Here is a 55714-nt window from a genome sequence, read left to right as displayed (position 1 = left end):
GATCAGGTTGCTGTTCATCTGTTGCAGCGCGCGCAGCAATTGCCCCATTTCATCCGTGCTGTCTGTTTCAAAACTGCCCGACAGGTCGCCGGCGGCAATCGCCCGCGCGCCGTTCAGGGCCTTGCCCAGCGGCTTGAGCACGGACATGCGCAAGGTGTACCAGAGGAAAACGTTGATCAGGAAACCGAACAGGGTGGCGCCGAAGATGGCGTAATTGGTGATCTTGCCGCCGCTGGCAAACAGGCTGATGACGCACACCAGCAGTTGCAAACAGTTGACGATGGAGGTGGCGGCCCAGATGCGCAGGTTGAGCGACATGTGCGTCAGATTGTGCAGCAGGTGCGCCAGGCCCGGGCGCACGATCTGGCCGTGCTTGATGACGATGTTGCCGCCTTCCTTGTTGCGGATGGCCGCGTAGGCTTCCTCGGCCACTTTCACCTGATCTTTGTCCGCTTTTACGCGCACGGACATGTAGCCGATGGTCTTGCCTGCTTCGCGGATGGGCGTGACGTTGGCGCGCACCCAGTAAAAATCGCCGTTCTTGCAGCGGTTCTTGACCAGACCCGTCCACGGCGTGCCGGCCTGGACTGAGGCCCACAGGTCGGCAAACGCTTCGGCCGGCATGTCCGGGTGGCGCACGATGTTCTGGGGCGAGCCGAGCAGCTCGGCCTCGCTGAAGCCGCTGACCTGGCTGAAGTACGGGTTCACATACACGATATTGCCGTTCATATCCGTTTTCGACACGATGGCCTGATCGTCCAGGACGAGGACTTCACGGTTAGTCACTGGCAAATTTTGTCGCATGGTCGCGGCTTCCTGATCAGTTGAATAGCTAATTGGTGAGTAAGACTTGCACGATTGCAAGAATGGAGATCAGTGTAAGGAGTCGCCTGCGCAAATTTATTGATGTAGATCAAAATCCTCCAGATTGGTCGTGCTTGCACGCATTTAGCGATAGCAATGCGGCATTGTTTTAAAGCTACTGGTTGCCGTTGGTGGCTAATCCACGCCCGCCGTCAGCGGGCGCAGGCTGCCCACGGCGTAGCCTTGCGCGTAGTCGATGCCCAGCTCGCGGATGACGGCCAGGGTGGCTTCGTCTTCCACGTATTCGGCCACCGTTTTCAAGCCCATCACGTGGCCCACTTCATTGATGGCCTTGACCATGGCGCGGTTGATGGCGTTGCTGGCGATGTCGCGCACGAAGACGCCGTCGATCTTCAGATAGTCGACGGGCAGGGCCTTCAGGTAGCCGAACGAGGAAAAGCCGCTGCCGAAGTCGTCGAGCGAGAAGCGGCAGCCCATGGCCTTGAGCTGGCGCATGAACACTTGTGCCTTGGGCAGGTTGGCGATAACGGCCGTTTCCGTGATTTCAAAGCAGAGCTGCTCGGGCGCGATGGCGAATTGCACGAACTGCTCGGTGATGTAGTCGTGCAAGCCGGCATCGGCCAGCGACATGCCCGACAGGTTGACGGAATACAGGGCCGGTGCGCGGCGCCGGCTTTCCGCCATCGCTTCGATCGGCGGCAGGCTGTCGCGCACGCTCTCGATATGCGCGCAGACGGCACGGATGACCCAGCGGTCGATGGACAGCATCATGTCGTAGCGCTCGGCGGCGGGGATGAAGGCGCCCGGCAAGATCAGGTCGCCCTGGCTGTTGCGGATGCGGATCAGCACTTCGTCGTGGTGTTCCTGGCTGTCGTTCAGGTGCACGATGGGCATGGCGTACAGGCGGAAGTAATCGTGGGCGAACGCTTCGTTCAGGCGCGAAATCCACAGCATTTCGCCGTGCCGCTGGGCCAGCATGACGTCGGACTCCTGGTAGACATGGATGCGGTTGCGGCCCTGCTCCTTGGCCAGGTAGCAGGCCTGGTCGGCGGCGCTCAGCAGCTCGCTCATGGACTTGCTGTCCTGGCTGATTTCGACCATGCCGATGCTCACGCCCAGCTCAAAACTGCGGCTATCCCAGGCGAAACGGAAATCGCGGATGGACTGGCGCAGCTGTTCGCCGATCTGGCGTGCATGGTCGAGCGGACAGTGCGGCAACAGCACGCCCAGTTCGTCGCCGCCCAGGCGCGCGAGGATGTCGCTGTCGCGCATTTGTGCCTGCAGCATTTTCGCCAGCAGCTGCAGCAGCACGTCGCCGGCGCCATGGCCGCAGGTATCGTTGATGACCTTGAACTGGTCCAGGTCCAGGTACAGCAGCGCATGCACGTGGCCATCCTGCTTGGCCGTGTGCAGGGCGCCGGCAACCAGGTGTTCGAATTCGCGCCGGTTGATCAGGCCCGTCAGGGTATCGTGCGTGGCGTGCCACGACAGTTGCTGGCTCAGCTTGCGCTCATGGCTGACGTCGCGGAACACGACGACGGCGCCGAGGATGTCGCCGTCGCGCGACCAGATGGGCGCGGCCGAGTCTTCCACGGCGATGTGCCGTCCATCGCGCGTGACCAGCTGCGAATGCGCTGAAATGCCGATGGCCTGGCGCTGCTGCAGGCATTTGTATGCCACGTGTTCGAGCGCTTCGCCCGTGCGTTCGTCGACCAGCGGCAAGGTCTGGCTGATATCCATGCCGCGTGCCAGTTCGTTGCTCCAGCCCGTCAATTGCTCGGCCACCCGGTTCAGGTAGCGTGTCTTGCCGTACGGATCGGTGGTGATGACGCCGTCGCCGATGGAGCTGAGTGTCACTTCGGCCAGTTCCTTGCGCTCGGCGATCAGCAGTTCGCGCAGCATGTGCTCGGTGATATCCCAGATGATGCCCAGGGTGCGGTCGGGCTGGCCATCCGCATCCGTGAACACTTGCGCCTTGGCCGCCAGCCAGCGTTCGCTGCCATCGGGCCAGACGACGCGGTATTGCAGGGCGTAGCCGTCGCGCTGGCGCACGGCTTCCTGCATCACCTCGAGCAGCGGGCCCTGGTCATCCACATGGACGAAGCCGAGAAAGGTGCGAAATGGCTGTGTCAGGGCCCGCTCTTCCAGGCCCAGCAAGGCAGCCCCCTTGGCCGACCAGCTGACCGTGCCGTCGATGACCTGGCCGTCGATGAGGCGCGAATCCCAGATCGCCATGTGCGCCGCCTCCAGCGCCATCTGCAAACGTTTTTGCTGGTCGCTCATCGTCCTCTCCTGAGATGGATACAAGGATAGATACGCGGCTGGTGTTTAAGTTCCCGGTATCTCGGCGGGCGTCGCGGCCGAGGCGCGCGCCACGTCGCGCACATTCTTTTGCACGGCCACGGCGGCAAACAGGCTGAGCAGGAATGCCATCGCATAGAAACCCTTCTCGCTGTTCTGCAGGGTGGCGTTCCACAGGCCGACCGTCAGCAGCAGCAAGGCCAGCAGGACGGAAATCCAGCACAGGCCGAAATAGATGCCCGTCACGGCGATGCCTTCGGCGCGGTCGCGCACGGATTTTTGCAGCGAGATGGCGGCGAACAGGCCGTACATGAGGATCGTGAAGTAATAGCCCTTCTCGTTGAGCGCCATGCTGGTGTTCCACAGGCCGGACAGATAGGTGATGACGCCGATCAGCAATGCCGCCCAGGAGGCGCCGATAAAGGCGCTACTGGGGCGTTGGATGGGGGAAGTCTGCATAGGGTCTCCATGGACGGACGGCGCCGCCGGCATGGCCGGGGCGGCAGGCACGGATGCGCCTGCCGCCCCATCAGACCAGAAAGCCTATTTGCTTGGCTTGACCATGCGCAACAAAGCCGACACGGCCGTGACGCCGGCCAGCACCAGGCCACCGGCGATGAGGCCGGCTACCGCGTTGATCAGGCTGGGCGTGACGGCTGCCAGCACGGGGCCGATGCCGGCCACGCCGCCGACGGCTGCTTCCGCGTGATGCAGCATGCCGCTGGCCCACGGCCAGCCGTGCGTCAGAATGCCGCCGCCGACCATGAACATGGCCAGGGTGCCCACGACGGAGAGAAATTTCATCAGTTTCGGCGCCGCCGACACGAGCATGCGGCCAAAGCCGCGCACGCCATCCATCAGCGCGCCCGCGCCCTTGCGCGCCGCCAGGTAAAAGCCCGCGTCGTCGAGCTTGACGATACCGGCCACCAGGCCGTACACGCCGACCGTCATGATGAGGGCGATGCCGACGACGACAGCCACCTGCTCGGCGAAGGTGGCCGCGGCCACCGTGCCCAGCGCGATGACGATGATTTCCGCCGATAAGATGAAATCGGTGCGGATGGCGCCCTTGATCTTGTCTTTTTCCAGCGCGACGAGGTCGACCTGCGGGTCGCGCAGCGCCTGGGCCAGCTCGGCCTTGTGGCTGTCGTCCGGATGCAGGTATTTATGCGCGATCTTCTCAAAACCCTCGAAGCACAGGTAGGCGCCGCCCACCATCAAGAGCGGCGTGATGGCCCATGGCGCAAACGCGCTGATGGCCAGCGCGGCGGGCACGAGGATGGCCTTGTTCTTCAGCGAACCGACGGCGACGGCCCAGACGACGGGCAATTCGCGTTCGGCGCGCACGCCGGCCACTTGCTGTGCGTTCAGGGCCAGGTCGTCACCGAGCACGCCGGCCGTCTTCTTGGCGGCCACTTTGGTCATCAGGGAAACGTCATCGAGGATGCTGGCGATGTCGTCGAGCAGGGCCAACAGGCTGGAGCCGGCCATCTCAGCGCGCTCCCGCTTTGGTGACAGGGAATCGGGGAGCGAGGAAAGTGTTGTTTTTCATGATGTTATTCTTGGTTGTACGGCAAGGGATGGCCTAGGTAAGGCATGACTGCGATCTTACCTCAGGGCGGGCCGGCAAGGCCGCACTGAGCGGGTTAAAATTGCCTCTCATTCCCATTTTTTTGGAAACCGCATGCCATTTGCCACCTGGATCACCTTTGTCGTCGCCGCCTCCATCATCGCCGTCTCGCCCGGCTCGGGCGCCGTGCTGTCGATGTCGCACGGCCTGTCGTACGGGGTGAAAAAGGCCAGCGCCACGATTCTCGGCCTGCAACTGGGGCTGCTGGTGGTGCTCGGTATCGCCGGCGCCGGCGTGGGCTCCTTGCTGCTGGCTTCCGAAGTGGCGTTCAATATCGTCAAGACGGTGGGCGCCCTGTACCTGATCTACCTGGGCCTGTCGCAGTGGCGCGCCAAGGTGGCGGTGGCCGGCGACCTGCACGCCGACGCCGTGGTGCCGTCCTGGCGCCGGCGCGTGCTGACGGGTTTTTTGACGAACGTGACGAACCCGAAGGGCATCATCTTCATGGTGGCGGTGTTGCCGCAATTCATCAGCCCTACCGCGCCCTTGCTGCCGCAACTGCTGATCCTGGCCGTCACCATGTGCACGATCGACCAGATCGTCATGCACAGCTATGCCTTCCTCGCCTCGTCAATGCAGCGCTTTTTCCGCGACGCCAAGGCCGTGAAAAAGCAGAACCGCTTCTTTGGCGGCTTGCTGATGGCCGTCGGCGCGGCCCTGTTCTTCGTCAAGCGCGGCGGCCAGACGACATCCTGAACGAAGTCAATATGCAAACATTTGTAAGCCCGCTTGCGATGTCCGCCTGATGCGGATGTAATCGGAGCATGTTGTCCTTGTAAGTCCTGCCTGGAGCGCTGCCATGCGTCCTATCCTGTCTTTCCCTCTGCTCAACACCGTGTGCGCCGTGCTGCTGTCGTCGGCGTGTTCCCTGGCCTTGGCCGAGGATCCGCCCGCCCGCGTGGGGCGTATTTCCACCGTCGAAGGGCAGGTGCTGGTGCGCGCCGGCGATGGCGACGCGCAAAACGCCCTGCTGAACTGGCCCGTCACGACGGATAACCGTTTGAGCACCATGCGCGGCGCGCTGGCCGAGTTTCGCGTGGGCGCGGCCGCCGTGCGCCTCGATGGCGATTCCGAACTGGAAGTGAGCGAGCTCGATGACGACAGTTTCAAATTGCACCTCAGCTATGGCACGGTCAGCGTGCGCGTGCGCAATCCCGATGCGCTGCGCGGCTTCGAGCTGACCACCGCCCAGGCCCGCGTGATCCTGACCCAGCCGGGCTGGGTGCGCATCGAGGCGGGCCGCCAGCCCGGCGCCAGCGTCGTCAGCGTGCTCGACGGCGCGGCCGACGTGGATGGCGCGACAGGCAGCGTGACCTTGCGCGCAGGCAAGCGCGCCGAGCTGACGGACGAGGAATTGCGCACGGGCGCCTTGCACCGGATCGCCTTCGACAACTGGCCCGAAGCCTTGCCCGCCGCCGCGCCGGCCTTGCGCTATGTCACCGACGATACGACCGGCTATGAAGAGCTGGACCGCTACGGCGCCTGGCAGGAAGATGCGGAATACGGCCCCTTGTGGCTGCCCAGCGCGGTGCCGGCCGGCTGGGCGCCGTACAGCGACGGGCGCTGGACGTGGATCGCGCCGTGGGGCTGGACCTGGGTCGACAATGCGCCGTGGGGCTATGCGCCCTCGCACTACGGCCGCTGGGTGCTGCTGGGCCACCGCTGGGGCTGGGCGCCGGGCCGCGAGCGCGGCCGCGTGCCCTGGGCGCCGGCCCTGGTGGGCTGGGTCGGCGGTAATCATGGACCACATAACGGACCACAGCATGGCCAGCGCCCCGGCGTCGGCTGGTTTCCTTTGTCGCCGCATGAGCGCTACGTGCCCGGCTACCGCGCCAGCGCCGAGTATGAGCGCCGCATCAACCGGATGGCCGAGGGGCGCCGCCCCGTGGCGGGCGAGCGCGAACGGCGCGAAGGCATGACGATGCTGCCCGGCGAGCGTTTTGGCGGCTCGCGGACGGTCGACGTGCCGCGCCGCAACCGCACCACCATGCCGCCGCCCGTCATGCAAAGCTTGCCGTTGAGCACGGCGCCTGCGCCGGCTGGCAACTGGCAGCGTCCCGTTGATGCGCCGCGCGGCGACAGGGAGCCCCGGCGCGACTGGGTGAACCGTCCCGGCCGCTTGCAGACGGACGATGGAGTGACGCACATGGCGCCGCGTCCCATGCAGCCGAACCGGCCGCCCGTGCCGGCCCAGCCGCCGGTGCCGCCGCAGCCCCTGATGCCGGCGATGCCGGCCTTGCCGCCCGTGCAAGATCATGTGGCCCGCCCCGGGTGGCGTGGCGGGGAGCGGCCCCGCGCCGACTGGCACCGCGCCGAGCGTGACTCCCGCCGCGAAGCGTTGCAGACGGCGCCGCCGCCGTCCTTGCCTGCCCCGCCGCCCGTGGCCCAGCCGCGCCCCGCGCCGCCGCCGATGCCGGCCCCAGCCGCCCGTCCACCCCAGGAAGCGCGCGGTGCCGAGCGCGCCAATCCGCCGCGTGAGCGCAACCATGAGCGTCACAACGAGCGCGGCGGTCCCGGCCGCAATGGCCGGATGCAGGAGGTGGAGCGCTGACGGCCGCGCCGTCTGTCGCCCCGTATCGACATTCACGCCGCGAAATGCGCAGTTCGTCACATACCGGAGGTAAAGCCGCCGTCGTTTGTCTACAGTACGACCACTGCTTATCCTCCAAGTGACAGCATCGCTTTTCCGGCTATTTTGTCCAAACGAAATAGTTTTCCGCCAGCTTACCCAGCTGGCTTTTTTTTTGCCTTGCCGTCTGCGCCATGGCGGCTGGCGCAGCCGCCCTCAAAGTTGGCTACAATACGCTTTTATGCAGCCGCCGCGCGATAAGCGCTGCCTGTTCTGACCGGCACTGATTGGAATTCCCATGCAAACGACCCCACCGACCGAAGTGACGATTCCCCCTAGCGAATCGCTGATCGAATACCCGAGCGATTTTCCCATCAAGATCATGGGCCCGACGCATGTCGACTTCGCGCCGACCATGCTCGAGCTGGTCATCAGCCACGACCCGACCTTCCACGCGGGCCGCATGGAAGAGCGCCCATCGGGCAAGGGCAATTACACGGGCCTGACCGTCACCGTGCGCGCCATCAGCCGCGAGCAGCTCGACGCCCTGTACACGGCGCTGTCGGGCCACCCGATGGTCAAGATCGTCATGTAAGCAAGGTGGGCGCTTCGCGTGCCTGGAAGGCGGCGATTTCTTCGCCCAGCCAGGCACGGAAGGCGCGCACGGGCTCGCGCTGCGCCGCAGCGGGCGGGCTGACCAGGTAATACGCATCGGCGCAGGGCACGGCCATATCGAACAGGCGCACCAGCCGACCCGCCGCCACCTCCTGCAGCGCCACCACATGGCGCACCAGCGCCACGCCGTCGCCATCGATGGCCGAGCGTATCAGCATCGACAAATCCTCGTACAGTACGCCGCCCACCGGTTCGGCCAGCGACAAGCCGGCCGCCGCCAGCCATGGCCGCCACGGTTCGAGCGAGCGCAGCAAGGTCGCCTGCGCCAGTTCGGCCGGCGTGGCCGGCAAGTTGCCGCCTCGGTAATGGGGACTGCAGACGGGGTAATACACGTCGCCCATCAGCGGCTGCACCAGCAAGCCCGGATAATGGCCGCGGCCGAAGCGGATCCCCACGTCGATCCCCTCGCCTTCCAGGTCCTGCAAGGCGCCGCTCGTTTGCAGCACCACTTCGATGCCGGGATGGCGTTCGATGAAATGCCCGAGGCGCGGCGCCAGCCAGCGCGCCGCGAATGAGGGAATCGCCGTGATCGTCAGCCGCGTATTGGCGGGCGCGGGCCGCAGCGCTTGCGCCGCCGTGGCGATCTCCGTAAAAGCCTTGCCCAGCACCAGCGCAAATTGCCGCCCCTGCGGCGTGACCGTCACGTGGCGGCCGTTGCGCAGGAACAGCGGCAAGCCCAGCTCTTCTTCCAGCTTGCGCACCTGGTGGCTGATGGCGCCATGCGTCAGGTGCAGCTCCTCGGCCGCGCGCGAAAAATTGCCATGGCGGGCGGCCGCCTCGAAGGCGCGCAATGCTGAAAAATTGGGCAGTCTGGACATGGCGTTTGATGTGAATAAAAGTAACAACAACAACGAATATAACTCGTTTTGTTAGCTTCACACGGCGCTTTATGATGAATCCTGTTCACTTACCCACAGGAATCCGCCATGTCCCTCATTTTGTATGTCGACCGCAACCGCATCAGCCCGTACTCCCTGTCCGCCTTTGTCGCCCTGAGCGAAAAGCGGGTTTCCTTCACCGTGCAGGACGTCGACCTGGACGCGGGCGCGGCGCGCCAGCCGCCGTTCAGCACTCTGAGCCTGACGCAGCGCGTGCCCGCCATCGAGCATGCCGGCTTTGTCCTGACGGAATCGAACGCGATCGCCGACTACCTCGACGACGTCTTTGCCGCGCCCGACTATCCATCGGTGCTGCCGCGCGACGTACGCCAGCGGGCGCGGGCGCGGCAAGTGCAGGCGTGGCTGCGCAGCGATCTGCTGGCGCTGCGCAACGAGCGCGATTCCACCGTCGTGTTCCACCCGCCCCGCGCGGACCATGCGCCGCTGTCGCCGGCGGCGCAGGCCGCTGCCGCCAAGCTGCTGCAGATCGCAGGCGAACTCGTGCACGGTGACTACCTGGCTGGCGCCTGGAGCATCGCCGACACGGACCTGGCCCTGATGCTGCTGCGTTTGATCAAGAGCGGCGAGCCGGTGCCCCCTGCCCTGCGCGACTATGCGCTGGCCCAGTGGCAGCGCCCTGCCGTACAGCAGTGGCTGGCGCAGGTGCCGCCGCCGATTTAGTCAGCCGCCACACGAGGGCAAAGGCCGCGCTGGCCGCCGCCGTCACCCACAGCAGCGGCTTTTCGCTGCCGTCCGTGATGGCGGCGATGACGGCGCCGCAAACGGCCGTGATGAGCATCTGCACGAAGAAGAACAGGCCCGAGGCGCTGCCCGCCTGGTCGCCATACGGCTGCAGCACGGCCAGCTGGCAGGCGGGAATCGCCATGCCCACCGACACCATCACCAGCAGCATGGGCGCCACCAGCGACGCCACGTGCCGCGGTGCCAACGTACCCGCCAGCAACAGGCTGGCCGCGCCCGCCACATTGATCAGCACCGCCACGCCCAGCATGTAATCGGCGCCCAGGCGCGGTCCCAGCGCACGGAACAGGCTCGAGCCCGCGATATAGCCGCTGACCGTCAGCGCGAACACCAGCGCATATGCGTGCGGCGACAGATGCATGCCCCTTTGCAACAGCACGGACGATTCCGCGATGAACGGGAAATATGTGCAATACACGCAGCCGATGGCCAGCGCATAGCGCAGGAAATACGCATCGCCCAGCAGGCGGCGGTACAGCGCAAGGGTATTTCCTTGTGGTACGACGCTGGCTGGCCTGGTTTCCGGCACATACGCGGCGATCAGCCCCAGCGACAGCGCCCCCAGCAGGCACAACACGCCAAACACGGCGCGCCAGCCGAATGCCGCGTCGAGCACGCTGCCGGCCAGCGGCGCGAGGATAGGCGACAAGCCCATCACCATCGAAATTTTCCCCAGCATGCGCGCTTGCGTGGCGGGATCGAAGCGGTCGCGCACCATGACCCGGCCGATGATGGTGCCGCTGCAGCCGCCGAACGCTTGCAGCACGCGTGCGGCGATCAGCACGTGCACGTCGCTGGTCACGGTGCAGACGATGCTGGCGAGCACATAAATACCCGTGCCGGCCAGCAGCACGGGACGGCGTCCGTAGCGGTCGGCCAGCGGCCCGCAAGCGAGCATCGAGGCGGCCGAACCGGCCATGAACAGGCTCAAGGTCAGTTGTAACTGGGCATCGCTGGCATGCAGGGCATCGGCCATGGCCGGCAGCGAAGGTAAATAGATGTCGATGCTGATGCGCGACAGGCAGACCAGCAGCAGCACGATGCCGCCCCAGGCCCATACAGCGATTTGTTTCTGCATTGTTTATACGATCCATACAAGCGTGCGCCCCGCTGGCGCACCGGAACGGTGAGAGTAGGATGGTTGTGGTGTAATGCGAAGTGCCACTCATCAGAAAACTCATTGGACCACTTGGACGATTATCATGCCGCGAGGAAAATCACCGCACGCCCTGGACTTGCCTCGCCCGACCAGCTGGCTCGACAAGGAAGGCGTCAACAAGCAGGATGGCGCGTATGAAGCGCTGCGCTCGGCCATCCTGACGAAGATGCTGCCGGCGGGCAGCCGTTTGCCGTCCAGCCGCACCCTGGCCGAACGGTGGGAGTTGTCGCGCGGCACCATCGAAACCGTGTTCGACCGCCTGCACGCGGAAGCGTACGTGACGCGCGTGCCCGGCTCCGGCACGCGCGTGTGCGCCGTCGTACCGGAACGTTTCTTGATGGCAGGCTTTGGCGATGCCGCTCCGGCCACGCTGGCTGTGGCGCCCGCGCCCGCTTCGGAGACGGGCGTGCGCGACGGCTTGCCGTTTGTTGCGCGGCGCGCCGACGCCAGCCTGTTTCCCATGGCCGCCTGGTCCAAGTGCGCCACGCGGGCGCTGGCCGCCGTCACGCCGGAGCAGCTGTGCAGCGCCGAGCCGGCCGGCCTGCTCCAGCTGCGCCAGCAGATCGCCGATTTCCTCGCCAAGTACCGCGGCATCCGCTGCGACCCGCAGGACATCGTCGTCACGACCGGCATCCGCCACGCGATCGACTTGCTGGCGCGCGGCATCGTGCGCGACGGCGATAAAGTCTGCCTGGAAGATCCGGGCTACCCGGCCGCGCGCGCCCTGTTCGCGCTCGCGGGCGCCGTGCCGGTGGACATTGCCGTCGACGCCGAGGGCATCGATTGCGCCGCTCTGGCCGCGCACGCGGACGCCTGCCTCGCGTATGTGACGCCGGCGCACCAGTCGCCGCTGGGCGTGACCATGTCCGTCACGCGCCGCCTGGCGCTGCTGGAATGGGCGAACGACAATGGCGCCTGGGTGGTGGAAGACGATTACGACAGCGAATTCAATTACCACAGCGCGCCGCTGGCGGCCCTGAAGGCGCTGGACCAGTACCAGCGCGTGATTTATTGTGGCAGTTTCAACAAGACCCTGTTTGCCGGCCTGCGCGTGGGCTTCATGGTGCTGCCGCCCGCTTTGCGCCCGCAGTTGCTGCGCATCGTGCAGTTGACGGGCCGCTCCGTGGGCGTGACGGAACAGCTGGCGCTGGCCGCCTGGATGGAGGAAGGCGCCTTCGTGCGCCACTTGCGCCAGGCGCGCCTGGCCTACAAGGAGCGGCGCGACCTGTTGCTGGCCTGCCTCGAGCAGACCGCGCCCGGGCGCTACACGGTCACTGGACAGCAGGCGGGTTTCCATTGCGTGCTGTGGCTGCCGCAAGACAGCGATGAACGGGTGTTTTGCGCGCGCGCCGCGCAGGAAGGGCTGGCGCTGCAGCCGCTCGGCGACTTTTGCCATGGCGCAAAATTGGCGCCGGCCGTGCTGCTCGGTTATACGGCCTTGAGCCTGGCCCAGGTACGCCACGCTGCACAAAAATTGGGCAGATTGCTGCTGTTGCCAGAGTCCGCCCCGGAATGAAATGGCCGCCTGGCTTATAATCACGGCTTCGCCGCAGCGTCCGCAGGGCGCCGGCAGCTGATTACAGAATCTGTCATGACCACCACCCGCACCGAAACGGCGCTGATCCGCGAGCTGGGCCGCGTCGATTACGAGCCCACCTTTGCCGCCATGCGCACCTTTACCGACGCGCGCACGACGGACACGCGCGACGAACTGTGGATCGTCGAGCATCCGCCCGTGTTTACCTTGGGCCTGGCTGCCGACCGCGGCCATCTGCTGGCCGGCGCAGATGCGATTCCCGTGGTGCAGACGGACCGGGGCGGCGAAGTGACGTTCCACGGTCCCGGCCAGGTGGTGATTTACCTGCTGATGGACTTGCGCCGCAACAAGCCGGGCGGCAAGCTGTATGCGCGCCAGTTCGTGCATAAAATCGAGCAAGCCATCATCAACGTGCTGGCGGCGTATAATCTCGCTGGCGAGCGCATCGATGGCGCGCCTGGCATTTATATTGCCGACGGACCAGACAAGGGTGCGAAGATCGCCGCGCTGGGCTTGAAAGTGCGCGGCAACGGCTGCACCTACCATGGCGTATCGCTCAACGTGGCGATGGACCTGGCGCCGTTTTCCTGGATTAACCCTTGCGGCTATTCCGGTCTGAAGACGGTGGACATGCGCAGCATGGGCGTGGTGGCGCCGCTGGCCGAAGTGCAGCGGGCCCTGGCCCATGAATTGACCGTATTACTCGATGTAAGCGAAGCAAACAGCGCCGCAGGCGCGCCTCAGGCAGCGGATGCCTGAGCAAACAAACCAACATGCCCGTTAAGGGCTTGCAGCCATGACTTCTGAGACCATTTCCAGCACCGCCCCCGCCGCTCCCGCCTACAACCCGAGCGAAAAGCAAAAAGGCGCCAGCAAGACGTCGCGCATCCCGATCAAGATCATTCCGATCGAGCAAGTCGAGCGCCTGAAAAAGCCGGACTGGATCCGCGTCAAGGCCGCGTCGGCATCGACCCGTTTCTATGAAATCAAGGACATCCTGCGCGAAAACAAACTCGTCACGGTGTGCGAGGAAGCCAGCTGCCCGAACATCGGCGAGTGCTTCGGCAAGGGCACGGCCACCTTCATGATCATGGGCGACAAGTGCACGCGCCGCTGCCCGTTCTGCGACGTCGGCCACGGCCGTCCTGATCCGCTGGACAAGGAAGAGCCGGCCAACCTGTCGAAAACCATCGCCAAGCTGCGTTTGAACTACGTCGTCATCACCTCCGTCGACCGCGATGACTTGCGCGACGGCGGCGCCGGCCATTTCGTCGAGTGCATCCAGCAAACGCGCGCCCTGTCGCCGAACACCCGCATCGAAGTGCTGGTGCCGGACTTCCGCGGCCGCCTGGAAAAAGCGTTGCTGTTGTTCAAGGATGGCTTGCCTGACGTCATGAACCACAACCTGGAAACGGCGCCGCGCCTGTACAAGGAAGCGCGTCCCGGTTCCGATTACATGCACTCGCTGAAGCTGCTGAAAGATTTCAAGGCCATGTATCCGGACGTGAAAACCAAGTCCGGCATCATGGTGGGCCTGGGCGAGACGGACGAGGAAATCCTGCAAGTCATGCGCGACATGCGCGAGCACGACATCGACATGTTGACCATCGGCCAGTACCTGGCGCCGTCGAACAGCCACTTGCCCGTGCGCCGCTATGTGCACCCGGACGTCTTCAAGATGTTCGAGGAAGAAGCGTACAAGATGGGCTTCACCCACGCCGCCGTCGGCGCCATGGTGCGCAGCTCGTACCACGCGGATGAACAGGCGCACAGCGCCGGCGTGGAATCGGCGCTGAATTTCTAAGCACCTTGTGTTGTATCAAAAACCGTCCGCTTTAGCCAGGCGGTTTTTTTTTGCCTGTTCGTATCGTGCCCACCTCATGCGGCTGAGCGTCCTATACTGGCATGCTGAAAAAGCATGGTTGACAGATAAGCTATGAGGTGACGCATGGACGTACGCATCGACGCATCGTGGAAGGCGCGGCTGGAGGGCGAGTTTGCCCAGCCTTACTGGGAACGCCTGGCCGCCTTCGTGAAGCAAGAGTATGCGGCGGGGCCGTGTTTTCCGCCGGGTAAAACGATCTTCCGCGCGTTCGACCTGACGCCGTTCGAGCAAGTCAAGGTCGTGATCCTGGGGCAAGATCCGTATCACACGCCCGGTGCGGCCATGGGGCTGTGCTTCTCGATTCCCGATGGCACGCCGCCGCAGCCTAGCCTGCAAAATATCTTCAAGGAATTGCACAGCGACGTGGGCGTGGCGCGCACGCGCACGGATTTGTCCGACTGGGCCGAGCAAGGCGTGTTCCTGCTCAACAGCGTGCTGACGGTGCGCGCCGGGGTGGCCGGTTCGCACGCGGGCAAGGGGTGGGAGAAATTGACGGACAGCGCCATCCGCCACCTGTCCGCCGAGCGCAATAATCTCGTGTTCATCCTGTGGGGCGGCTATGCGCAAGCCAAGCGCACCTTGATCGACCCCGGCAAGCACCTGGTGCTGGCGGCGCCGCATCCCTCGCCATTGTCGGCCAGCAAAGGTTTCTTTGGCAGCAAGCCGTTCAGCCAGGCCAACGCCTATTTGCAAGCGCATGGCCAGGCGCCCATCATCTGGGGATAAGTCATGAAATAGTACGGCAACCGACAGCGGCAGGCGTTGCTCCCTGCCGCTGTCTTCGCGCGTAACGGTTAAAAGCTGGTTGAGAGGCCGGCATAGATGCTGCGGCGGGCGCCGTACTGCGGCGCTCCCACGCCCACGCCGGAACCGTCGCGCAGCAGATACGATTTGTCGAACAGGTTGATCAGGGCCAAACGTCCTTCCACCTTGCCGACCGGCGTGTTTTTCCACGTATGCGTGAGCGCCGTGTTGACGGTGAAGTAACTTGGCAAATGGCCGGAATTCGGCGCGCCACCGTCCGGGGTCATGCGCAGGCCGCTGCCGTAGAGGAAGTCAGCGCTTACTTGCGAATCGCCAAAGTGATAGTGTCCACCACCCGACACGGTGTATTTCTGGTCATGATCGAGGTAGACATAGTGTTGGCTGATGTAGTTCAACTCATCGGCGCCAAACAGGGCCTGGCCCGAATTGATGTTGCGCCCCTGCGCCTTTTGCGTGCTGGCGTTGAGGAACAGGCCCCAGTTTTTCTCGCTGTAGATGGCCGATAACTCCAGGCCCTTGGCGTAGCCATCCGCATAGTTGAATGGCGTCAAAATCAATGCCTGGCCGAACTGGCCTTCGTCGAGCAGGTTGTTGATCTTTTTATAGTACACATCGGCCGTCACGGTCAGTTTCGAATTGACCTGGTGGCTGATGCCCACATCGTAGTAATGCGTGCGTTCGGCCTTGACGTTGTCCGACTGGCCGATTTCCGGCGCATTTGTCGTGTTCGCATACAGGTCGATGCTGCCCTGGGCCGCCAGTTCCTGCGGCGGCGGCGTGAAGTAGCGCGAATAGCCGGCGTGCAGGGCCGTGCCCGGCGCCAGCTGATACGCCAGGTTGACGCGCGGGCTCCATTGCTGTTCGCTCGTGTAGGCCGAGACCTTGTCGAAGCGGGCGCCATAGTTCAGGGTCAGCGGCTTGCTGATATGCCATTCATCTTGCAAGTAAAAGCTGGCCAGGGTGCCCGTTTTGCCGCTGTTGTCCAGCACCGTGATCGGTGTGGTGGACGTTTGCGCGCCGTCGATTGCCGGAAAGACGGCCACCGTGTTGTCGCTCGTCGTCTTCTGGCGCGTGTAGGCCAGGCCCGCGCGCACGGTATGGTCCTGGTGCAATTTGTAGCTGATGTCGAACTGGGCACCGGAAGCGCTGTTCGCGCGGCGCGAGTCCGAAGCCACGCCGTTGTAGATCAGGTCGCCGATGGCATCGGGCGTGAAGTGCAGTTCCGAATACTGGTGGAAGGCCGAGACCTGGTAATTGACGTCGCCCAGGCTTTTTTGCAGCGACAGCACGAGGAAGCGGTTCACTTCGCGCTGGTTTTCATTGAGCTGCGACGACGGTAACGTGGACGTGCCCGCCTGTGCATCGTTGTGGCCATCGAGCGAGAAGGCCGGCGCCTGGTTCGGGTTGTTCGGGATCTGGAAGCGGCCGTTATACGTGCCGAACATGGCGCCCAGGCGCGTATTGTCATCGAGGAAATACGACAGGCTGCCGAACGATTTGTTCTGGCGCGTCTTGTCGTGCAGGGCGCTGCGCGTGTCTTGCGGGTTTTCCACGCCCAGGGAGTTACCGAGGTAGCTGCCGGACAGGTAGTAATTGAACTTGCCCACGCTGCCGAAAAATTCGGCACTCGGCTCCACGTGGTCGTGGCTGCCGACCATGATGCCGATGCGCCCACCCGGTGTCATGCCACCCTCCTTCGTTTCAATATCGACAATGCCCGCCGTGCGCAGGCCGAACTGGGCCGGCAAGGCGCCCGTCATGAAATCCGTCTTGTCGATCAAGCGCGTGTCGATCGACTGGCCAAAGCCGGTGATGCTTTCCGGCAGTTGCACGCCATTGATGCGGTATTGCACGTTGGCATGGTCGTCGCGCACGTGCAGGGCGCCGGAACCTTTCGAATCCTGCGACACGCCCGGCAGGCGCAGCAGCACTTCATTGAATGGCGTGTTGTCGCCCTGGCCCAGCATGTCGACCATATGGCTGTCGATGCTGTAGATGGTGGTGCCGACTTTCGGCGACAGCTCGATGCGCGCGCTTTTCAGGTGGGCAGAGGTGACTTCGACCTTTTGCATGTCTTGCGGGGCAGCATCGGTATTGGCCTCGGCAGGCTCGGCGGCGTGGGCGGAAACGGTAAACAGGCTGGCAAGGGCGAGCGACAGCGCGCTCAGACGGGGAGTGTGTTGCATGATGAACCTCAAAATAGTCAACGCCAGGCGGCCCGGCGCGCATGAACGCGCGACTAGGGGCAGCCTGAAAAAGGAAAAACAGCGTGGGAACTACAGTGAGGCGGCAGGCGGACCGCGCACGGGCGGCAGGATCAGGGCGGCGACGGGCGCCAGGGTGGCGGGCGCGATGGCCAGCAAGCGGTACGGCAATAACTGGGCGGGCGGCTCGGCGATGGCCGGCGGCACGGCAATGTCGGCCACCTTGTCGATGGCCGTGGCGCACAGCGCGCACTCTTCCGTGTCGAGGGTGGTCTTGTGCAGGTGCGAGGCGGCCGTCGACAGCAGGAACACGAGGGCCAGCGCACTGAACAGCGCCACGCACAGCCGCCACGGTGTGCGCGCGAGGGCGGCGGCACCGTGATGAGCAAGCTTGCGGGTGGGCTGGCGGGAAGACATGGGCGCATAGTAGCAAGAAAATCGCCCCGTTGTCAGCGCTTGTTGCGTGATTTGCGCTAGAGGGAGCTACAGGGTGGCGCGCAGTTCGCGCGGCGACAGGCCGTAGTGCTGGCGGAAACGGGCCGCGAAGCGCGATGGCGAGGCGTAGCCGCAGGCGGCCGCGATGTCGCCGATGGGTAAGATGCCAGATTGCAATTCCTGCAAGGCCAGTCCCAGCCGCACGTCTTCCAGGATGGCGCGGAAGTGGCGCTGCTCCAGGGCCAGTTGGCGGCGCAGGGTGGACGCGCCCAGGTGCAGATGGCTGGCGACTTTGGCCACGCTCCAGTCGGCGCCCGGGTCCAGCAGCAGCACTTGCTGCACGCGCGCGGCCAGCGGATCGCGGCGGTCCAGCAACAGCGGCCCGCAATGGCCGCCCAAGGCCAGGGCCAGCAGCAAGCCTTCCGCCTGGTGCGCCAGCAGCGCGGGCGGTGCGCTACTCGCCAGGCTGGCCATCAGCTGGTCCCAGGCCAGTGCCGCATGCACGTCGAGCGGCACGCACAGGCTGGCCGTGGCCGCCTGGCGCAGCTGGGTATCGACGAGGCCGCCATGGCGCGCGCGGAAACGGGCGATCAGGGCCGGTGAAAAACTCAGCACTTCGGCCCGGTAGCCTTGCGCGCCGGGCAGGTTGGCCACGCCCAGTTCCTGTCCCGCCGGCATCAGCACCACATCGTGCGTGCCGGCGCGGGCCTGGCGAGCGCCCCATTCCAGCAGCTTCGTTCCCTGCCGCACGCGGCACAGGGCGCTCTGGAAGACGGGCACGCGGCGCAGGGTTTGCGCGCGGCGCGCCTCGATGGTGCCGTGGGCGATGCGCAGCTCGCTCAGGGCCACCGCGTCCATCTCATCGGCCATACAGTCCCGTCAGCTGCGCCTTGCCCAGCGCGTTGGCGTTGAGCATATAGCCGAGCATGGCGCCGCTGGCGTGCTGGTCCAGCGGCAACTTGTCCGTTTTCAGCGCCCACACGGTAATCTGGTAACGGTGCGCCTTGTCGCCCGGTGGCGGGCAGGCGCCGCCGTAGGCGCTGTCGCCGTAATCGTTGCGTCCTTGTATGGCGCCCGCCGGCAGGGTGCTGGTCGTGGCACCGCCCGGCAAGGACGTGGTGCTGGCGGGCACATTGAACACGCTCCAGTGCCACCAGCCGCTGCCCGTGGGCGCGTCCGGGTCGTACAGGGTGACGGCGTAGCTTTTGGTGCCGGCCGGCGCGCCCTGCCACGACAATTGCGGCGACAGGTTGCCGCCCGTGCAGCCGAAGCCCTGGAATACTTGCGCCGGCGCCAGGGTCTGGCCCGGTGCGATGTCGCTGCTGGTGACTGTGAAATCGGCGGCGTGGGCGCCCAGGTGCAGAGCGAGACCCAGCGTGACGGCAAGCAAACGGGAGGTGGTCATGGTTTTCCTTTCGATGAAGTATAGGGGAAAGTGTATGCCGTGCAACATTGACTTGCGATGCCGATGCGCTCGATGATGGTGCCAAAACGCTCGTTTCCACCTGATTTCAATGTTCCCATGAGCGTGTTGTTGCGTTTGCCGTTTCCTGCCTGCGCATGATTTTCACTGCGGGGCTTTCATGCTATCGTTCTGCAGCCCAAAATTCCCCGAGTCGCCTCCCCATGTCCAAACGCCCGATCAAGTGGTTGTTCGCCAAGCTGCACCTGTATGTGGGCCTGTGGTTCGGCGCCCTGTTCGTTTTGCTGGGCTTGACGGGATCCGCCATCGCCTGGATGCCGGAGCTCGATGCGTATCTGAATCCGACCCTGTTGCAGGCGAGCACGCCCGCGCCCGGCCAGGTGTTCCAGGTGACGCCGCGCACGGTGCAAGCGGTGGTCGATGGGCTCTCGGCCGACCCCGCCTACGGCAAGCCGGCCCAGCTCAATCCGCCCGCCGATGCGCGCGACGTGTACGTGGCCTCGTACCGGCAAGCCGGCAAACCGTCGCCTTTCAGCCAGGCCATCGTGCGCCAGGTGATGGTCGACCCCTACACCTTGCAAGTCAAAGGCGAGCGCGACTGGGGCCGTTTCGGCCTCACGCGCCCGCTGCTGATGTCGGGCATGTTTCATTTGCACCGTTATTTATTGTCGGGCGAAGTGGGTAAAACCATTACGGGTATCTCGGGCGTGATGCTGCTGCTGATGGCCTTGAGCGGCATCTATCTGTGGTGGCCGCGCCTGCAGTGGACGGCGATCAAGCGCGCGCTGACGGTGTCGCATGGCGGTTCCTGGCCCCGCTTCAACTACACGTTTCACAAGGCGGCCGGCTTTTTTGCCGCACCCGTGCTGGCCATGCTCGCTTTTTCCGGTATCTATTTCAATTTGCCGCAGCTGATCGTGCCGCTGGTGGAGCTCGTCTCGACGGCGCCGGACAAGGCCAAACTGAAAAATCTGCGGCAGGATGGCGACCTGCTCGATGCGGGCCAGGCCATGGCCGCCGCGCAGCAGCTGTATCCGCAGGCACGCGTGTCGCGCATCGTGCTGCCGGCGAAAAAGGACCAGCCGTATGACGTGCGCGTGCGCCAGCCTGGCGAAATCGCCCAGGGCGACGGTGCCACGCGCATCACCCTCGACGCGCGCAGCGGCTTGCCCCTGCGCATACGCGATCCCTTGCGGGCACCGGCCGGCGACGTCTTCCTGGGCTGGCAATTTCCCCTGCACTCGGGCCAGGCCTTTGGCGTGGCCGGGCGCAGTTTTATTACCGCCTTCGGCCTGATGCCGCTGCTGTTCATGCTGACGGGGACGCTGGTGTGGTGGAAACGGCGGCGCGGCCGGAAATAAGCGGTCGCCAGACCGTTGCCGGGAAAGTTGCTATCATCATAGTATTTTCCGGCGTATCCCCGACTCACCCGCACAAGGACCAGCATGAGCAATCCCGAGATTACCGTAGCAATGTTGAATGAACGCGGCACGGGCCGCCTGCCCGGCCACCTGGGCATCGTCATCACGGAAGTGGGCGACGGCCAGCTGACGGCGGAATTGCCCGTGCTGCCGCATTTGCTGGCACCGAACGGCTACCTGCATGCGGGCAGCGTGGTGACCCTGGCCGACACGGCTTCCGGCTATGGCTGCATCGTCAACCTGCCTGAAGGCGCCAGCAATTTCACGACCATCGAACTGAAATCGAACCACCTGGGCACGGCCCGCGAAGGCACGCTCACCTGCACGGCCAAGGTCGAGCACAAGGGCCGCAACACGCAAGTGTGGGATGCCGTGGTGAAAAGCAAGGAAACGGGCAAGACGATTGCCCTGTTCCGCTGCACGCAGATGATTCTGTATCCAAAGTAAGCCGGTAGGTCGGGTTAGCAGCAGCGCTGCGTAACCCGACATTCCACTACAGCCTCACCCAGTTACCCTTGTACAAGATTGGTCCCGTCGGTCCGTTCGGATCCGGCGAACCGCCTTTCGGCTCCAAGGTGACGGCCAGCAAGGCCACGTCGTTGCCGATGGCGCGCTGGGACAAGGCCAGTTTCACGTTGCCCTTGTCGGCCAATAAACCCAGGGAGCGCGGGTTACCGCTCTTCGGCACGGCCCACAGTTCCAAGTCCTTATCACTCGGCACGGGTGCGTTGCCCACCATGCGCACCTCGAGCGCGCCGTGGCGGCTGTCGGCCGTCAACAGCAGGGCCGTTTGCGCTTTTTCGTCCGTCAGGCTGGCCACATAGCTGATTTGCGGCGCATCCATCACGCGCGTGGCCACGACGATGACCAGCAGCGCTGCGATGGCGCTCGAGGTCATGCCCAGCGAACGCCAGAACGACAGGGAATCGCGGAACAAGGACCAGCCGCCCTGCGGCTTCAGGTGCAGGCGCTGCTCGATCTGCTGCCACACGCGCTTGGGCGGCGCCATGGGCGTGGCAAATTCGGCCATCGGTTCCAGGCGCTGGCGCCATTCGGCCGTGATATTGCGCAAGTCGGCGTCGTTGTGCAGCCAGCCTTCGAAACGCCGCCGCGCGCCGCCTTTCAAGGTGCCGAGCACGTATTCGGACGCCAGTTTCTGGCGCAGGGTGTCATTGCCGCGGATATTCATGATGCCTCCCGTTTCGCCAGACACGTGCGCAGCCGTTCCAGGCTGCGGCGTATCCAGGTCTTCACGGTGCCGATCGGCAGCGACATCTGCTGCGCCACTTCGCTGTGCGACAGGTCGTGATAGAACGCCAGGGCGACCACCTGCCGGTGCAGCCCTTCCAGGGCGGACATGCAAAACGCCAGCGCCTTGGCGTCACCGCTCAGTTGCAGTGATTCGATCGGCGTGGCCTGGGGGTCTCGGAGTGCATTCATGACTTCGCTATCAAACTGTTCGGCATCGATTTCCACGGTATCGTCGCTGCGCCGCAGCACATCGAACGCCTTGTTGCGCACGATGGTGGCCATCCAGGTCATCGGCGCCGCCAGATGGCTTTGATACGTGGCGGCGTTGTTCCAGATGGCGACGAAACCCTCTTGCAAGGCTTCTTCTGCGAGCTCTTGCTTATGCAATATACGCAGCGCGAAGCCAAACAGTTTCGATGAGGTGGAGTTATATAGCTGGCGGAACGCGGTGGCGTCCTTGTTGCCGGTGGCAAACAGCCAGGTTTTCAGTTGCTGCGGGTCGAGCGATTGAGCGGCTAGGGGCACGGCTGGCCTTCACAAGGTGAGTGGGATCACGCCTGGGAAGGTTATAACAGGTTGATAACACTTGGCAACAAGGTTTTGTGCGGTGCCGAGCCTTAACCGGCGATGGCCGTTTCCAGCAGCTTGTGCAGTTCGGCGAATTCCGGCTTGCCCACGTAGCGCTTGAGGATCTTGCCCTGCTTGTCGAGCACGAAGGTGGTGGGCGTAAGGGCCACGTCGCCATACGCCTTGGCCGCCTCGCCCGTCACGTCGAGCGCCACCTTGAACGGCAGCTGGCGCGTTTCGGCGAAGTTCAGCACGTAGTTGGCCGGATCGTATTTCATGGCCACGGCCACGAATTCCAGTCCCTGCCCCTTGTACTTGTTGTAGGTGTCGACCATGTCCGGCATTTCCGCCACGCACGTTGTGCACGAGGTGGCCCAGAAATTGACCATCACGACCTTGCCGCGCAGGCTCGCCGACGTGATTTTATCGCCATGAATGCCGTGGAAGGTCACGTCCGGTGCGCTTTGCTTGTCATTGAGCGACAGGTAAGCGGCGGCGGCCACGCCCGCCACGAAGACGGCGATCAGGGCTGGCTTGACCCAGGACTTGCTTGCGGATGGCGAAGTTGACATGGTTTTTACTTGAAAAGCGCGGCGATGCGGCCATTATAGCCATATCGCCGCATCAAAGCCGTAGGTCAAACGGAGGAGGCGTTTATTGCTGCGCCGTGTCGCCAGTGCTGGTGGTGCGTGCTGGCGCCGGATCGGGCTGCAACTGCTTCAGTTCCGATTCCGAAATATAGTCGAACAGCTTGACTACTTTCTGCACGCCGCCCACGCCGCGCGCCACGTCGGCCGCGACCGTGCCTTCGCGCTGGGTGACCCGGCCCATCAGGAAGACGGTGGCGTTTTCCGTGACGACCTTGAACGAGGCGGCCGAGATGGTTTTCATGTCGACCAGGCTGGCCTTGACCTTGGTGGTGATCAGCGCGTCGTTCGAGCGCGAGGTGTAGCTGGCCGGACCGGCGATGATCAATTCATTGGCCACCGATTCCACGCCCTCGATATTGCGCACTTCGCGCTCGACGGCATTTTTCATCGCCTCGTCGCGCACTTCGCCCGTCAGCAGGACGCGGCGGTTGAAGCTGGTGACGTTCACATGGCCCACGTCGCCGGTGATCGAGGGGATGCGCGACTCGCCTTTGACGGCGATCGACTTGTCTTCGGTCTGGGCGCCCAGGGTGCGGCGGTCCGCTGCGGCAACGCCGCCCATCACCGCGCCGCCGACCATCAATTCGATGCAGCCGGTGAGCGAGGTGAGCATGGCGCCGCACAGCAGTGCGGTGGCCAGCGGGCGTTGTACGCGTTTCCAGCCTGGGCCAGTACCGAATTTAGTCATTCACGTCTCCTCCGAATAGCGCGACGTCGATGCCGTCGCAGATGCAATGTATGGTGGTCAGGTGGACTTCCTGGATGCGCGCCGTGCGCTCGGCCGGCACGCAGATATGCACGTCGGCGTCCGTCAGCATCTTGCCGATGGCGCCGCCGTCCTTGCCCGTCAGCGCCACGACGCGCATTTCGCGCTCGAGCGCCGCTTCCACGGCGGCCATCACGTTGGCCGAATTGCCCGACGTGGAGATGGCCAGCAAGATATCGCCGGCCTGGCCGAAGGCCTGCACCTGCTTCGAGAAAATCTCGCGGTAGCTGTAGTCGTTGGCCACGGCCGTCAGGATCGACGTATCCGTCGTCAGCGCCAGGGCCGGCAGCGGAAAGCGCTCGCGTTCGAAGCGCCCGACCAGCTCGGCTGCGAAATGCTGGCAGTCGGCGGCGGAACCGCCGTTGCCGCAGGCGAGAATCTTGTTGCCGTTGGACAATGCATAAAACATCAGGTCGATCGCCTGCGCAATGGGTTGCGCCAGTACGGTGGCTGCCTGGATCTTGAGTTCGGCACTTTCGTGGAAGTGCGAGAGGATGCGTTGATTATTCATAGTCTGCCGATTATAGTGCAGGCGCGCGGCATGGCGGACAAGCACTGTTAAAAATGCTTACATATCGAGGATGTTCTTCAGCCAGCTGATGCGCCCGCCATCGATGGCCAGCGCGTCGAAACGGCACGGCGGCACGGTTTTTTGCCGCAGCAGCCAGGTTTGCGCGGCCACCGCCATGCGCCGCTGCTTGGCTGGCGTGATGCTGGCCAGGGCGCCGCCGAAGGCTGCACTGCTGCGTAGCCGCACTTCGACGAAGACGACCGATGCGCCATCGCGCATGATCAGGTCCAGCTCGCCGCCCTTGCACAGATAGTTACGCTCCAGCAGCACCAGGCCTTGCAGCAGCAGATACGCGAGCGCATCGTCTTCCCCTTGCCGTCCCCGTGCCTGTTTATTCTGGAAAGGCAGGGGTGGCATGGCGTGTCCTTATTGGGCCGGCGGCACAGAGACAGGCGCCGGCGCGGCCGGTGGCCAGGTGCCCAGCACGCCCTGCTGATAGGTGGCGGCCTGTTCCGTGCGTTCGAATACGCTTTGATCGTTCTCGAAGCGCACGGCCAGGCGGCCCGTCACGCCATCAAGGGTAAATGGCGCGTTCGGCCGCAGCGCCACTTCGCGCGCCACGCGGAAGGCATCGATGCCCAGCGCATACAGGCGTTCCATGTCGGCCGTCAGGCGGGTGTCGGCCGGTTGCGGCGGCTGCGGATACACCATCACTTGCGGATGCTCGCGCTGCACTTGCCATGGCAGGTCCAGCAAGCGCGCGCCGTCGAGCTCGGGGCCGCTGGCGCCGCGCCCGGCGCCGGGGTTCAAGGACGAGGTGCCATACAGGGGCAGATCGCTGCCGATGGCCACGCGCAGCTGGCGCGCCTGGTCGGCGTCGAGCGCGGCAAACAGCAGGCCCGGCGGCGTGGCGGCCAGGCGCGCGCGCAGCTGCACCAGCTCCGCATCGCTCAGGTAGCCATTCGTGGCCGTCAAGTCCATCGTCTCGATCTTGCCGCCCTGGCGCAGCCATTCCTGTTTGAAGGCGGCGCTGATGCGGCGCTGCGAGGGCGAACCTGCCGACAGGACCAGTGCGCTGGCGCCCGGCTGTTCGCTGGCGGCCCAGGCGGCGACCTGGCGCGCTTCCGCCTCGATCGACAAGCCCATCACCAGCAGCTTGGCCGGCAGGCGCGCCTCGCCGCGGTTGTCGGGGTGGTTCAGAGCGATCGTTGGCTTGCGTACCAGGTCGCTGTTGGCCACGGCCGTGACGGCCGAGCGCGACAAAGGCCCGACGACGATGTCCTGTTCTTCCTGTGCTTGCGCGAATTTGTTCAGCACGTCGCTGCTGCCGTCGCCCGTGTCGATCACCGTCACTTCAAAGCCGCTGCGGTCGCGCTCATACGCGGCCATGAAGCCGGCGCGCAGCAGCTCGGCGGCCGGGCCCAGGGAAGCGGAGCGCAGCGGCAGCAGCAGACCGATGTGGTGGACCTTGCCGTCGGATGGCGCCGGCGCCGTGGCGGCCGGCATGTCCTGCGGCGTGCCGGTGGCCGGCTTGGTGGTGATGGGCGCCAGCGGCGCGCCGTTGCCGTCGTAGGCGGTAATATCGGGTACGGCCACGGCAAACGTCACCGGTTCGGGTGCGGGCGGCTTGGGCGGCACGGGCGGTGGCAGCGGCTTCGGTGGCGGCAGCGCCCTTGTGTTAGATTCAATAGGCGCGCACAATTGCCCGGGCGCGTCGCAAGGCGTGCTGCAAGCGCTCAGCATGCCGGTCGCGGCACAAACAAGCAGTAACTTCACACTATTAGCAAGCATTTAACCTCCAAAATGACCGTACAAGAAATCAGTTCCATCGCCAGCCTGCCCATCATGACAGAGGCGGCGCACCAGGTCTATCCTATCGCAACATTGTATATAGTGGCCACGCCGATCGGTAATGTGACCGATATCAGCCTGCGTGCGCTGCATCTGCTGAGCCTTGCCGACGCCGTCGCCTGTGAAGATACGCGCAACACGGCACACCTGCTGACGCGCTTTGGCTTGAACAAGCCTCTGATTGCGGCGCATCAACATAACGAACGCGAAGTGGCGCAGACCCTGATCGCCCGCCTGCACGCCGGCGAGCGCATCGCCCTCGTTTCCGACGCCGGCACGCCCGCCGTGTCCGACCCCGGCGCCCGCATCGTCGACGCCGTGCGCGCGGCCGGCTTGCGCGTGCTGCCCCTGCCCGGCCCGTCGGCGGCGATTACCGCCATTTCCGCCAGCGGCCTGTTGAACGACCAGTTCTACTTTGTCGGCTTCCTGCCCGCGAAAGCCAAGCAGCGCGAAAACATGCTGCACAGCCTGCGCGGCGTGACGGCCACCATGGTGTTCTATGAGGCGCCGCACCGCATCCTCGATTGCGCCACGGCCCTGGTGGAAGCGTTCGAACCGACGCGCCAGGTGGTGTTCGCGCGCGAACTGACGAAACTGTTCGAGGAAATCCACCGCTGCCCCCTGTCCGAGGCGGAAGCGTGGATACGTGCTGACGCGCACCGCGAAAAGGGAGAATTCGTCGTCCTGCTCGAAGGCGCGACGCAAGCGCAGGACGCGGAAGACGTGGAAGCGGAGCGCATCCTCAATATCCTGCTGGCCGAATGCAGCGTCAAGCAGGCAGCGAATTTGACAGCACAGATCACGGGCCGCAAGAAAAACGCGCTGTATGAGCGGGCCTTGCAGTTGAAGGGGCAGGAATAAGGAAGTTACAATGGCGGCGGGACATCCAGTACCTTTGCCGCCGCGAGTAACAGTTCCACATGTTCGATCAGTTCATCGACAAAGCTTGCCGTGACATCGAGTTCGCCCTCATATTCGGCCAGGTTGCGCTTCTTGTGCGCCTGGTTTAACAGCAGCCACTGCTGTGGCGTGAACCCCAGCGTGTGTTCCAGGCTTTGAAAGACCAGATAGCGGTTATCGCTGCGATAACCATGTTGACGCAGTGCAGACAAGGCGGCCGCATGCGCCGCGTTATACGCCAGATCGAAGCGGCTTTCCAGCGACAGTATCACTTGCCTGGCATCGTGCAGGCGCACGCTGGCCGAGCGCAGTAAGCCGGCCCGTTCGCGTGCGTCGGGTGGCTCAGCCTTGAGCTGGCCGATGCGCGCCAGATTCGCCAGTGCCTGCGAGCTTGATGAATTCATCGTCGCCCCCTTTGACAAAAATCTTGGGCTGTTCGAGGACGCGCACGACGAACGACTTGCCCTCGTCTATTCTTTGCCGCCATTCTTCTGGCGTGTACAAGGTCGGGTTGATGCTGCGCCCCAGCTGCTGCTGTGCTGGCTGCAGTGCTTCCAGCAACTGGGCGTTCGACGCCATGCTGCCAATCAGCATCAGGTCGATATCGCTGTGCGCCTGTTCCGTGCCCTTGGCCATCGAACCGTACACGAAAGCCAAGTCGATTTCCAGCCAATGCGGCTGTAGCGCGACGCGCAGCACATCGGCCACGCCGAAGGTTTTCAGTACGATGCTGCGCAGCTCATCGAATATCGGCGCATCGTGATTTGCCTGGTAATGCTTCTGGTTGCCTACTTTTTTCACCGTGACCAGGGCCGATTTCACCAGCTTGGCCAGCTCGCGTTGCACGGCGCCGGAGCCGATAGCCGCGAAGGCAATGATTTCATTCGCATAGAAAGACCGTTGTGCCTGGCCAAAGAGCAAGGCCAGCACGCGCTGCTGTGTCTTGGAAAACAATGTGTCTGCATAAATACCCATATTGGGTATGTTAGTACCCAATATAGGTATAGTCAAGTCAACCCTCACCACTTGCAGCCGCTATCCTTCTTGTCCAGCAACATCAACACGGGCGCCAGCAAGCCTGCGCCTGAGTAGGCGGTGCGGCAATCGCCGCGCTTGCCCTGCGCGATGTCGCGCGCCAGCTGGGTTTCCGTTTGCAGCGGCTTGTCGGGGATTTGCCCCACGGCCGTACCCACCTTGGATGGATCGCGCTCGCCGGCCATCTTGCGTGCCGTTTTCCTGGCCGCTTCCATGTCGAACTTTGGCGTTTCCGGGGTTTCTTGCCTGACGGTATCGGGACTGGCCGCCGGTGTGGCCGGTGATGCCGGCACGACCGTGATGGCTTGCGGGCTCGATGTTGGCGCCGTGGTTGCCGCCGGCGTTTCCCGGGCCGTGGCGAGTTTCGGCTTGCTGATGGGTTTTGGTTCGCGCTTCGGCTTGACGACTTCGACGGGCGGCGGGGGCGGCTTGGCGGCCAGCGGACGTATCCACACGGCGATCGACTCCACGCGCGGGGCCGTGTCCGGTGGCGCGGCTGGCTGCACATGGCGCCACAGAGTGATCAATGCGCCATGCAGCAGCAAGGACACGGCGATGCCCAGCACGATGCCGCGGCGGCTCGGCATGGGCTGGCCGCCGCCGCTTCTTTCTATCCTGAACTCCATTGCCGTCGTCGCCTTCATGTCTGATCGGGAAAACTTGCCAAGCCAGTGTCGCATATTTCCGGCATGTTGAAAAATACATGCATCCCAGTACCGCGCGTAAATAATTTACACAGAGTTTCACCTGACCCTTGACCGAAGTCGATACGGCCTGTATTATCTTGGTCTTCGGAGTGTGGCGCAGCCCGGTAGCGCACCTGGTTTGGGACCAGGGGGTCCAAGGTTCGAATCCTTGTACTCCGACCAAATTTGTAGAAAAAAACCCAAGAGTTTAGGCTCTTGGGTTTTTTTTCGCCTGTACGGTTCACGTAGGTCGGGTTAGCGCGCAGCGCGTAACCCGACAACAGTGTTGGCCATGTCCTTGGTGGCGTCGGATTACGCGCTTGCGCGCTAATCCGACCTACACAGCTGCGCGCTTCGCCGCGATCGCATTGCCGGCGCGGCTCGATCCCTTGCGGCCCAGCTGCTGCGAGATGAACTGCCCAGCGTCCACCACCAGGTCCAGATCGATGCCGGTGGCGATGCCCAGTCCCTGCATCATGTACAGCACGTCCTCGGTGGCCACGTTGCCGGTGGCGCCCTTGGCGTACGGGCAGCCGCCCAGGCCGGACACGGACGAGTGATAGATGGCGATGCCCGTTTCCAGGCTGGCGTAGATATTTGCCAGCGCCTGGCCGTAGGTGTCGTGGAAGTGGCCGGACAGCCCGCCCACATGGAAGGCGGCAATCGCGCGCTCCATCACCGCCTGCGTCTTGCGCGGCGTGGCCACGCCGATGGTGTCGGCGATGTCGATCTCGTCGCAGCCGAGGTCGCGCATGCGGCCCACCACGTCGGCCACGGCGTCCAGCGGCACGTCTCCCTGGTAGGGGCAGCCGAAGGCGCAGCTGATGCTGCCGCGCAGGCGCAGGCCGTGTTCCTTGGCCGCCTTCGCCACGCCTTCGAAGCGGGCGATCGATTCGGCGATCGAGCAATTGATGTTCTTTTGCGAGAACGCTTCGGACGCGGAACCGAAGACCACCACTTCATCGGCCTTCGCCGCCAGCGCCGCCTCGAAACCCTGCATGTTCGGCGTCAGCGCCGAATAAATCGTGCCGGGGCGGCGCGCGATCTTTTCCATCACTTCCGCGCTGGTGGCCATCTGCGGCACCCATTTCGGCGAGACGAAGGACGCCACCTCGATGTTGACGAAGCCGGCCTGCGTCAGGCGGTCGACCAGTTCGATCTTGACGGCGGCGCTGATGGTTTCCTTTTCGTTTTGCAGGCCGTCGCGCGGACCCACTTCGACGATCTTGACCTGCTTGGGAAGACTGGTAGTAGGGTTCATCTCAATATCCTTGCAAACGGTTGACGATGCCGGCGACAGAGTCTCCGGCTTGCAGGCGGCGCATCTTGGCGGCGATCTGCGCCACGCTTTCGCGGCGCAGGGTGGCGGCCGAAATATGCGGCGTGATGGTGATGCGGGGTTCTTGCCAGAACGGGTGCTGCTGCGGCAGCGGCTCGTTGCGGAACACGTCCAGGGTCGCCCCCGCGATATGCCCGGAGCGGATCAGCGTCAGCAAATCCGGTTCGGCGATAAGCGCGCCGCGCGCCACGTTGATGACATAGGCGCCCGGCAGCAGCATCGACAGGCGTGCGCGGTCGAGCAGGTTGTGCGTGTCGGGCGTGAGCGGCAGCATGCACACGAGCACGCGCGTGCCGCGCAAAAAGGCATCGAGCCCCTCTTCGCCTGCATAGCATTGCACGCCATCGGCATGTTTTGGGCTGCGGCTCCATCCGCGCAGCGGGAATTCGAATTGCGCCAGCGCTTGCAGCACGCGCGTGCCCAGCACGCCCATGCCCAGCACGCCGATAGGAAAGTCCGCCTTGTCGAACGCAGGCAGCGGCTGCCAGATGCCGGCGCGGCCTTGCGCCTCGTAATCGTCGAAACGGCGGAAGTGGCGCAGCACGGCGTGGCTTACATATTCGGCCATCTGCACGCCCATGCCCGCGTCATCGAGGCGGACCAGTGGAACGTGGGCGGGCAGCGCGTCGCCAAACTTCAACAGCGCGTCGACGCCGGCGCCCGTGTTGAAGATGGCTTTCACGTGAGCCAGTTCGGGCAGCATGGCGGCGGGCGGTTGCCACACGACGGCATAGTCGCATGGTTCAACCGCTTCGCCTTCGCGCCAGAAGATAATGTCGGCTTCAGGCAGCAAGTCGCGGAAGTCGCTGATCCACGCCGCTTCCTTGCCGTCCGAACGTTGTAACAGGATGCGCATGTGCTTACCTCTATGCGGCAGCCTTGAAGGCCAGCAGCGGCGCGCCATCGGCCACCTGGTCGCCGACCGCATACAGCACGTTTTCCACCAGGCCGTCGTGCGGCGCGGCGATCGTGTGCTCCATCTTCATCGCTTCCATGATGACCAGAGGCTCGCCCTTCTTGACGTCCTGGCCCTTGTTCACCAGTACGGCGACGACCTTGCCCGGCATCGGCGCCGTCAGGCGGCCGCCTTCCGCTTCCACTTCGCCCGCATGCGCCATCGGATCGTTGTAGTGCAAGGTGTAGTGCAAGCCGTTGGTAAATACGTGGAACTGCTCACCGTCGCGCAGCACGGTGCCATGTACGGCACGCTCGCCGAGCTTGATGTGCAGCTCGTTGCCTGTGTGCGCCGTCAGGCTCAAGGGATGGCCGTTGAACAGCCAGCCATCCGTCTTGTAGGCAACGCGCGCCGCGTAGGCCTTGCCCTCGCCAGCCAAGGTGAATTCATCGGCGAACGACAGGCTGCGACCCAGGGTGCTGTTCAGACGCCAGCCCAGGGCATTGCCCCACGGGTCGGCGCGGTTGACCGATTGCGTTTCGGCCGCCGCTTTTTCTTCCAGCAGCAGGGCGACGGACGCCAGCGCCAGGGCCGTGTCGGGCGCCGCCTGCAGGGCGGGGAACAGCGATGCTTGATTGCGCTCGATGAGGCCAGTATCGAGATCGGCAGAGCTGAATGCCTCGCCTTCGACCAGGCGTTTCAAAAAGGCGATATTGCTGGCCAGGCCCACGATCTGGTAGTCGGCCAGTGCTTGCGCCATGCGCGCCAGCGCTTCGCGGCGGTCCGCGCCCCAGACGATCAGCTTGGCGATCATCGGGTCGTAGAATGGCGAGATCGCGTCACCCTCGCGCACGCCCGAATCGATACGCACGGCGGCCGGAACCACCGTGCCACCGAGTTCGAATGTGACGGCCGATGGCGACTGCATGTGGCGCAGGGTGCCGATCGACGGCAAAAAGCCCTTCTCCGGATTTTCCGCGTAGATGCGCGCTTCGATGGCGTGGCCGTGGATCGTCAGTTCATTCTGTTTTTTCGGCAGCGGTTCGCCAAAGGCGACGCGCAACTGCCATTCCACCAGGTCCGTGCCGGTGATCATTTCCGTCACCGGGTGTTCCACCTGCAGGCGCGTGTTCATCTCCATGAAGTAGAACGAGCCATCCTGGTTGGCGATGAATTCCACCGTGCCCGCGCCGACATAACCGACGGCCTTGGCGGCGGCGACGGCTGCTTCGCCCATGGAGGCGCGCCGCTCGGCCGGCATGCCCGGCGCCGGTGCTTCTTCCAGCACTTTCTGGTGACGGCGCTGCACCGAGCAATCGCGCTCGAACAAATAAATGCAGTTACCGAGTGTATCGGCGAACACCTGGATTTCGATATGCCGCGGACGCGACAGGTATTTTTCGGCCAGCACCTTGTCGTCGCCGAAAGAGCTGATCGCTTCGCGCTTGCACGAGGCCAGCGCGGCCTTGAAATCATCGGAATGCTCGATGACGCGCATGCCCTTGCCGCCACCGCCAGCGGACGCCTTCAGCAGCACGGGGTAGCCGATCTTGTCGGCTTGCGTGTGCAGGAAGTCCGCATCCTGTTCCTCGCCATGGTAGCCGGGCACCAGCGGCACATTGGCCTTTTCCATCAGCGATTTGGCGGCCGACTTCGAGCCCATGGCGCGCATGGCCGATGCCGGCGGGCCGATGAAGACCAGGCCCGCAGCGTGGCAGGCGTCGGCAAAGTCGGCGTTCTCGGACAGGAAACCATAGCCTGGGTGGATCGCCTGCGCACCTGTCGCCAGCGCCACGGCGATGATCTTGTCGCCGCACAGATAGCTTTCCTTGGCCGGCGCGGGGCCGATCAAGACGGCTTCGTCGCACACGGCGACGTGCTTGGCATTGGCGTCCGCTTCCGAATACACGGCGACGGTCTGGATGCCCATGCGGCGCGCGGTAGCGGCGACACGGCAAGCGATTTCGCCGCGGTTGGCGATCAGGATTTTAGTGAACATGGTCTCTCTCTATTCTCTCAAAAAGGGGCAGCTGTCTCTTGGCGGACCTTGTCTGCTGGCGTGTCGGCTTACGCGCTTTGCGCCAAGCCGACCTACGCATTGGTGAGGCGGTATTCGTAGGTCGGGTTAGCCGGCACGGCGTAACCCGACAAGGCAGGCATCAGCAGCCGCACTTCTCTTTCTGTACCGATTCGAGCATGGCGCCGCGCGTCTGCAAGCCCAGTTTGCCGAGCAAGACGCGGTCGTCTTCCGCTTCCGGGTTGTCGGTGGTGAGCAGCTTGTCGCCGTAGAAGATGGAGTTGGCGCCAGCCAGGAAGCACATCGCCTGCACCGCTTCGCCCATCTGGCGGCGGCCGGCCGACAAGCGCACGCGTGCTTTCGGCATGGTGATGCGGGCCACGGCGATCGTGCGCACGAATTCGAACGGGTCCAGCGCTTCCAGGCCAAACAACGGCGTGCCTTCCACCTGCACCAGGTGGTTGACGGGCACCGATTCCGGATACGGATTCAGGTTTGCCAGCTGGGCGATCAGGCCCGCGCGTTGCAGACGCGTCTCGCCCATGCCGACGATACCGCCGCAGCATACTTTCAAGCCTGCTTCACGCACGCGGCCCAGGGTGTCCAGGCGGTCCTGGTATTCACGCGTGGAGATGACGTTGTCGTAGAACTCGGGCGCCGTGTCGAGGTTGTGGTTATAGAAGTCCAGGCCCGCGTTCTTCAGGCGGTCCGCTTGTCCCTCTTCCAGCATGCCCAGCGTGGCGCAGGTTTCCAGGCCCAGCGCTTTCACTTTGCTGACCATTTCTTCGACTTTGTCCATGTCGCGGTCTTTCGGGCCGCGCCAGGCGGCGCCCATGCAGAAGCGCGTGGCGCCATTGGCTTTCGCCTGGCGGGCCGCGTCGAGCACGGTGTCGATGTCGAGGATTTTTTTCGCTTCCACGCCCGTGTCGTAGCGGGCCGCCTGCGGGCAGTAGCCGCAGTCTTCCTCGCAGCCGCCCGTCTTGATCGACAACAGGGTCGCCAGTTCCACGTCGCCGTCGGGGAAGTTGATGCGGTGGGTTTGCTGGGCCTTGAACATCAGGTCATTGAAAGGCAAGTCGAACAGGGCCAGCACATCATCGATGGGCCAGGTGGCCGCTTCGGGCAGGGTGATGCGCGCCGCAGGGCGGTGCAGTTCGACGGTTTTTGCTGCTTCTTGGACTACGGACATGGTGATTCCTTCGCTTCTATTTTTTAGCTACGTTAAGTGTTCGGTTTAATTCTGCTGCGCCGGCCAGTTGGGCAAGCCGGTGAAATCGAGATATGCGGCCGCCGCTTCCGCGCTCGGCTGCGCCAGGCGCGGCACCCTGCCCAGCAGCGGCGCCGGGATGCGCTCGATCAGCGCATCGATATTTTCGTCGAGGAAGCGCATTTCCACTTCCAGGGTGTTGGCGACCCAGCCGATGACCGTCAAGCCACGCGCTTCGATGGCTTCCACCGTCAGCAAGGCCTGGCTGATGCAGCCCAAACGCATGCCGACCACGAGGATCACGGGCAAATCGAGCTGCTGCGCCAGGTCGGCCGAGTCGAAACCTGGCGACAGCGGCACGCGGAAACCGCCCACGCCTTCGACCACGACGGCGTCCGAGGCGGCGGCGATTTCCAGGTAGGCGGCCAGGATCGGCACGGATTCGATGCTGACGCCTTCGAGCGCGGCGGCGATGTGCGGTGCAGCTGGTTCCTTCAGCATGTAGGGCGTCGTCAGGCTGCGCAGCATGGTGACGTTGCCGGCGGCGATCAGGCTGTCGGCGTCTTCATTATGCAGCTCGCCGTCGCGCATTTCGGCGCCGGCGGCGACGGGCTTCATGCCGCAGGCGCGCACGCCGCGCGCGACCAGCGCGTGCAGCAGGGCCGACGAGGTCAGGGTCTTGCCGATTTCCGTGTCGGTGCCGGTGACGAAACAGGCAAAGCGCGATGGCAGGCCGGTGGCCGCCGGCGCCGCTTGCACGGCCGGCGCCAGGTCCGCCAGCACGTCCGCCACGATAGGGTCATCAAGGCTCATGGCGAGTCCTTTCCAGGGTGTTGACTGCGTTGATCAATTGCGCCACTTCCTGCGCCGTGTGGCCGGCCGACAGGGTCACGCGCAGGCGCGCCGATCCCGCCGGCACGGTGGGCGGGCGGATCGCGCCGACCCACAGTCCCTGCTGGTACAGTTGGGCGGCGACGGCCAGCATGTCCGCATTCTCGCCGATGATGACAGGCTGGATGGCGGTCATCGACGGCAACGCTTGCCAGCGCCGCAGCTGCAAGCCGTCATTCCACTGCGCCACCAGCGCCGCCAGGTGAGCCCGGCGTTGTTGTCCTTCTTCCCCGGCGATGATGTCCAGGCTGGCCAGCAGCGCATGCGCGAGCGCGGGTGGGGCCGCCGTCGTGAAGATGTAAGGACGCGCCTTCTGGATCAGGGTGTCGATCACGGCTTCGTGCGCGCACACAAAGGCGCCACCCACGCCGGCCGATTTGCCCAGGGTGCCCACATACACGAGGTAGGGCGAATGCAGATTGAAATGTTCGAGCGCACCACGGCCATCGGCTCCCAGCGCGCCGAAGCCGTGTGCGTCGTCGACCACCAGCCAGGCGCCATAGCGCTCGCACAGGGCCAGCAGCGCGGGCAGCGGTGCCAGGTCGCCATCCATGCTGAAGACGCTGTCGGTGACGACGATTTTCGTCTGTGCTGTGCTGGCCGCCAGCAGGGCCGCCAGGGCATCGAGGTCGGCGTGCGGATACACGCGCGTCTTGACGCGGGCCAGGCGCGTGCCGTCGATCAGCGAAGCGTGGTTCAGCGCTTCCGAGAAAATCTCGGTGTCCGGATCGCCCGCCGACAGGGCCGTCAGCACAGCCAGATTAGCCATGTAGCCGGTACAGAAATACAGCGCACGCGCCTGTTCCAGGTTGGCGCCAACGAACGTCGCCAGCCGCTCTTCCAGCTGCGCGTGGGCGCGGCTGTGGCCACTGATCAGGTGCGAAGCGCCGCTGCCGGCGCCATACAGGTCGGCGCCCTCTTTCAGCGCGGCGACGATGCGCGGATGCGCGGCCAGGCCCAGGTAGTCATTGCTGCAAAAGGCCAGCATCTCGCGCCCATCGACCGTCAGGCGCGGCGCGCACGGCGTATCGACGGTACGGCGGCGGCGGATCAGGCTACGTTTTTCCAGCCCTTGCAGCTGCTGTTGCAATCGCGCGATCAGTTCCATCTCAGGCCCCGGTCACATGATTGAAGACGGTCAGGGTCTGCTGGCCCAGGCCCGCGATTTCCTCGTCGTCGAGGATGTACGGCGGCATCAGGTAGACGGTGGAGCCGATGGGGCGCATCAACAGTTCGTGTTCCAGCGCCGTGCTGAAGAAGCGGCGCGAAAAATCCGGGGCAGCGTCCACCGCATCGAAGGCCCAGATCATGCCCTGCTGGCGGAAGTGTTTTACGCGCTCGTGCTGCGCCAGCGGCGCCAGGGCGCGCGTGATTTTTTCAGCGCGTACGCGGTTGGCCGCCAGCACATCGTCTTCCTCGAAAATCGACAGGGTCGCCAGCGCGGCGCGGCAGGCCAGCGGGTTGCCCGTGTACGAGTGCGAATGCAAAAAGCCGCGGCGCACGTCGGTGCTGTAGAACGCCTGGTAGATGTTTTCGCGCGTCATCACGAGGGACAGGGGCAGATAGCCGCCGCTGATGCCCTTCGACAGGCAGACGAAATCGGGCCAGATGCCGGCCTGCTCGCACGCAAAGAAGGTGCCCGTGCGGCCGCAGCCGACGGCGATTTCATCGAGGATCAAATGGACTTGATAACGGTCGCACAGGGCGCGCACCAGCGACAGGTACAAGGAATCGTGCATGGCCATGCCGGTCGCGCATTGCACCAGCGGCTCGATGATGATGGCGGCGATCTTGTCGGCTTTTTTCTGGAACAGCTGCTCGACTTCGGCGGCCGCGCGGCGCGCCACGTCCCCGGCGGTTTCGCCTTCGGCTGCCTGGCGGAAGTCGGGCGACATCACCGTCTGCGTGGCGCGCAGCAGGGGGCCGTAGGCATCCTTGAACAGGGCGACATCGGTGACGGCCAGGGCGCCGATGGTTTCGCCGTGGTAGCTGCCTTTCAGGCAGACGAATTCCTGTTTCTCGCTCTTGCCGCTGTTGCGCCACGCGTGAAAACTCATTTTCAGGGCGATTTCCACGGCCGACGCCCCATCGGACGCATAAAAGCTGTGACCGAGCACGCCGCCCGTCAAGGCGGAGAGTTTTTCCGACAGCTCGATCACCGGTTCATGCGTGAAACCGGCCAGCATCGCGTGTTCCAGGCGGTCCAGCTGGTCCTTGAGTTCCGCATTGATGCGCGGATTCGCATGGCCGAACAGGTTCACCCACCAGGAGCTGATGGCGTCCAGGTAGCGTCGGCCTTCGTGGTCATACAGCCAGGCGCCGCGGCCATGGCTGACGGGGATGAGCGGTACAGTCTCGTGGTGCTGCATTTGCGTGCACGGATGCCACACGCTGCGCAGACTGCGTTCGACCCAGCCCGATTGTTTTTCTGCTTTCAAAACTGCTCCAATGATATTGCTAGCCCATGAGCCAACTCGGCTTGCGCTTGTCGAGGAACGATTGCACGCCTTCGCGTCCCTGCTCCGAGGCGCGGATCTGCGCGATGCGCTCGGCGGTATCCGCCAGCAGCGCGTCATCGACCGGCTGGCCGACGATCTCGCGCACCAGCATTTTCGCTTGCGCCACGGCGTGCGGGCTGTTGCCCGTCAGCGCTTTGAGCACTTCGGCCGTTTTCGCGTCCAGCGCGCTTGCCTCGACTACCTCGTGGGCAAAGCCGATGCGTAGCGCTTCCTGAGCGGAGAATCGCTCCGCGGTCAGGAAATAGCGGCGTGCCGCGTTTTCGCCCATGGCCTTGATGACATACGGTGAAATAGTGGCCGGAATCAGTCCCAGGCGCACCTCGCTCAGGCAGAAATGCACGTCTTCCGCAGCCAGAATGATATCGCATGCGGCGACGAGGCCCATGCCGCCCGCATAACAGTCGCCCTGGATCTTCGCCACGACGGGCTTGGGACACAGGTAAATCGTGCGCAGCATCTGCGCCAGCTGCAGTGCGTCGGCCTGGTTTTCGGCATGCGTGTAGCCTGCCATCTTCTTCATCCAGTTCAGGTCCGCACCGGCGCAAAAGGCCGCGCCATTCGCCGCCAGCACGATGGCGCGCACCATGTCGCTGCGTCCCAGCCCTTCGAAGGCGCGCGCCAGTTCGGCGATCGTCGTCTCGTTGAAGGCGTTGCGCACGTCGGGACGGTTCAGGGTCACGGTGGCGACATTGCCCTCGATGACCAGCTTTAAGGTTTCAAATTCCATGGTCTTCTCCCCTTACATGCGGAATACGCCGAACTTCGTGTCAGGGATTTCGGCGTTGAGCGCGGCCGACAGGCCCAGGCCCAGCACCATGCGGGTATCGGCCGGATCGATCACGCCATCGTCCCAAAGGCGCGCGGTAGCATAGTAGGGGTGGCCCTGGTGTTCGTATTGATCCTTGATCGGCTGCTTGAAGGCCGCTTCCTCGTCCGCGCTCCACTGCCCGCCCTTGCCCTCGATGCCGTCGCGCTTGACCGTCGCCAGCACGGAAGCGGCCTGGTCGCCGCCCATGACGGAGATGCGCGCATTGGGCCACATCCACATGAAACGCGGGGAAAACGCGCGGCCGCACATGCCGTAATTGCCGGCGCCGAAGCTGCCGCCGATGATGACCGTGAATTTCGGCACGGCAGCCGTCGCGACAGCGGTCACCATCTTGGCGCCGTTGCGGGCGATGCCCTCGTTTTCGTATTTGCGGCCCACCATGAAGCCCGTGATATTTTGCAGGAAGACGAGAGGGATCTTGCGCTGGCAGCACAATTCGATGAAATGCGTGCCTTTCAGCGCCGATTCCGAGAACAAGATGCCGTTGTTGGCGATGATGCCGACTTTGACCCCATAGATATGCGCAAAGCCGCAGATCAGGGTGGTGCCGTAGCGGGCCTTGAATTCGTCGAAATCGCTGCCGTCGACGATGCGCGCAATGACTTCGCGCACGTCGAACGGCTTGCGCGTATCGACGGGGATCACGCCATACAGTTCCTGCGTCGGGTATTTCGGCTCGACGGATGCACGCAAGTCCATCTGCTGCGGCTTGGTGCGGTTCAGGTTCGAGACGATGGTGCGCGCCAGCGATAGCGCATGCAGATCGTTCTGCGCCAGGTGGTCGACCACGCCGGACAAGCGCGTGTGCACGTCGCCGCCACCCAGGTCTTCAGCCGTCACTACTTCACCGGTGGCCGCTTTCACCAGCGGCGGGCCGCCGAGGAAAATCGTGCCCTGCTCCTTGACGATGATCGATTCATCGCTCATGGCCGGCACGTAGGCGCCGCCGGCCGTGCAAGAACCCATCACGACGGCGATTTGCGGTATGCCCTTGGCCGACAGATTTGCCTGGTTGTAGAAGATGCGGCCGAAATGGTCGCGGTCGGGGAAGACGTCGTCCTGGTTCGGCAGATTGGCGCCGCCCGAGTCGACCAGGTAGATGCACGGCAGGTTGTTCTGGTCGGCGATTTCCTGGGCACGCAAGTGTTTTTTCACCGTCATCGGGTAATACGTGCCGCCCTTGACCGTAGCGTCGTTACACACGATGACGCATTCCTGGCCCGAGACCCTGCCGATGCCGGTGATGATGCCGGCGGAAGGTGCCGCATCGACGCCCTTGGCGTCCTGGTACATGGCGTAGGCCGCCATCTGGGAAAACTCGAGGAAAGGCGTGCCGGGATCGAGCAGCATCTGCACTCTGTCGCGCGGCAGCAGTTTGCCGCGCGCCAGGTGCTTGGCGGCAGCCGCTTCGCCGCCGCCGGCCGCGATCTTTTCCACCTTGTCGCGCAAATCGTCGACGATGGCTTGCATGGCCGCGGCATTGGCCTTGAAATCTTCACTGCGCGGATTGAGTTTGCTTTCGATGTGCGGCATTGCGGTTCCTTTTTATTATCGCCCGGTCTCTCGGGTCGCGCTATTCGGGAAAACTGCCGTCGAGATAAAACCAGCGCAGGGCGCCATCACCGCTCTTGTCCGCCTCGCGCACGAAGCGGCTCACTTCATGCAGGCGGTGCGCGCGGCCGTTGACCTTGTAGCGGGCCACGAATTCGACGCTGTCGCGGTGTATCTCTTCGGCTTGATCTGCTGATACTGCTTTACGTTGACGTAAACGTAAAGCAGATTTTACCTCAAGTCCCAGCCAGTGGACTTTTTCTTCTTCGGCAAATAAAGCGTCGGTGGGACGGGTGCTGGCATGCCAGGTGGCAAGCAGATACGGCTCGTCGCGCAAGGTAAACGCCGTGTAGCGCGAACGCATCAGCGTTTCGGCCGTCGGCGGCAAGGCGTCGCCCGCGATATACGGGCCGCAGCAGCTGGCGTAGGAGGCGCCGCCACAGGGGCAGGCGGCAGATGTCGAGAGTGTGGGCATGCGCTGGCAAATAGGGGAACGGAAAAGTTCCGCAATTATCCGCCATAACGGCGGCGCCGGTCGCCGCTGCCGCCAGTCCGCCTATTTTTGAGGCGCGAGGAAGTCCAGCGCGAACGGCGGCGCCTTGCCGGCCATCAGGTCGGCCAGGATGCGCGCCGTGCCGGCGGCAAAGGTAAAGCCCAGCGGGCCATGGCCCACGTTCAGCCACAAGTTTGCCACTTTGCTGGCGCCCACCAGCGGCGCGCTGTTCGGCGTGGCGGGGCGCAGGCCGGCCCAGGCCGTGGCTTGGTCGTAGTCGGCGCCGTGCGGCATGGCTTCGCGCGCCAGCCGCGTCAGGCCGGCGATGCGGCCCCAGTCGATACTGTTGTCGGCGCCCACCATGTCGACCATGGCGGCCACGCGCAGGTCGCCACCGATGCGCGCATACAGTACCTTGCGTTCGAAATCCGTGATGCTGATCTCGGGCGCACGGTGCTGGGCGCGGATGGGCGCCGTCAGGCTGTAGCCCTTCAGCGGGTACAGGGGCAGGTAAATGCCTGCCGTGGCGGCCAGGTCGCGGCTCTGGATGCCGGCCGCCAGCACATAGTGATCCGCCTGCAGCAAGCCCAGGCTGGTGTCGACGCCCGTGATCCTGCCCTTGTGCATGACGAGGCGGCGCGCCTCGCCTTTTAACAAGAGCGAACAATTCGGGTGCTGCAGCAGGCGCGCTTCCAGCGCCAGGCAAAAGGCGTGGCAATCGGCCACCGCTTCGCCCTGCGTAAAAATGCCGCCCGCCAGGGAACCCTGCAAGGCGGCCAGCGCCGGTTCGCGCTGCACGGCTTCCAGCGGCGACAAGACGATGCGCGCCTCTTCCGATTCGGGCCGCGCCACGGCGCGCTGGAAGATGGTGGGCGAGCGGTAGACGATGAGTTTGCCCGCATCGCGGCGGGCATACGCTTCCGGCGGCACGGTCAATTCCAGCTGGGCCATGCCGGTGCGGCTCCATTCTCCCAGTTGCAGCAGCTTGGCCGTCGTGCGGGCATTGCTGGCGCTGTTGCAATTGCGCAGGAAACTGGCCATCCAGCGCCATTGGCGCCAGTCGGCCTCGGGGCGGAAGCGCAGCGGACCATCTTTCTGCAGCAGCCATTGCAGGGCCTTGAAGGGCACGCCCGCGTCCGCCAGCGGTGCCACATAGCGATAGCTGAGCTGGCCGCCATTGCGGTAGCTGGCGGCAATCGCCACCTGTTCATTGCGTTCCAATAAGGTGACCCTGTAGCCGGCCTCGGCCAGCCACCAGGCCGATGTCAGACCGACGACGCCGCCGCCGATGATGATGACTTGTTGCTGCATGTTGCCTCGCTGCGTTGCGCTCCCATGGTGCGGGAGCATTCGGGAAGAGCTTAGAGGCTGGCCGCCGACGCAGCCAATGAAACATCATGGTGCAGCCATAACTTTCAGGAATGCACCATTTCAATGCAAGGATTGATTGTTGTCCATCGCACCACGGTATAGGGTGGTGAGTATCCGTTCCTCGCTGCGCCCCATGGCGGAATACGTGCCAGGGTACTGTTCGGGATCGCTGCCCGTGCCGCCCACCAGCATCACCATGCCGTTTTTTTTCTGGAAATCGAGCACGAAGGCGGAGACGAGGCCATACGCGTCGCCCAGGTGGCCCACGGCCGTGAAGCTGGCGCCCTCGACCAGATGGTTGCCCTGCCCCGCCACCGCATCGAACTGCTGGTTGCCCAGGCCCCAGGCGCGGTACAGGCCCCGCTCGCTGTCGCCATTGCCGCCATCGGGCGCCAGCTGCCATTGGCGGCCAAACATCAGGGCGATGCTGGCCGGCTGCAATAGCTGCGTATTCCGGTAGCGTCCACCGTCGAGCAGCATCTGCATGACCTTGCCCAGTCCCGCGGCGGAAATGCGCAAGCCGCCCGTGGGACTGAAGACGGTGGCATTGCTGCCGATCACATAATTGGCCAGGCCAGACGGCGGGCGTGCATGAAAATCGTCGGCTTGCGCGATCCACGGCCCTTGCGGCTGCCAGGTTTCCGTGTCCAAGGTGCGCTTGCGGTACAGGGTGGCCGTGTTCGCCACGTCTGCCGTAGAAAATGCCGCCGGATGATAGCCGCCGCGCACATCGAGGGGATCGAGCAGCAAGCGCCGCATCAGCAAGTCGAAGCGCTCGCCCGTGACTTTTTCCATCACGGTGCCGATCACGCCCCAGTTCAGGTTGGCGTACGTGAAATAGCGGCCCGGCGCCGTTTGTTTGTCCCACATGCTGTCGCCGCCGGCCGTAAACACGTCGCGCAGGCTGCGTTCCGGCCCCCAGGCATAGCCGCCCGCGTCGCGCAGCGAGGAGGTGTGGCTGAGCAGGCTGCGCAAGGTCAGCGCTTGCTGGGGGAAATGCGGGTTGCGCAGGGAAAAGCCCAGATACATGCCGACGTCCTGATCCAGGCTCAGCTTGCCCTGTTCGACCAGCCGCATCAGGCCCAGTGTGGTCATCATCTTCGAAACCGAGGCGATGCGGAACAGGGTGGCCGGCGTCACGGGCAAGCTGTCCGCCGGCGTGGCCCCGATGTGCCGGTAGCCAAATTGTTGCTCATACGACACCTTGCCGTGGCGTATGGCCAGCACGGACAGGCTGGCCAGCGGGTGGAGCGGATCATCGACGATGGCCGATAGCGTGGCATCGAGCGCGCGCTGCTGGTCGTTGCCGCCACCGGGCGGGGCGGCCAGTGCGCTCCAGGTCGTGCCCAGCAGCAGCAAGCCCAGCAAACCCGTCATTTTATTGTGCATGTTTCCCTGTTTCACGGCGTAGTGGAGGCATCGCCAGCATAGGGCGGGATGCTTCACGACGCCAATGAAAATTGCTTATTTATCTATAATGCAAAGCTATACGTACGGTAAAACATTGTTTTTTTAAGTGTATAACCGTTATTTATGGCCATTTTCCATTTATTCATGGGTGGACGGGCCACGCACAAGCGCCATCGCTATTACACTAGGAGGACAAGGAGAACTGTATGAGCCAGACCAGCGTAGAACTCAAGGTCGATTTAAATGACAATTCGCCTTTATATATGCAGATCGCCCGCAAGCTGAGCGATGACGTACGCAACGGCCGCTACCAGGTAGACCAGGCCCTGCCATCCGAACGTACCCTGTCCGAACTGCTTGACGTATCGCGCGTGACCGCCCGCAAGGCCATCGACCAGCTCGTCGAGCAAGGCCTCGTCGTGCGCCGCCGTGGTTCGGGCAACTATATTGCCCCGCGCATCGAGCAGCCGCTGTCGAACCTGTCGAGCTTTTCCGAGCAGCTGCAGCAGCGCGGCTACCGCCCCGGCTCGCGCTGGCTCAAGCGCGAAGTCGTCATCGCCAGCAGCGATGAACAGCTGAGCCTGGGCTTGGCGCAGAACACGAAAGTGGCGCGCCTCGAGCGCTTGCGCCTGGCCGACGACGTGGTGATGGCGTATGAAGTGAGCGTGCTGCCGTTCAGCGTGGTGCCGGACCCGGACGCCATGGGCGACTCGCTGTATGAATACTTGAGCAGCATCAAGAAGGCGCCCGTGCGCGCCTTGCAGCACATCCGCGCCATGAATGCGACGGACGTGCTGGCCAAGCAACTGGGCATCCCCGATGGCCAGGCCGTGCTGTTCATCACGCGCATCGCCTATCTGGAGACGGGCGAAGCGGTGGAACTCACGCATTCGTATTGCCGCAGCGACCATTACGATTTCGTGGCGGAAATGCGCCGAGCCCCATAAACTTACTGCTCGATCAGGCGGATCATGGATTCCGCCACGCCGACGGACGACTCCCAGCTCATGCCGGTCACCAGCCGGCCATCGACCTCGACGTGGCTCTTTCCGCTGGCGCCGTGCCTGAATATGCCGCCCTGGCGCTTGATGCTGCCTTCCGCCGAAAAGGGATAGGCTTTGTATACCGGCGATTCCTTGTTGAGAAACGCATCGGGGAACGAGGTGAGCACCTTGCCCTGGATGAGGAAAGTACCGTCGCTGAGCTTCAGGTTCTTGATGCCCTCGGTGCCATGGCAGATGGCCGCGATCACCCCGCCTTGTTGTTCGTAGATACGCAAGGCGATGTCCTGCAGCGGCTTGTTGTCCGGGATGCCGACGATGGCTGCGCCGCCGCCGACGAAAGCCATGCCCGCATACTCGTCCGCCCTGACTTCGGCGACGGGTTTGGTATGGGCCAGTGCCCACATGAAATCACTGTCGTACAGATGCTTCTTGAGCAGCGCGTCCGACGTGACGATCATTTCCAACGGAACGGCGCCACCTTCGGGACTGACGAAGTCGACCGCGTACCCTGCTTTGCGAAATGCATCATAGGTATAGGCAAGCTCGGGAAAATTATTGCCTGCGTTAACTTTTGTGCCGGGATATTGATGCACATTCGACACGACGAGCAGCACCTTGCGTGCGTGGCGCGCGGCTGGCTCGCGATGGGCCGACTTGCTGACGATCTTCCAGTTGCCGGCGATCTTTTTCAAAAGGAAGACATCCATATAGCGGACTCCTTGTGCGGGAATGTGGATCTCGGCCTTGGCGGTGGCCACCTTGCCGTTCACCTCCACCTTGATCAGCCGCCCGTGGCGTCCATTGAATTGCCCTTTTTTCTCGTCGCTAAAGAGTTTGGCGTATTCGGGACCGCTCAACTCCCATTCCGCATCGTCTTTGCCGTCCAGGTAAAGGCGGGCGTTGGCATGGAAGGCCTGGTTGATCTCGCCCTGCACGTTGAAGCTGGTGCCATGCAGATACAAGCGCACGGTTTCCTGGATGGCATGTTCGTCCTGGTCCGCGGTGGCGGCGGTGCCGACGGCGGTGATGCCAAGCAAAAAACAGGCGAGTACGGTTCGCACTAAAAACTGGATCATGGTTTTACCCTGCATGAAGAATTTCGTTTATCGGAGCAACGACTATTTCAGATCGCTGGTGGTCGATAATTTAGCGAAGCGCAGGGGAATGGATGTCGCCAAACAGGATGTCAGACTCCGGAATGGCGATTCCGGAGCGGTTTTACGCGGAAACGGCCGGGACGGCCTGGCTGGATTGGGCGCGGAAGCTGGCGGGAGTCTGCCCAGCCACTTTCTTGAAGGTCGAGTAGAAGGTGGAACTGGAATTGAACCCGCAGCGCTCGGCAACGGTATCCATGTTCAGTTGCGGCTCGCCCGTCAATACCTGTTTCGCTTCAGCGATACGGTATTCGTTGACGTAGGTGTTGAAGCTCTTGCCCAGCTTGTCATTGAGTACCTGCGACACCTGCGCCTGCGTGCATCCGGCCCGCTTGGCCAGTTGGGCCAGGGTCAGATTCGGATTCAGATAGGATTTCTGCCCGCTCATCTGTTGTTCCAGCGCAGCGAGCACGGCAAGCGCATCGTCGTGCGTCAGGCGGCTATGCTGGTACTTCTGTTTTGGCTCGGCAGGCGTCGAGGTTTCTTTTCTCAGCAGAAAAACCATGACCGCGACATGCAGCGAGAAGGTGAACGACAAGGCACCGACGATATAGGACGTGAACGGCGTGCTCGCGTACGCCGCCAGCATGACACAGCTGCCTGCAAAGACGCTCAGCAGGAACACGTTGCTGGTCGCCATCCGTTGTCCGTCGTTCAACCATGTCCGGCGGCTTTGCCAGAGCAGCCGGGCGGCCGCCAGCAGGTAGCCTAGCCAGAACACATGAATGGCATGACTCGACAGGTTCCACACAGAACGATACGCGGCATACGGAAAGGCAACGCCAATGCCAATGAGCAGGAAGGACAAGCCGAGATGCCATCGCCATTGTTGTCCAGCAGGTAATTGTCCGAGCCCGGCCAGGAAAGCGCGCACATACAGATAGGTCAAGGGACCGATCAGCAGGCAGGCCGACAGACCCAGTTGGCGGAATTCGAGTGCGATCGCCGGGTTGAAGAAGAGGAAGGCGGATTTGGCGGTGCGCACCCCGACGGCCAGCAGCAATGCGCCGAGCATGCAGTCGGCGAGGCAGCGAGGCCGACGGCTGAAAAAATAGACGGCCAGAAAAATGCCGTTGATGGCGCCAAGGGCGCTAAACAGGAACAGCAATTGGCGAGCGATCATGGGGATGTCGTTGATGTTGGCGTCGAACCCAAGTATAGACACAAACGGGAGCGTATCGAAGTACATGTAGTTACACCACGTGCCTGCACCAGCCATAAACTCCCGTTATGCCCGTCCGCCAACCTTTCATGGCTGATATTGCTCGTTGGTATTAAACTGGTTTCACCTTCAACCATGTTCTGAAATCATGTTGAAAACTGAAACCCCGAGCCGGCGGCATCCGGATCTGGACCTGTATCCGGTGGAGCAACTGGTGGCGGCGCTGGTCGATGACCAGTTCTGGGCCGTCGAGGCCGTGCGGCTGGCGTCGCCCGACATCGCCGCCGCCATCACGGCCGCCCTGCCCCGCATCGCGGCCGGTGGACGGCTGCTGTACGTGGGTGCGGGCACGTCCGGCCGCCTGGGTGTGCTCGACAGCGTTGAATTGAATCCCACGTTTTCCTGGCCGCCCGAGCGGGCCGTCGCCATCCTGGCCGGCGGCGCGGGCGCCATGTTCACGGCTGTGGAAGGCGCGGAAGACGATTTGCAGCAAGGCGAGGCTGACTTGCTGGCCCTGCAGCCGCACGTCAACGACGTGGTGATCTTGCTGGCCGCTTCCGGCGCCACGCCGTATGTGCTGGGCGCCTTGCTGGCCGCGCGCCAGGCGGGCGCCTTGACGATAGGCATCGCCAATAATGTGGACGCCCCCGTGGCGCACGAGGCGCAATGCGGCATCGTGCTCGACACAGGGACGGAAGTCATATCCGGCAGCACGCGCCTGAAAGCGGGTACGGCGCAAAAAATCACCTTGAACACGATTTCCAGCGCCCTGATGGTCGGTTTGCATAAAACTTACGGAAACTTGATGGTAGACTTGAAGCCGACCAACGCCAAACTGATCTGGCGGGCGGTGCGTCTGACCATGCACGCCACCGGCGCCAGCGAAGTGCAGGCCAGAACCGTGCTGGAGCAATGCCACTATCACGTCAAGGTGGCGATTGTTGCCTTGATCAAAAAAATCAACACAAACCAGGCACAGGCATTGTTGGCCGGCGCGAACGGCAGTGTGCGGGCGGCACTGGCGGCGTGATCCGATGGCGCGGCATTCTTCTGTCTGGGAGACAACGAAGGATGTATGGAGCTAGTGAAACAAACCGCCGCGGCGCGCGCAAATAAGCCGTCAAATAAGCCGTGGCTGTGGATCCCTTCCCTGTATTTCGGCCAGGGCATTCCCTATGTAGTGGTCATGACCTTGTCCGTGATCATGTACAAGAACTACGGTTTCAGTAATACCGATATCGCGCTTTATACGAGTTGGTTGTACTTGCCGTGGGTCATCAAGCCGCTGTGGTCGCCCTTCATCGATATGTACCGCACCAAGCGCTTCTGGATCGTCGGCTTGCAGCTGGTGATCGGCGCCGCGCTGGCGCTGGTGGCCCTGACGACCTCCTTGCCGCACTTCTTCCAGATCAGCCTGGCCATCTTCTGGCTGATGGCTTTCAGTTCCGCCACGCATGACATCGCCGCTGATGGCTTTTATATGCTGGGCCTGGAAGAGCACCAGCAGGCGGCCTTTGTCGGCGTGCGCAGCACGTTTTACCGCCTGGCGATGATCGCCGGCCAGGGCGGCCTCGTGTATCTGGCCGGCTATCTGACGCATGCGACGGGCAATGTGCAGCTGGCCTGGTCCGTCGTGTTCGCCATTCTGGCGGGCCTGTTCATCGCCCTCTTCCTGTACCACTATTTTGTCTTGCCGAAACCGAAGGACGACCGCCCCAGCATCCAGGGCGTTGGTGTTTCTCCCTTGCAGGAATTCATCGCCACCTTTGCTTCCTTCTTCAAGAAGAAGGACATTGTCGTCATCCTCGGCTTTTTGCTGCTGTTCCGCCTCGGCGAAGCGCAACTGCTCAAATTGGCCGCGCCATTCCTGCTCGACCCTGTCGCCAAGGGCGGCCTGGGCCTCAGCACGGAACAGGTGGGCCTCGTCTACGGCACCATCGGCGTGATCGCCCTGACCCTGGGCGGTTTGCTGGGCGGATTCATCATTTCCCGCTTCGGCTTGAAACGCTGTTTGTGGATCATGGTGCTGTCCGTCCACCTGCCCGACTTGGTCTTCGTCTACTTGGCCAGCGCCTTGCCCAGCAGTATCTATGTGATCGCCGGTGGCATTGCGTTAGAGCAATTTGGCTATGGCTTCGGTTTCGCATCCTATATGTTGTACATGATCATGGTCTCCGATGGCGCGCATAAAACGGCCCATTACGCGATCTGCACGGGTTTCATGGCCCTGGGCATGATGTTGCCGGGCATGGCCAGCGGCTGGATCCAGCAAATGCTCGGCTACCAGCACTTCTTTATCTGGGTCTGCATCGCCACCATTCCTGCTTTCATCATGGCTGCGCTGGTCAAGATCGATCCCGAATTCGGCAAGAAGGCCGAGGCCTGATTCTTTTGAACCGTGCGCCCGCATGGATGGCGGGCGCACAGTAAAATGCCCGCACCGATAGACCTGCGCTTCACCACTGCAAGGAATTGTTTTGTTGTCTACTTTTAAAAAACGCCTGAGCGCCAGCGCCGGCGTATTGGCCGCGCTGGCCACCGCCACATTGCTCAGCAGCTGTACCAGCACCAGGATCCCCTCCGCAGCGACGCCGGGCGAAGCGGGTTTGCCGGCCGTGCCGCCCGTGCAGCACATCACGGGTGAAGTGCCGCCGCCGGCGCCGCGCGAATTCCGCGCCGCCTGGGTCTCGACGGTGGCCAATATCGACTGGCCCAGCCGCAGCAATTTGCCTGTCGCCAAGCAGCAAGCGGAAGCGCTGGCCATTCTCGACCGTGCCAAGTCCCTGAATCTGAACGCGATTGTGCTGCAAGTGCGCCCTAGCGCCGACACGATTTACCCGTCGCAGCTGGAGCCGTGGTCGGAATACCTGACCGGCAAGCAAGGCCAGCCGCCATTGCCCCTGTATGACCCGCTGGCCTTCTGGGTGGCCCAGGCGCATGCGCGCGGCCTGGAATTGCATGCCTGGTTCAATCCCTACCGGGCCCGTCACGCGACGGCCAAGTCGCCGCTGGCGCGCGACAGTTTCGCTTCCACCAACCCGGCATCCGTCAAGCAATACGGCCGCTACCTGTGGATGGATCCGGGCGACGCCGCCGCCTCCAAGCACACGACGGACGTGGTGCTCGACGTGGTGCGCCGCTACGATATCGATGGCGTGCACATCGACGACTACTTTTACCCGTACCCGATCGACGCGCCTGGTGCCGGTGCGGGGGCCGAAACAGCCGCGCTGGACGCGGGCAATGGCGGCGCCAAGCGCGAACTGCCGTTTCCCGATGAGCCTTCCTGGCAGCAATATCTGCTGGCCGGCGGCCAGCTGGACCGCCCTTCCTGGCGCCGCCAGAACGTCAACCAGCTGATCGAGGCTTTGTATACAGGCATCCACCGTGAAAAGAGCTGGGTGCGCTTCGGCATCAGCCCGTTCGGCATCGGCCGCCCGGACCGCCGCCCTGCCGGCATCGTCGGCTTCAGCCAGTACGATAAATTGTATGCGGATGCGGAACTGTGGCTGGCCAAGGGCTGGCTCGATTATCTGTCGCCGCAGCTGTACTGGCCCGTGGCGCAGGCGCCGCAAGCGTTTGGCGTACTGCTCGACTACTGGCTGGCGCAAAACCCGTATGGCCGCCATGTTTGGCCTGGCCTGTACACGAGCCGTATCGACAATTCCGCCAAGTCCTTCACGCCGCAAGAGATCATCAAGCAAATCGAAGTGACGCGCACGCGCCCCGGCGCGAATGGCCAAGTGCATTTCAGCATGGTGCCCCTGATGCAGAACCGCAAGGGTGTTAGCGAGCAACTCAAGGCGAGCGTGTATCAAAGCCCTGCCCTGATTCCCGCCACGCCATGGCTGGGCAAGGAAGCACCGGGTACGCCCGTGCTGGCTCTGCGCCGCGATTCCACCAGCCTGAACATCAAATTGACGGCGGGCGGCGGCAAACCCGTGGCGCAGTACGCGGTCTGGGCCCGCTACGGCGAAGACTGGCGCTTTACAGTGGTCACGGGCGTGCAAGGCGAACTGACCCTGGTCGACGATGCCATTGGTAAAGTCAATGCGGTGGTGGTCAGCGCCGTGGACCGCCTCGGCAATGAAAGCCCCCGCGTCACCGTGCGCGCACCGTTTACGGTCGCCGCCAAGTAATTTTGCTGGTTTACCGGCAATCCATAACCTGCAGGCATGAAACATGCGCAAGCTTTCATGCCTGCAAGCTCCGCTTGGCTTTACACTCATGCCATGATTTCCTTCCCTGCAATCAATACTGACATGGCCGTACTCGGGCTGGGCATCGACGCGGGCGGCACGCAAACGCGCTGGGCTTTGGCCGGCGCGGATGGCGCCATCGTGGCGGACGGGGCCGTGGAAGGCTTGTCTGCCTTGCAAATGAGCAGCGAAGCGGGCCGCGCAGCCGTGCACGCCACGTTTGCGAAACTGTCTCAGGCTGTGCTGGCCATTGGCCAGCCGCGCGCCGTGGTGGCTGGCCTGACGGGCTTTGGCGGCGACGATGTGACGCTGGCGCACATGCTGGCGGAGTTGCTGGCGCTGGACGCCGTCGACGTCCGCTTGGGCAACGATATCGATATCGCCTATCGCGACAGTTTTGAACCAGGCGAAGGCTATCTGGTCTACGCTGGCACGGGCTCGATTGCGGCCTGGATCGATGCGGAGGGCGTGTTTCACCGCGCGGGCGGGCGCGGCGTGCTGCTCGACGATGGCGGCGGCGGTTACTGGATCGCGCGCGAAGCTTTGCGCCACATCTGGCGCCGAGAAGACGAGGCACCCGGCAGCTGGCAAAGGTCTCCCATGGCCGAGGCCGTGTTTGCGCAACTGGGCGGCAGCGACTGGTCATTGTCGCGCGCCTTCATGTATGGCCAGGACCGGGGCGCCATCGGCCGGCTGGCGCTGGCCGTGGCCGCCAGTGCCGATGCCGACCCGTTGGCGCTGGACATCTTGCAGCGCGCGGGACAGGAACTGGCGCGCCTGGCCATGGCACTGGTATCGCGCCATGGTCCGCGTCCCGTGGTGCTGGCCGGCCGCGCGGCGCAGTTGCACCCGGCCATCGCGTCAGCCATGCGCGCCGCTTTGCCTGTATCGTTGACGATGGAACAGAAAGTTGCCCGTCCACATGACGCGGCGGCCAGGATAGCCGTCAAGGCGGCGGTCAATACACAGGCCAATACTGAACATTTTATTAACCCGAACACGGATCTTTCATGAAAAAAATCGCCCTCGCCCTGCTGGTGGCCCTGCTCTCCGCCTGTACCACGCCCGCGCCGCACCTCGACCATAGTTTGAACGCGCGCAGCCAGAGCCCGCGCGTGAAATTCATCGTCATCCATTACACGGTCAGCGACCTGCCCCGTTCGATCAAGATCCTGACGGAACAAGTGGTCAGCAGCCATTATTTGCTGACGGACACGGACAAGCCGAAGTTTTACGTGCTGGTCGACGAATCGCGCCAGGCCAATCACGCGGGTGTGAGTAACTGGAAGACTTATACACAGTTGAATGTCAGCTCGATCGGTATCGAGATCGTCAACCCTGGCTACAAGGACACGCCGGAAGGCCGTCTCTGGTATCCGTTTCCCCAGGCACAGATCGATGAGTTGATTCCACTGTTGAAAGATATCCAAGCCCGCTACAACATCGCGCCGGAAAATATCCTCGGTCACAACGAGATCGCCCCGCAGCGCAAGCAGGACCCGGGTCCGCTGTTTCCTTGGCGCCAGCTGGCCGATGCGGGCCTGATCGTCTGGCCCGATGCGAACCGTGTTGCCGCGCAGCGCCTCATTTTTGAGCAGCAAGTACCGGACGCCGTCTGGTTCCAGAAAAAGCTGGCCCAGCACGGCTATGCGACGCCGAATACGGGCGTGTTCGATGAGGCGACGCGCAATGTGCTGATCGCCTTCCAGATGAAATATCGCAACACCTTGTTTGACGGCACACCCGACGGCGAAACGGCGGCCTTGCTGGAAGTGCTGACGACGCCGGCGCCAGCTGTTGTTGCAAAGTAGCATAGCCGTTCCAGCCCATGACTTTTTCTTATATGCTGAACGTTGACGGCCCAGGCGGCCACGGCAAGGTAAAGGAATAGCTCATGCGGCTGCGTCATATCGAAGTGTTTCACGCCATCATGCAAGTTGGCACCATCAGCGGCGCCGCCCAGGTGCTGCATATCTCGCAGCCGGCCGTGACCAAGGTCTTGCAGCATTGCGAGTTGCAACTGGGCATGCCGCTGTTCGAGCGCGTGCGGGGCAAGCTGTACCCGAAACCCGAGGCGCACCGCCTGTTTGTCGAGACGGAAAAGCTCAACCGCGATTTATTGGGCATCCGCCGCCTGGCGGCCAGCCTGAAGGGGCATGCGGTGGAAACCATCCGCCTGGTCTCCACGCCGACGATTGCCATCAGCGTCTTGCCATTTGCCATGACGGAGTGGCGACGCGACTTTCCCCACACGCGTTGCCAGCTGGCCACACATCACACGGGAGAGATCGTCAATACCTTGCGCCTCGGTGAAGCGGACCTGGCCGTGTCGCTGCAAGACCCGCGCCATCCGGGCATCGTGGCCGAACCGATCGCGCAGGGCGTCATGACGGTGATCGCGCCGGCCGGCACCTGGCGCGCGGCCGATTGCGGCACCCCGTTGACGGCGCATGGCCTGAACGGCGAGCTGATCGGCCATACGGACAACGATCCGCTAGGCGAATTGGTGATCGCCGCCTGCGAGGCGCAGGATATCCACCCCGTGTTTTCCACCGTAGTGCAAACTTATCAAATCGCCCGTTCGCTGGTGGAAGCGGGCGCCGGCATGGCCGTGGTCGATCCGTTTACGGCCGCGTCCGGCTCGCCCGAGCGGCTGCAGCGCCGTCCCTGGGCGCCCACGATACCGATCCAACTGTATTTATTGACGGCGAGCCATTCGCCGCTGTCGCATGGCGCGCGGCGCCTGGCCGACAGCATCGGCGTGGCGGCGCGCAATTGCCTGGAAAGAGGAGTCTGATGTCTGTTGCAAGTTTGCAATTGGAAGCGGTCGGCAGCGATCTGCAATTTCGTCATCTGAGCAGCATCGCCGGCATCGCCGTCGATTTGCGCTATGCCACGCCCGACAATTTTGTCGGCCGCGACTTATACAGCCCCATCGATTGCGCCTGGCTGCACCGCGATGCGGCAGTGGCGCTGGAGAAAGCCGTGGCCTGGCTGGCCGAGCGGCGGCCCGATCATCATCTGCTGGTGCTCGACGCCCTGCGTCCGCAGCGGGTGCAGCAGCAACTATGGGATGCGCTGCAGGGAACGGAGTTGCTCGGCTACATCGCCGAGCCATCGCGTGGCTCGATCCACTCGTTCGGCATGGCGCTCGACATCACCATCGTCGGCCCGGACGGGCAGGAACTGGACATGGGCACGGGTTTTGATGACCTGAGTGAGCGCTCGCATCCAGCGCTGGAGCTGGTGATGCGGGAAAGGGGAGAAATTACGGAGCAGCAAGTGGACAATCGCCGATTGTTGCGCGAGGCCATGTTCCAGGCGGGCTTCTTCGGCATCAACAGCGAATGGTGGCATTTCGATTGCGGCGACCGGGTGCTGGTGCGCCAGACCTACACCCGGGTACTCTGATTAAAAGACTTTCAAACCCTTCAGCATCACGATCAGGATCAGCACGGGCGAGATAAAGCGCAGCAGGAACAGCAGCACATGTGCCAGTTGTCTGTTCTGCAACTGGCCGTGATTGCTGATCGCATCGATGAAATGCTGCTTGCCCCAGGCCCAGCCTGTAAACAAGGCAATCGCGATGCCGCCCACGGGCAAGAAGATATTCGATGAGACGAAGTCGAACAGATCAAACATATTCAAATCAAACAGCTTGAAGGCCGCCAGGGTGCTGTTACTCAGCGCGCACACGGAACCGAGCACGGCCAGCAGCAGCATGGTCACGACCGTTGCCTTGGTGCGTGTCCAGCCAAAGCGTTCATGGAAAATCACCACGGGCACTTCCATCAGCGACAGCATCGCCCCTGTGGCGGCGACGGCGGCGAGGATAAAGAACACCACCATCAGGACTTGCCCCATGGGGATTTGCGAAAACACGGCCGGAATGGTGATGAACACCAGCGACGGTCCCGCGCTGGGTGCGAAGCCAAATGTGAACACGGCGGGGAAGATGGCGATGCCGGCCAGCATTGATACACCGAGGTCGGCCGCCATCACGCGCAAGGTCGTGACGGGGATATTCTGGTCATCGCGGAAATAGCTGCCGTAGGTCATCATCGTGCCCATGCCGACAGACAATTTAAAGAAGGCCAGGCCCATGGCTGTCAGCACGACGGAAGCTGTCAGCTTGGAAAAATCAGGACGGAACAGGAATGCCAGGCCTTCGCCCGCCTTATCGAGCGACAGGCTGACCGCGCAGAGCAGGAGCAGCAGCAGGAACAGCAGCGGCATGAGTTTCTTGGCGATCGCTTCGATGCCCTTGGTCACGCCCAGCATCAAGATGCCGCCGATAAACAGCAGCACGCCCCATTGCCACAACAGCGATTGCAGAGGATTGCTGATCAGGGAGGCGAAGGCCGCTTCCGTCACCAGTTTGTCGCTGCTGAGAATGGAGCCATCGATGGCCTTGGCAATATAGGCGAACACCCAGCCCACCACTTCCGAATAGAACGCGACGATCAGGAAGGCGGCGATCATGCCGATGACGCCGACCAGCCACCAGGGCTTGCCCTTCGGTGCCAACTGCTCCATGGTCGAGATGGGATTGACCTTGGCCCGGCGTCCGAGGGTGATTTCCGCGATCATCACAGGCAGTCCCACTAATAAGGTAGCGAGCAGATAGATGAGCAGGAAGCCGGCGCCGCCATTGGCGCCTGTCAGATAGGGGAACTTCCAGATGTTGCCGAGACCGACTGCGGAACCGAGGGTGGCGGCGAGTACGCCGAAGCCAGTGGTAAAGCCAGCCCGTTTCAGGGTCAGGCCTGATCCTTGAGCTTGTTGTTTCATGGTGAATCTTCTATGGTGGGACGCGAATTTGCGCTGAGGGGGCGAAATTGTAGCAGTTGGCCGCAAATACCCGGGAAAAGCCTTGCTACTCCCGGGGCGCTTTGCTATAGTTCGCCTCCCCAATGAGACGCAGTCACTGCGGCAGTTGAGGATCACCGGAAACGGCGATGAGTAGTAAAGAAGGAGTTGACGGATT

General features: G+C 63.4%; 54 protein-coding genes and 1 tRNA gene (1 of these 55 cut by a window edge). 20 read left to right on the top strand and 35 right to left on the bottom strand.

The window, feature by feature from the left end; genetic code table 11:
* The 4 genes from SKZ59_RS12300 to SKZ59_RS12285 all read right to left on the bottom strand — a co-directional run.
* Nucleotides 1-804, bottom strand: the start of a protein-coding gene (locus tag SKZ59_RS12300; RefSeq protein WP_319991936.1) for a methyl-accepting chemotaxis protein. It extends 864 nt beyond the left edge of the window; only the first 804 of its 1668 coding nucleotides appear in the window; it begins with the start codon at nucleotides 802-804; its stop codon lies off the left edge, out of view.
* Between the two features lie 195 nt (nucleotides 805-999).
* Nucleotides 1000-3108 (bottom strand): EAL domain-containing protein, encoded by a 2109-nt coding sequence (locus SKZ59_RS12295; RefSeq protein WP_072456125.1) that lies wholly within the window; start codon nucleotides 3106-3108, stop codon nucleotides 1000-1002.
* Between the two features lie 45 nt (nucleotides 3109-3153).
* Nucleotides 3154-3585 (bottom strand): inner membrane protein YiaA, encoded by a 432-nt coding sequence (gene yiaA / locus SKZ59_RS12290; RefSeq protein WP_034752499.1) that lies wholly within the window; start codon nucleotides 3583-3585, stop codon nucleotides 3154-3156.
* 84 nt (nucleotides 3586-3669) lie between these two features.
* The gene (locus SKZ59_RS12285) at nucleotides 3670-4617 is read right to left on the bottom strand and encodes a DUF808 domain-containing protein (protein WP_034752497.1); all 948 of its coding nucleotides are present in this window, start codon (nucleotides 4615-4617) and stop codon (nucleotides 3670-3672) included.
* A gap of 193 nt (nucleotides 4618-4810) precedes the next feature.
* On the opposite strand from SKZ59_RS12285, the gene SKZ59_RS12280 reads away from it, so the two are divergent.
* From SKZ59_RS12280 to SKZ59_RS12270, 3 genes are all read left to right on the top strand, one after another.
* A complete protein-coding gene (locus tag SKZ59_RS12280; RefSeq protein WP_319991935.1) occupies nucleotides 4811-5452 on the top strand; it encodes a LysE family transporter in 642 nt (213 codons plus the stop codon).
* Nucleotides 5453-5555: 103 nt separating this feature from the next.
* Nucleotides 5556-7307 carry a DUF6600 domain-containing protein gene (locus SKZ59_RS12275; RefSeq protein ID WP_319991934.1) on the top strand — a complete coding sequence of 584 codons (1752 nt, stop codon included), beginning with the start codon at nucleotides 5556-5558 and terminating at the stop codon, nucleotides 7305-7307.
* Nucleotides 7308-7623: 316 nt separating this feature from the next.
* Nucleotides 7624-7920 (top strand): DUF493 family protein, encoded by a 297-nt coding sequence (locus SKZ59_RS12270; RefSeq protein WP_034752493.1) that lies wholly within the window; start codon nucleotides 7624-7626, stop codon nucleotides 7918-7920.
* On the opposite strand, the gene gcvA is transcribed toward SKZ59_RS12270, so the two are convergent.
* Nucleotides 7913-8818 (bottom strand): transcriptional regulator GcvA, encoded by a 906-nt coding sequence (gene gcvA / locus SKZ59_RS12265; RefSeq protein WP_319991933.1) that lies wholly within the window; start codon nucleotides 8816-8818, stop codon nucleotides 7913-7915. The two genes, SKZ59_RS12270 and gcvA, sit on opposite strands and share 8 nt — an antisense overlap.
* A 108-nt stretch (nucleotides 8819-8926) precedes the next feature.
* On the opposite strand from gcvA, the gene yfcF reads away from it, so the two are divergent.
* A complete protein-coding gene (gene yfcF / locus SKZ59_RS12260) occupies nucleotides 8927-9559 on the top strand; it encodes a glutathione transferase (RefSeq protein WP_319991932.1) in 633 nt (210 codons plus the stop codon).
* Here yfcF and SKZ59_RS12255 read toward each other — a convergent pair.
* On the bottom strand, nucleotides 9453-10718 hold the full coding sequence (locus tag SKZ59_RS12255) for a multidrug effflux MFS transporter (RefSeq protein WP_319991931.1): 1266 nt from the start codon (nucleotides 10716-10718) through the stop codon (nucleotides 9453-9455). The genes yfcF and SKZ59_RS12255 overlap by 107 nt on opposite strands.
* Nucleotides 10719-10842: 124 nt before the next feature.
* On the opposite strand from SKZ59_RS12255, the gene SKZ59_RS12250 reads away from it, so the two are divergent.
* The 4 genes from SKZ59_RS12250 (at nucleotide 10843) to SKZ59_RS12235 (ending at nucleotide 14947) form a co-directional block, all read left to right on the top strand.
* Nucleotides 10843-12315: a PLP-dependent aminotransferase family protein gene (locus SKZ59_RS12250; RefSeq protein WP_319991930.1), complete on the top strand. Its 1473-nt coding sequence runs from the start codon at nucleotides 10843-10845 to the stop codon at nucleotides 12313-12315.
* 75 nt (nucleotides 12316-12390) lie between these two features.
* Nucleotides 12391-13095: a lipoyl(octanoyl) transferase LipB gene (lipB, locus tag SKZ59_RS12245; RefSeq protein WP_319991929.1), complete on the top strand. Its 705-nt coding sequence runs from the start codon at nucleotides 12391-12393 to the stop codon at nucleotides 13093-13095.
* A 37-nt stretch (nucleotides 13096-13132) separates the two neighbouring features.
* Nucleotides 13133-14140, top strand: a complete 1008-nt coding sequence (gene lipA / locus SKZ59_RS12240; RefSeq protein WP_034752483.1) for a lipoyl synthase — start codon at nucleotides 13133-13135, stop codon at nucleotides 14138-14140.
* Nucleotides 14141-14284: 144 nt separating this feature from the next.
* Nucleotides 14285-14947, top strand: a complete 663-nt coding sequence (locus SKZ59_RS12235; protein WP_319991928.1) for a uracil-DNA glycosylase — start codon at nucleotides 14285-14287, stop codon at nucleotides 14945-14947.
* Between the two features lie 68 nt (nucleotides 14948-15015).
* On the opposite strand, the gene SKZ59_RS12230 is transcribed toward SKZ59_RS12235, so the two are convergent.
* The 4 genes from SKZ59_RS12230 to SKZ59_RS12215 form a co-directional block, all read right to left on the bottom strand.
* Complete coding sequence (locus SKZ59_RS12230; RefSeq protein ID WP_319991927.1) at nucleotides 15016-17172, bottom strand: TonB-dependent receptor; 2157 nt, start codon at nucleotides 17170-17172, stop codon at nucleotides 15016-15018.
* A gap of 90 nt (nucleotides 17173-17262) precedes the next feature.
* Entirely contained in the window at nucleotides 17263-17607 is a 345-nt protein-coding gene (locus SKZ59_RS12225) for a hypothetical protein (protein WP_319991926.1), read from the bottom strand.
* 66 nt (nucleotides 17608-17673) lie between these two features.
* Nucleotides 17674-18495 (bottom strand): helix-turn-helix transcriptional regulator, encoded by an 822-nt coding sequence (locus tag SKZ59_RS12220; protein WP_319991925.1) that lies wholly within the window; start codon nucleotides 18493-18495, stop codon nucleotides 17674-17676.
* The gene (locus tag SKZ59_RS12215) at nucleotides 18485-19030 is read right to left on the bottom strand and encodes a YbhB/YbcL family Raf kinase inhibitor-like protein (protein ID WP_319991924.1); all 546 of its coding nucleotides are present in this window, start codon (nucleotides 19028-19030) and stop codon (nucleotides 18485-18487) included. The genes SKZ59_RS12220 and SKZ59_RS12215 overlap by 11 nt, the downstream gene beginning before the upstream one ends.
* Nucleotides 19031-19251: 221 nt before the next feature.
* Here SKZ59_RS12215 and SKZ59_RS12210 point away from each other — a divergent pair, with 221 nt between their 5' ends.
* Both SKZ59_RS12210 and SKZ59_RS12205 read left to right on the top strand, forming a co-directional pair.
* Complete coding sequence (locus SKZ59_RS12210; protein ID WP_319991923.1) at nucleotides 19252-20409, top strand: PepSY-associated TM helix domain-containing protein; 1158 nt, start codon at nucleotides 19252-19254, stop codon at nucleotides 20407-20409.
* An 84-nt stretch (nucleotides 20410-20493) separates the two neighbouring features.
* Nucleotides 20494-20916, top strand: coding sequence for a PaaI family thioesterase (locus tag SKZ59_RS12205; protein WP_034782761.1), 423 nt, complete (start codon nucleotides 20494-20496; stop codon nucleotides 20914-20916).
* A 46-nt stretch (nucleotides 20917-20962) separates the two neighbouring features.
* On the opposite strand, the gene SKZ59_RS12200 is transcribed toward SKZ59_RS12205, so the two are convergent.
* The 7 genes from SKZ59_RS12200 to SKZ59_RS12170 form a co-directional block, all read right to left on the bottom strand.
* Nucleotides 20963-21658 carry an anti-sigma factor domain-containing protein gene (locus SKZ59_RS12200; RefSeq protein ID WP_072456163.1) on the bottom strand — a complete coding sequence of 232 codons (696 nt, stop codon included), beginning with the start codon at nucleotides 21656-21658 and terminating at the stop codon, nucleotides 20963-20965.
* Nucleotides 21655-22245, bottom strand: coding sequence for a sigma-70 family RNA polymerase sigma factor (locus SKZ59_RS12195; protein ID WP_072456165.1), 591 nt, complete (start codon nucleotides 22243-22245; stop codon nucleotides 21655-21657). Before SKZ59_RS12195 ends, SKZ59_RS12200 begins: the two co-directional genes overlap by 4 nt.
* A 92-nt stretch (nucleotides 22246-22337) precedes the next feature.
* A complete protein-coding gene (locus SKZ59_RS12190; RefSeq protein WP_319991922.1) occupies nucleotides 22338-22859 on the bottom strand; it encodes a TlpA disulfide reductase family protein in 522 nt (173 codons plus the stop codon).
* 82 nt (nucleotides 22860-22941) lie between these two features.
* Nucleotides 22942-23625: a BON domain-containing protein gene (locus tag SKZ59_RS12185; protein WP_034752466.1), complete on the bottom strand. Its 684-nt coding sequence runs from the start codon at nucleotides 23623-23625 to the stop codon at nucleotides 22942-22944.
* Nucleotides 23618-24214: a phosphoheptose isomerase gene (locus SKZ59_RS12180; protein ID WP_034752465.1), complete on the bottom strand. Its 597-nt coding sequence runs from the start codon at nucleotides 24212-24214 to the stop codon at nucleotides 23618-23620. Before SKZ59_RS12180 ends, SKZ59_RS12185 begins: the two co-directional genes overlap by 8 nt.
* 57 nt (nucleotides 24215-24271) lie before the next feature.
* The gene (locus SKZ59_RS12175) at nucleotides 24272-24631 is read right to left on the bottom strand and encodes a YraN family protein (RefSeq protein ID WP_319991921.1); all 360 of its coding nucleotides are present in this window, start codon (nucleotides 24629-24631) and stop codon (nucleotides 24272-24274) included.
* Between the two features lie 9 nt (nucleotides 24632-24640).
* Nucleotides 24641-25852, bottom strand: a complete 1212-nt coding sequence (locus SKZ59_RS12170; protein ID WP_319991920.1) for a penicillin-binding protein activator — start codon at nucleotides 25850-25852, stop codon at nucleotides 24641-24643.
* Between the two features lie 165 nt (nucleotides 25853-26017).
* Between SKZ59_RS12170 and rsmI the strand changes: the two genes are divergently transcribed.
* Nucleotides 26018-26926: a 16S rRNA (cytidine(1402)-2'-O)-methyltransferase gene (gene rsmI, locus SKZ59_RS12165; protein WP_070303149.1), complete on the top strand. Its 909-nt coding sequence runs from the start codon at nucleotides 26018-26020 to the stop codon at nucleotides 26924-26926.
* 5 nt (nucleotides 26927-26931) lie between these two features.
* On the opposite strand, the gene SKZ59_RS12160 is transcribed toward rsmI, so the two are convergent.
* From SKZ59_RS12160 to SKZ59_RS12150, 3 genes are all read right to left on the bottom strand, one after another.
* Nucleotides 26932-27369: a hypothetical protein gene (locus SKZ59_RS12160; protein WP_319991919.1), complete on the bottom strand. Its 438-nt coding sequence runs from the start codon at nucleotides 27367-27369 to the stop codon at nucleotides 26932-26934.
* Nucleotides 27308-27919, bottom strand: coding sequence for a nucleotidyltransferase domain-containing protein (locus tag SKZ59_RS12155; protein WP_319991918.1), 612 nt, complete (start codon nucleotides 27917-27919; stop codon nucleotides 27308-27310). The genes SKZ59_RS12160 and SKZ59_RS12155 overlap by 62 nt, the downstream gene beginning before the upstream one ends.
* Before the next feature lie 65 nt (nucleotides 27920-27984).
* Nucleotides 27985-28587 (bottom strand): hypothetical protein, encoded by a 603-nt coding sequence (locus tag SKZ59_RS12150; RefSeq protein WP_319991917.1) that lies wholly within the window; start codon nucleotides 28585-28587, stop codon nucleotides 27985-27987.
* A gap of 205 nt (nucleotides 28588-28792) precedes the next feature.
* On the opposite strand from SKZ59_RS12150, the gene SKZ59_RS12145 reads away from it, so the two are divergent.
* Nucleotides 28793-28869 (top strand) — tRNA-Pro (locus SKZ59_RS12145).
* 154 nt (nucleotides 28870-29023) lie between these two features.
* Here SKZ59_RS12145 and SKZ59_RS12140 read toward each other — a convergent pair.
* From SKZ59_RS12140 to SKZ59_RS12085, 12 genes are all read right to left on the bottom strand, one after another.
* Entirely contained in the window at nucleotides 29024-29947 is a 924-nt protein-coding gene (locus tag SKZ59_RS12140; RefSeq protein WP_319991916.1) for a hydroxymethylglutaryl-CoA lyase, read from the bottom strand.
* A gap of 1 nt (nucleotide 29948) precedes the next feature.
* Complete coding sequence (locus SKZ59_RS12135) at nucleotides 29949-30881, bottom strand: glyoxylate/hydroxypyruvate reductase A (protein WP_319991915.1); 933 nt, start codon at nucleotides 30879-30881, stop codon at nucleotides 29949-29951.
* 10 nt (nucleotides 30882-30891) lie between these two features.
* Nucleotides 30892-32919: an acetyl/propionyl/methylcrotonyl-CoA carboxylase subunit alpha gene (locus tag SKZ59_RS12130; protein ID WP_319991914.1), complete on the bottom strand. Its 2028-nt coding sequence runs from the start codon at nucleotides 32917-32919 to the stop codon at nucleotides 30892-30894.
* Nucleotides 32920-33079: 160 nt separating this feature from the next.
* Nucleotides 33080-34126 (bottom strand): biotin synthase BioB, encoded by a 1047-nt coding sequence (bioB, locus tag SKZ59_RS12125; protein WP_046681747.1) that lies wholly within the window; start codon nucleotides 34124-34126, stop codon nucleotides 33080-33082.
* A gap of 45 nt (nucleotides 34127-34171) precedes the next feature.
* Nucleotides 34172-34957, bottom strand: a complete 786-nt coding sequence (bioD, locus tag SKZ59_RS12120) for a dethiobiotin synthase (RefSeq protein ID WP_319991913.1) — start codon at nucleotides 34955-34957, stop codon at nucleotides 34172-34174.
* Nucleotides 34947-36143, bottom strand: coding sequence for an 8-amino-7-oxononanoate synthase (gene bioF, locus SKZ59_RS12115; RefSeq protein ID WP_319991912.1), 1197 nt, complete (start codon nucleotides 36141-36143; stop codon nucleotides 34947-34949). Before bioF ends, bioD begins: the two co-directional genes overlap by 11 nt.
* 1 nt (nucleotide 36144) lies before the next feature.
* Nucleotides 36145-37473, bottom strand: a complete 1329-nt coding sequence (bioA, locus tag SKZ59_RS12110) for an adenosylmethionine--8-amino-7-oxononanoate transaminase (RefSeq protein WP_319991911.1) — start codon at nucleotides 37471-37473, stop codon at nucleotides 36145-36147.
* 19 nt (nucleotides 37474-37492) lie between these two features.
* On the bottom strand, nucleotides 37493-38281 hold the full coding sequence (locus SKZ59_RS12105) for an enoyl-CoA hydratase/isomerase family protein (RefSeq protein ID WP_034752440.1): 789 nt from the start codon (nucleotides 38279-38281) through the stop codon (nucleotides 37493-37495).
* Between the two features lie 12 nt (nucleotides 38282-38293).
* Nucleotides 38294-39916, bottom strand: coding sequence for a carboxyl transferase domain-containing protein (locus SKZ59_RS12100; protein WP_319991910.1), 1623 nt, complete (start codon nucleotides 39914-39916; stop codon nucleotides 38294-38296).
* Between the two features lie 40 nt (nucleotides 39917-39956).
* Complete coding sequence (locus SKZ59_RS12095; RefSeq protein WP_319991909.1) at nucleotides 39957-40409, bottom strand: YchJ family protein; 453 nt, start codon at nucleotides 40407-40409, stop codon at nucleotides 39957-39959.
* Between the two features lie 81 nt (nucleotides 40410-40490).
* Complete coding sequence (locus SKZ59_RS12090; RefSeq protein ID WP_319991908.1) at nucleotides 40491-41777, bottom strand: D-amino acid dehydrogenase; 1287 nt, start codon at nucleotides 41775-41777, stop codon at nucleotides 40491-40493.
* An 81-nt stretch (nucleotides 41778-41858) separates the two neighbouring features.
* Nucleotides 41859-43187: a serine hydrolase gene (locus SKZ59_RS12085; RefSeq protein ID WP_319991907.1), complete on the bottom strand. Its 1329-nt coding sequence runs from the start codon at nucleotides 43185-43187 to the stop codon at nucleotides 41859-41861.
* Between the two features lie 227 nt (nucleotides 43188-43414).
* Between SKZ59_RS12085 and SKZ59_RS12080 the strand changes: the two genes are divergently transcribed.
* Nucleotides 43415-44155, top strand: coding sequence for a GntR family transcriptional regulator (locus SKZ59_RS12080; protein WP_034752424.1), 741 nt, complete (start codon nucleotides 43415-43417; stop codon nucleotides 44153-44155).
* A gap of 2 nt (nucleotides 44156-44157) precedes the next feature.
* Here the strand turns inward: SKZ59_RS12080 and SKZ59_RS12075 are convergent, their stop codons facing one another.
* Both SKZ59_RS12075 and SKZ59_RS12070 read right to left on the bottom strand, forming a co-directional pair.
* Nucleotides 44158-45303 (bottom strand): nuclear transport factor 2 family protein, encoded by a 1146-nt coding sequence (locus tag SKZ59_RS12075; RefSeq protein ID WP_319991906.1) that lies wholly within the window; start codon nucleotides 45301-45303, stop codon nucleotides 44158-44160.
* A gap of 127 nt (nucleotides 45304-45430) precedes the next feature.
* On the bottom strand, nucleotides 45431-46555 hold the full coding sequence (locus SKZ59_RS12070; protein WP_319991905.1) for a helix-turn-helix transcriptional regulator: 1125 nt from the start codon (nucleotides 46553-46555) through the stop codon (nucleotides 45431-45433).
* Nucleotides 46556-46676: 121 nt separating this feature from the next.
* Between SKZ59_RS12070 and SKZ59_RS12065 the strand changes: the two genes are divergently transcribed.
* From SKZ59_RS12065 to SKZ59_RS12035, 7 genes are all read left to right on the top strand, one after another.
* Complete coding sequence (locus SKZ59_RS12065; protein ID WP_034752419.1) at nucleotides 46677-47558, top strand: N-acetylmuramic acid 6-phosphate etherase; 882 nt, start codon at nucleotides 46677-46679, stop codon at nucleotides 47556-47558.
* A 45-nt stretch (nucleotides 47559-47603) separates the two neighbouring features.
* On the top strand, nucleotides 47604-48914 hold the full coding sequence (locus tag SKZ59_RS12060; protein WP_070303136.1) for an MFS transporter: 1311 nt from the start codon (nucleotides 47604-47606) through the stop codon (nucleotides 48912-48914).
* A gap of 91 nt (nucleotides 48915-49005) precedes the next feature.
* A complete protein-coding gene (locus SKZ59_RS12055; RefSeq protein WP_319991904.1) occupies nucleotides 49006-50667 on the top strand; it encodes a glycoside hydrolase family 10 protein in 1662 nt (553 codons plus the stop codon).
* 123 nt (nucleotides 50668-50790) lie between these two features.
* Nucleotides 50791-51741, top strand: a complete 951-nt coding sequence (locus SKZ59_RS12050; protein ID WP_319991903.1) for an N-acetylglucosamine kinase — start codon at nucleotides 50791-50793, stop codon at nucleotides 51739-51741.
* Entirely contained in the window at nucleotides 51738-52538 is an 801-nt protein-coding gene (locus tag SKZ59_RS12045) for an N-acetylmuramoyl-L-alanine amidase (RefSeq protein ID WP_034752412.1), read from the top strand. The genes SKZ59_RS12050 and SKZ59_RS12045 overlap by 4 nt, the downstream gene beginning before the upstream one ends.
* A gap of 83 nt (nucleotides 52539-52621) precedes the next feature.
* Nucleotides 52622-53524, top strand: coding sequence for a LysR family transcriptional regulator (locus SKZ59_RS12040; protein WP_034752410.1), 903 nt, complete (start codon nucleotides 52622-52624; stop codon nucleotides 53522-53524).
* Nucleotides 53524-54138 (top strand): M15 family metallopeptidase, encoded by a 615-nt coding sequence (locus SKZ59_RS12035; RefSeq protein ID WP_051991299.1) that lies wholly within the window; start codon nucleotides 53524-53526, stop codon nucleotides 54136-54138. Before SKZ59_RS12040 ends, SKZ59_RS12035 begins: the two co-directional genes overlap by 1 nt.
* On the opposite strand, the gene SKZ59_RS12030 is transcribed toward SKZ59_RS12035, so the two are convergent.
* A complete protein-coding gene (locus tag SKZ59_RS12030; protein ID WP_034752406.1) occupies nucleotides 54139-55518 on the bottom strand; it encodes a sodium-dependent transporter in 1380 nt (459 codons plus the stop codon). It abuts the gene before it with no gap.
* Nucleotides 55519-55714: the final 196 nt, after the last annotated feature.

It is taken from the genome of Janthinobacterium sp. GMG2 (genome assembly GCF_033949445.1).
In the GTDB taxonomy this organism is placed as follows: domain Bacteria; phylum Pseudomonadota; class Gammaproteobacteria; order Burkholderiales; family Burkholderiaceae_D; genus Janthinobacterium; species Janthinobacterium aestuarii.
Note: the sequence above shows the minus strand (reverse complement) of the source record. Positions and strands in the feature narration are given on the sequence as shown.

What these genes read in the sequence shown, in the direction of transcription:
- SKZ59_RS12295 (WP_072456125.1), bottom strand. Translation starts at nt 3,108, where the DNA reads ATGAGCGACCAGCAAAAACGTTTGCAGATGGCGCTGGAGGCGGCGCAC.
- yiaA (WP_034752499.1), bottom strand. Translation starts at nt 3,585, where the DNA reads ATGCAGACTTCCCCCATCCAACGCCCCAGTAGCGCCTTTATCGGCGCC.
- SKZ59_RS12285 (WP_034752497.1), bottom strand. Translation starts at nt 4,617, where the DNA reads ATGGCCGGCTCCAGCCTGTTGGCCCTGCTCGACGACATCGCCAGCATC.
- SKZ59_RS12280 (WP_319991935.1), top strand. Translation starts at nt 4,811, where the DNA reads ATGCCATTTGCCACCTGGATCACCTTTGTCGTCGCCGCCTCCATCATC.
- SKZ59_RS12275 (WP_319991934.1), top strand. Translation starts at nt 5,556, where the DNA reads ATGCGTCCTATCCTGTCTTTCCCTCTGCTCAACACCGTGTGCGCCGTG.
- SKZ59_RS12270 (WP_034752493.1), top strand. Translation starts at nt 7,624, where the DNA reads ATGCAAACGACCCCACCGACCGAAGTGACGATTCCCCCTAGCGAATCG.
- gcvA (WP_319991933.1), bottom strand. Translation starts at nt 8,818, where the DNA reads ATGTCCAGACTGCCCAATTTTTCAGCATTGCGCGCCTTCGAGGCGGCC.
- yfcF (WP_319991932.1), top strand. Translation starts at nt 8,927, where the DNA reads ATGTCCCTCATTTTGTATGTCGACCGCAACCGCATCAGCCCGTACTCC.
- SKZ59_RS12255 (WP_319991931.1), bottom strand. Translation starts at nt 10,718, where the DNA reads ATGCAGAAACAAATCGCTGTATGGGCCTGGGGCGGCATCGTGCTGCTG.
- SKZ59_RS12250 (WP_319991930.1), top strand. Translation starts at nt 10,843, where the DNA reads ATGCCGCGAGGAAAATCACCGCACGCCCTGGACTTGCCTCGCCCGACC.
- lipB (WP_319991929.1), top strand. Translation starts at nt 12,391, where the DNA reads ATGACCACCACCCGCACCGAAACGGCGCTGATCCGCGAGCTGGGCCGC.
- lipA (WP_034752483.1), top strand. Translation starts at nt 13,133, where the DNA reads ATGACTTCTGAGACCATTTCCAGCACCGCCCCCGCCGCTCCCGCCTAC.
- SKZ59_RS12235 (WP_319991928.1), top strand. Translation starts at nt 14,285, where the DNA reads ATGGACGTACGCATCGACGCATCGTGGAAGGCGCGGCTGGAGGGCGAG.
- SKZ59_RS12230 (WP_319991927.1), bottom strand. Translation starts at nt 17,172, where the DNA reads ATGCAACACACTCCCCGTCTGAGCGCGCTGTCGCTCGCCCTTGCCAGC.
- SKZ59_RS12225 (WP_319991926.1), bottom strand. Translation starts at nt 17,607, where the DNA reads ATGTCTTCCCGCCAGCCCACCCGCAAGCTTGCTCATCACGGTGCCGCC.
- SKZ59_RS12220 (WP_319991925.1), bottom strand. Translation starts at nt 18,495, where the DNA reads ATGGCCGATGAGATGGACGCGGTGGCCCTGAGCGAGCTGCGCATCGCC.
- SKZ59_RS12215 (WP_319991924.1), bottom strand. Translation starts at nt 19,030, where the DNA reads ATGACCACCTCCCGTTTGCTTGCCGTCACGCTGGGTCTCGCTCTGCAC.
- SKZ59_RS12210 (WP_319991923.1), top strand. Translation starts at nt 19,252, where the DNA reads ATGTCCAAACGCCCGATCAAGTGGTTGTTCGCCAAGCTGCACCTGTAT.
- SKZ59_RS12205 (WP_034782761.1), top strand. Translation starts at nt 20,494, where the DNA reads ATGAGCAATCCCGAGATTACCGTAGCAATGTTGAATGAACGCGGCACG.
- SKZ59_RS12200 (WP_072456163.1), bottom strand. Translation starts at nt 21,658, where the DNA reads ATGAATATCCGCGGCAATGACACCCTGCGCCAGAAACTGGCGTCCGAA.
- SKZ59_RS12190 (WP_319991922.1), bottom strand. Translation starts at nt 22,859, where the DNA reads ATGTCAACTTCGCCATCCGCAAGCAAGTCCTGGGTCAAGCCAGCCCTG.
- SKZ59_RS12185 (WP_034752466.1), bottom strand. Translation starts at nt 23,625, where the DNA reads ATGACTAAATTCGGTACTGGCCCAGGCTGGAAACGCGTACAACGCCCG.
- SKZ59_RS12180 (WP_034752465.1), bottom strand. Translation starts at nt 24,214, where the DNA reads ATGAATAATCAACGCATCCTCTCGCACTTCCACGAAAGTGCCGAACTC.
- SKZ59_RS12175 (WP_319991921.1), bottom strand. Translation starts at nt 24,631, where the DNA reads ATGCCACCCCTGCCTTTCCAGAATAAACAGGCACGGGGACGGCAAGGG.
- rsmI (WP_070303149.1), top strand. Translation starts at nt 26,018, where the DNA reads ATGACCGTACAAGAAATCAGTTCCATCGCCAGCCTGCCCATCATGACA.
- SKZ59_RS12160 (WP_319991919.1), bottom strand. Translation starts at nt 27,369, where the DNA reads ATGAATTCATCAAGCTCGCAGGCACTGGCGAATCTGGCGCGCATCGGC.
- SKZ59_RS12150 (WP_319991917.1), bottom strand. Translation starts at nt 28,587, where the DNA reads ATGCCGAGCCGCCGCGGCATCGTGCTGGGCATCGCCGTGTCCTTGCTG.
- SKZ59_RS12140 (WP_319991916.1), bottom strand. Translation starts at nt 29,947, where the DNA reads ATGAACCCTACTACCAGTCTTCCCAAGCAGGTCAAGATCGTCGAAGTG.
- SKZ59_RS12135 (WP_319991915.1), bottom strand. Translation starts at nt 30,881, where the DNA reads ATGCGCATCCTGTTACAACGTTCGGACGGCAAGGAAGCGGCGTGGATC.
- SKZ59_RS12130 (WP_319991914.1), bottom strand. Translation starts at nt 32,919, where the DNA reads ATGTTCACTAAAATCCTGATCGCCAACCGCGGCGAAATCGCTTGCCGT.
- bioB (WP_046681747.1), bottom strand. Translation starts at nt 34,126, where the DNA reads ATGTCCGTAGTCCAAGAAGCAGCAAAAACCGTCGAACTGCACCGCCCT.
- bioD (WP_319991913.1), bottom strand. Translation starts at nt 34,957, where the DNA reads ATGAGCCTTGATGACCCTATCGTGGCGGACGTGCTGGCGGACCTGGCG.
- bioF (WP_319991912.1), bottom strand. Translation starts at nt 36,143, where the DNA reads ATGGAACTGATCGCGCGATTGCAACAGCAGCTGCAAGGGCTGGAAAAA.
- SKZ59_RS12105 (WP_034752440.1), bottom strand. Translation starts at nt 38,281, where the DNA reads ATGGAATTTGAAACCTTAAAGCTGGTCATCGAGGGCAATGTCGCCACC.
- SKZ59_RS12100 (WP_319991910.1), bottom strand. Translation starts at nt 39,916, where the DNA reads ATGCCGCACATCGAAAGCAAACTCAATCCGCGCAGTGAAGATTTCAAG.
- SKZ59_RS12095 (WP_319991909.1), bottom strand. Translation starts at nt 40,409, where the DNA reads ATGCCCACACTCTCGACATCTGCCGCCTGCCCCTGTGGCGGCGCCTCC.
- SKZ59_RS12090 (WP_319991908.1), bottom strand. Translation starts at nt 41,777, where the DNA reads ATGCTCCCGCACCATGGGAGCGCAACGCAGCGAGGCAACATGCAGCAA.
- SKZ59_RS12085 (WP_319991907.1), bottom strand. Translation starts at nt 43,187, where the DNA reads ATGCACAATAAAATGACGGGTTTGCTGGGCTTGCTGCTGCTGGGCACG.
- SKZ59_RS12080 (WP_034752424.1), top strand. Translation starts at nt 43,415, where the DNA reads ATGAGCCAGACCAGCGTAGAACTCAAGGTCGATTTAAATGACAATTCG.
- SKZ59_RS12075 (WP_319991906.1), bottom strand. Translation starts at nt 45,303, where the DNA reads ATGCAGGGTAAAACCATGATCCAGTTTTTAGTGCGAACCGTACTCGCC.
- SKZ59_RS12070 (WP_319991905.1), bottom strand. Translation starts at nt 46,555, where the DNA reads ATGTACTTCGATACGCTCCCGTTTGTGTCTATACTTGGGTTCGACGCC.
- SKZ59_RS12065 (WP_034752419.1), top strand. Translation starts at nt 46,677, where the DNA reads ATGTTGAAAACTGAAACCCCGAGCCGGCGGCATCCGGATCTGGACCTG.
- SKZ59_RS12060 (WP_070303136.1), top strand. Translation starts at nt 47,604, where the DNA reads ATGGAGCTAGTGAAACAAACCGCCGCGGCGCGCGCAAATAAGCCGTCA.
- SKZ59_RS12050 (WP_319991903.1), top strand. Translation starts at nt 50,791, where the DNA reads ATGGCCGTACTCGGGCTGGGCATCGACGCGGGCGGCACGCAAACGCGC.
- SKZ59_RS12045 (WP_034752412.1), top strand. Translation starts at nt 51,738, where the DNA reads ATGAAAAAAATCGCCCTCGCCCTGCTGGTGGCCCTGCTCTCCGCCTGT.
- SKZ59_RS12040 (WP_034752410.1), top strand. Translation starts at nt 52,622, where the DNA reads ATGCGGCTGCGTCATATCGAAGTGTTTCACGCCATCATGCAAGTTGGC.
- SKZ59_RS12035 (WP_051991299.1), top strand. Translation starts at nt 53,524, where the DNA reads ATGTCTGTTGCAAGTTTGCAATTGGAAGCGGTCGGCAGCGATCTGCAA.
- SKZ59_RS12030 (WP_034752406.1), bottom strand. Translation starts at nt 55,518, where the DNA reads ATGAAACAACAAGCTCAAGGATCAGGCCTGACCCTGAAACGGGCTGGC.